Source organism: Methanolobus vulcani, assembly GCF_900100715.1.
GTDB classification, from domain to species: domain Archaea; phylum Halobacteriota; class Methanosarcinia; order Methanosarcinales; family Methanosarcinaceae; genus Methanolobus; species Methanolobus vulcani.
Genome location: NZ_FNCA01000003.1, coordinates 172,477 through 230,147, shown reverse-complemented (window position 1 = coordinate 230,147; position 57,671 = coordinate 172,477). Strand labels below are relative to the sequence as shown.

At 40.9% G+C, this 57,671-nt stretch carries 56 protein-coding genes (2 of these 56 only partly in view); 21 read left to right on the top strand and 35 right to left on the bottom strand.

What is annotated here, in order from left to right; all coding sequences use genetic code 11:
• The 4 genes from BLP52_RS05980 to BLP52_RS05965 form a co-directional block, all read right to left on the bottom strand.
• Positions 1 to 16: the beginning of a P-II family nitrogen regulator gene (locus BLP52_RS05980; RefSeq protein WP_091709554.1), read on the bottom strand. The gene continues 323 nt to the left of window position 1, outside the view; 16 of the gene's 339 nt are visible here — the first part of the coding sequence; the start codon lies at positions 14 to 16; its stop codon lies off the left edge, out of view.
• Positions 17 to 22: 6 nt separating this feature from the next.
• The gene (locus BLP52_RS05975; RefSeq protein ID WP_091709553.1) at positions 23 to 1,438 is read right to left on the bottom strand and encodes an ammonium transporter; all 1,416 of its coding nucleotides are present in this window, start codon (positions 1,436 to 1,438) and stop codon (positions 23 to 25) included.
• A 388-nt stretch (positions 1,439 to 1,826) separates the two neighbouring features.
• Positions 1,827 to 2,801, bottom strand: a complete 975-nt coding sequence (locus tag BLP52_RS05970) for a DUF128 domain-containing protein (protein ID WP_091709552.1) — start codon at positions 2,799 to 2,801, stop codon at positions 1,827 to 1,829.
• 97 nt (positions 2,802 to 2,898) lie between these two features.
• The gene (locus tag BLP52_RS05965) at positions 2,899 to 4,578 is read right to left on the bottom strand and encodes an ABC1 kinase family protein (RefSeq protein WP_091709551.1); all 1,680 of its coding nucleotides are present in this window, start codon (positions 4,576 to 4,578) and stop codon (positions 2,899 to 2,901) included.
• Positions 4,579 to 4,797: 219 nt separating this feature from the next.
• Between BLP52_RS05965 and BLP52_RS05960 the strand changes: the two genes are divergently transcribed.
• Positions 4,798 to 5,067, top strand: coding sequence for a DUF3303 domain-containing protein (locus tag BLP52_RS05960; protein ID WP_091709550.1), 270 nt, complete (start codon positions 4,798 to 4,800; stop codon positions 5,065 to 5,067).
• A 28-nt stretch (positions 5,068 to 5,095) separates the two neighbouring features.
• Here BLP52_RS05960 and BLP52_RS05955 read toward each other — a convergent pair whose 3' ends face one another.
• From BLP52_RS05955 to BLP52_RS05935, 5 genes are all read right to left on the bottom strand, one after another.
• Complete coding sequence (locus tag BLP52_RS05955) at positions 5,096 to 5,707, bottom strand: hypothetical protein (protein WP_091709549.1); 612 nt, start codon at positions 5,705 to 5,707, stop codon at positions 5,096 to 5,098.
• 15 nt (positions 5,708 to 5,722) lie between these two features.
• Entirely contained in the window at positions 5,723 to 6,067 is a 345-nt protein-coding gene (locus BLP52_RS05950) for a phasin family protein (protein WP_091709548.1), read from the bottom strand.
• Positions 6,068 to 6,188: 121 nt separating this feature from the next.
• Positions 6,189 to 7,910, bottom strand: a complete 1,722-nt coding sequence (locus BLP52_RS05945) for an ATP-binding cassette domain-containing protein (protein ID WP_091709547.1) — start codon at positions 7,908 to 7,910, stop codon at positions 6,189 to 6,191.
• Positions 7,911 to 7,992: 82 nt separating this feature from the next.
• Entirely contained in the window at positions 7,993 to 8,736 is a 744-nt protein-coding gene (locus BLP52_RS05940) for a phosphoglycerol geranylgeranyltransferase (RefSeq protein WP_091709546.1), read from the bottom strand.
• A gap of 8 nt (positions 8,737 to 8,744) precedes the next feature.
• A complete protein-coding gene (locus tag BLP52_RS05935) occupies positions 8,745 to 8,894 on the bottom strand; it encodes a 50S ribosomal protein L40e (protein WP_023845608.1) in 150 nt (49 codons plus the stop codon).
• A gap of 206 nt (positions 8,895 to 9,100) precedes the next feature.
• On the opposite strand from BLP52_RS05935, the gene BLP52_RS05930 reads away from it, so the two are divergent.
• Positions 9,101 to 9,442, top strand: coding sequence for a helix-turn-helix domain-containing protein (locus BLP52_RS05930; RefSeq protein WP_238380739.1), 342 nt, complete (start codon positions 9,101 to 9,103; stop codon positions 9,440 to 9,442).
• Positions 9,443 to 9,549: 107 nt separating this feature from the next.
• Here the strand turns inward: BLP52_RS05930 and gatB are convergent, their stop codons facing one another.
• The 3 genes from gatB to gatC are packed head-to-tail and all read right to left on the bottom strand — an operon-like array spanning position 9,550 to position 12,689.
• Entirely contained in the window at positions 9,550 to 10,971 is a 1,422-nt protein-coding gene (gatB, locus tag BLP52_RS05925; protein ID WP_091709545.1) for an Asp-tRNA(Asn)/Glu-tRNA(Gln) amidotransferase subunit GatB, read from the bottom strand.
• Complete coding sequence (gene gatA, locus BLP52_RS05920) at positions 10,971 to 12,398, bottom strand: Asp-tRNA(Asn)/Glu-tRNA(Gln) amidotransferase subunit GatA (protein WP_091709544.1); 1,428 nt, start codon at positions 12,396 to 12,398, stop codon at positions 10,971 to 10,973. The genes gatB and gatA overlap by 1 nt, the downstream gene beginning before the upstream one ends.
• A 9-nt stretch (positions 12,399 to 12,407) precedes the next feature.
• Positions 12,408 to 12,689 carry an Asp-tRNA(Asn)/Glu-tRNA(Gln) amidotransferase subunit GatC gene (gene gatC / locus BLP52_RS05915; RefSeq protein ID WP_091709543.1) on the bottom strand — a complete coding sequence of 94 codons (282 nt, stop codon included), beginning with the start codon at positions 12,687 to 12,689 and terminating at the stop codon, positions 12,408 to 12,410.
• A gap of 197 nt (positions 12,690 to 12,886) precedes the next feature.
• Between gatC and BLP52_RS05910 the strand changes: the two genes are divergently transcribed.
• Complete coding sequence (locus tag BLP52_RS05910) at positions 12,887 to 13,561, top strand: class I SAM-dependent methyltransferase (protein WP_091709542.1); 675 nt, start codon at positions 12,887 to 12,889, stop codon at positions 13,559 to 13,561.
• An 89-nt stretch (positions 13,562 to 13,650) separates the two neighbouring features.
• Here BLP52_RS05910 and BLP52_RS05905 read toward each other — a convergent pair whose 3' ends face one another.
• The 3 genes from BLP52_RS05905 to BLP52_RS05895 are packed head-to-tail and all read right to left on the bottom strand — an operon-like array spanning position 13,651 to position 16,358.
• Positions 13,651 to 14,757, bottom strand: coding sequence for a hypothetical protein (locus BLP52_RS05905; protein ID WP_091709541.1), 1,107 nt, complete (start codon positions 14,755 to 14,757; stop codon positions 13,651 to 13,653).
• Positions 14,757 to 15,677: a hypothetical protein gene (locus tag BLP52_RS05900; protein ID WP_091709540.1), complete on the bottom strand. Its 921-nt coding sequence runs from the start codon at positions 15,675 to 15,677 to the stop codon at positions 14,757 to 14,759. Before BLP52_RS05900 ends, BLP52_RS05905 begins: the two co-directional genes overlap by 1 nt.
• Complete coding sequence (locus BLP52_RS05895) at positions 15,678 to 16,358, bottom strand: hypothetical protein (RefSeq protein WP_091709539.1); 681 nt, start codon at positions 16,356 to 16,358, stop codon at positions 15,678 to 15,680. It lies immediately after the preceding gene.
• Between the two features lie 372 nt (positions 16,359 to 16,730).
• Here BLP52_RS05895 and BLP52_RS05890 point away from each other — a divergent pair, with 372 nt between their 5' ends.
• Positions 16,731 to 17,555 carry a nitroreductase family protein gene (locus tag BLP52_RS05890; protein WP_238380738.1) on the top strand — a complete coding sequence of 275 codons (825 nt, stop codon included), beginning with the start codon at positions 16,731 to 16,733 and terminating at the stop codon, positions 17,553 to 17,555.
• A gap of 92 nt (positions 17,556 to 17,647) precedes the next feature.
• Here the strand turns inward: BLP52_RS05890 and fae are convergent, their stop codons facing one another.
• Positions 17,648 to 18,151, bottom strand: coding sequence for a formaldehyde-activating enzyme (fae, locus tag BLP52_RS05885; RefSeq protein ID WP_091709538.1), 504 nt, complete (start codon positions 18,149 to 18,151; stop codon positions 17,648 to 17,650).
• A gap of 149 nt (positions 18,152 to 18,300) precedes the next feature.
• Between fae and BLP52_RS05880 the strand changes: the two genes are divergently transcribed.
• Positions 18,301 to 18,678: a winged helix-turn-helix transcriptional regulator gene (locus BLP52_RS05880; RefSeq protein ID WP_091709537.1), complete on the top strand. Its 378-nt coding sequence runs from the start codon at positions 18,301 to 18,303 to the stop codon at positions 18,676 to 18,678.
• Here BLP52_RS05880 and BLP52_RS05875 read toward each other — a convergent pair.
• Both BLP52_RS05875 and BLP52_RS05870 read right to left on the bottom strand, forming a co-directional pair.
• Positions 18,675 to 18,986: a hypothetical protein gene (locus BLP52_RS05875; RefSeq protein ID WP_091709536.1), complete on the bottom strand. Its 312-nt coding sequence runs from the start codon at positions 18,984 to 18,986 to the stop codon at positions 18,675 to 18,677. The two genes, BLP52_RS05880 and BLP52_RS05875, sit on opposite strands and share 4 nt — an antisense overlap.
• Positions 18,987 to 19,046: 60 nt before the next feature.
• Positions 19,047 to 20,207 carry a Coenzyme F420 hydrogenase/dehydrogenase, beta subunit C-terminal domain gene (locus tag BLP52_RS05870; RefSeq protein ID WP_091709535.1) on the bottom strand — a complete coding sequence of 387 codons (1,161 nt, stop codon included), beginning with the start codon at positions 20,205 to 20,207 and terminating at the stop codon, positions 19,047 to 19,049.
• 259 nt (positions 20,208 to 20,466) lie between these two features.
• Between BLP52_RS05870 and BLP52_RS05865 the strand changes: the two genes are divergently transcribed.
• The 3 genes from BLP52_RS05865 to BLP52_RS05855 all read left to right on the top strand — a co-directional run bounded on the left by BLP52_RS05865 (position 20,467) and on the right by BLP52_RS05855 (position 23,859).
• On the top strand, positions 20,467 to 21,327 hold the full coding sequence (locus tag BLP52_RS05865; protein ID WP_091709534.1) for a 4Fe-4S binding protein: 861 nt from the start codon (positions 20,467 to 20,469) through the stop codon (positions 21,325 to 21,327).
• A gap of 95 nt (positions 21,328 to 21,422) precedes the next feature.
• On the top strand, positions 21,423 to 22,406 hold the full coding sequence (locus BLP52_RS05860; RefSeq protein WP_091709533.1) for a radical SAM protein: 984 nt from the start codon (positions 21,423 to 21,425) through the stop codon (positions 22,404 to 22,406).
• Positions 22,407 to 22,506: 100 nt separating this feature from the next.
• Entirely contained in the window at positions 22,507 to 23,859 is a 1,353-nt protein-coding gene (locus BLP52_RS05855; RefSeq protein WP_091709532.1) for an ApeA N-terminal domain 1-containing protein, read from the top strand.
• A 62-nt stretch (positions 23,860 to 23,921) separates the two neighbouring features.
• Here the strand turns inward: BLP52_RS05855 and BLP52_RS05850 are convergent, their stop codons facing one another.
• From BLP52_RS05850 to BLP52_RS05835, 4 genes are all read right to left on the bottom strand, one after another.
• Positions 23,922 to 24,152, bottom strand: coding sequence for a hypothetical protein (locus BLP52_RS05850; protein WP_091709531.1), 231 nt, complete (start codon positions 24,150 to 24,152; stop codon positions 23,922 to 23,924).
• 15 nt (positions 24,153 to 24,167) lie between these two features.
• Positions 24,168 to 26,936, bottom strand: a complete 2,769-nt coding sequence (locus tag BLP52_RS05845) for a heavy metal translocating P-type ATPase (protein WP_091709530.1) — start codon at positions 26,934 to 26,936, stop codon at positions 24,168 to 24,170.
• 38 nt (positions 26,937 to 26,974) lie between these two features.
• Positions 26,975 to 27,184, bottom strand: coding sequence for a heavy-metal-associated domain-containing protein (locus BLP52_RS05840; RefSeq protein WP_091709529.1), 210 nt, complete (start codon positions 27,182 to 27,184; stop codon positions 26,975 to 26,977).
• A 75-nt stretch (positions 27,185 to 27,259) separates the two neighbouring features.
• Positions 27,260 to 28,282, bottom strand: coding sequence for a restriction endonuclease (locus tag BLP52_RS05835; protein WP_091709528.1), 1,023 nt, complete (start codon positions 28,280 to 28,282; stop codon positions 27,260 to 27,262).
• 214 nt (positions 28,283 to 28,496) lie between these two features.
• Between BLP52_RS05835 and trxA the strand changes: the two genes are divergently transcribed.
• Together trxA and BLP52_RS05825 are read left to right on the top strand one after the other, a co-directional pair.
• Positions 28,497 to 28,889: a thioredoxin gene (gene trxA / locus BLP52_RS05830; RefSeq protein ID WP_091709527.1), complete on the top strand. Its 393-nt coding sequence runs from the start codon at positions 28,497 to 28,499 to the stop codon at positions 28,887 to 28,889.
• A gap of 9 nt (positions 28,890 to 28,898) precedes the next feature.
• Positions 28,899 to 30,335: a methanogenesis marker 14 protein gene (locus BLP52_RS05825; RefSeq protein WP_091709526.1), complete on the top strand. Its 1,437-nt coding sequence runs from the start codon at positions 28,899 to 28,901 to the stop codon at positions 30,333 to 30,335.
• 449 nt (positions 30,336 to 30,784) lie between these two features.
• On the opposite strand, the gene polX is transcribed toward BLP52_RS05825, so the two are convergent.
• Together polX and BLP52_RS05815 are read right to left on the bottom strand one after the other, a co-directional pair.
• On the bottom strand, positions 30,785 to 32,515 hold the full coding sequence (gene polX / locus BLP52_RS05820) for a DNA polymerase/3'-5' exonuclease PolX (RefSeq protein WP_091709525.1): 1,731 nt from the start codon (positions 32,513 to 32,515) through the stop codon (positions 30,785 to 30,787).
• Between the two features lie 14 nt (positions 32,516 to 32,529).
• Positions 32,530 to 33,198, bottom strand: coding sequence for a DUF166 domain-containing protein (locus tag BLP52_RS05815; protein ID WP_091709685.1), 669 nt, complete (start codon positions 33,196 to 33,198; stop codon positions 32,530 to 32,532).
• Positions 33,199 to 33,354: 156 nt separating this feature from the next.
• On the opposite strand from BLP52_RS05815, the gene BLP52_RS14780 reads away from it, so the two are divergent.
• On the top strand, positions 33,355 to 33,483 hold the full coding sequence (locus BLP52_RS14780) for a hypothetical protein (RefSeq protein ID WP_274377639.1): 129 nt from the start codon (positions 33,355 to 33,357) through the stop codon (positions 33,481 to 33,483).
• 70 nt (positions 33,484 to 33,553) lie between these two features.
• Positions 33,554 to 34,162, top strand: a complete 609-nt coding sequence (gene tmk, locus BLP52_RS05810; protein WP_091709684.1) for a dTMP kinase — start codon at positions 33,554 to 33,556, stop codon at positions 34,160 to 34,162.
• Between the two features lie 69 nt (positions 34,163 to 34,231).
• On the opposite strand, the gene BLP52_RS05805 is transcribed toward tmk, so the two are convergent.
• From BLP52_RS05805 to BLP52_RS05795, 3 genes are all read right to left on the bottom strand, one after another.
• A complete protein-coding gene (locus BLP52_RS05805) occupies positions 34,232 to 34,588 on the bottom strand; it encodes a hypothetical protein (protein ID WP_154717797.1) in 357 nt (118 codons plus the stop codon).
• Positions 34,589 to 34,732: 144 nt separating this feature from the next.
• Positions 34,733 to 34,969, bottom strand: coding sequence for a hypothetical protein (locus BLP52_RS05800; protein ID WP_091709521.1), 237 nt, complete (start codon positions 34,967 to 34,969; stop codon positions 34,733 to 34,735).
• Between the two features lie 154 nt (positions 34,970 to 35,123).
• Complete coding sequence (locus BLP52_RS05795) at positions 35,124 to 35,834, bottom strand: HisA/HisF-related TIM barrel protein (protein WP_202905733.1); 711 nt, start codon at positions 35,832 to 35,834, stop codon at positions 35,124 to 35,126.
• Between the two features lie 46 nt (positions 35,835 to 35,880).
• Here BLP52_RS05795 and BLP52_RS05790 point away from each other — a divergent pair, with 46 nt between their 5' ends.
• Entirely contained in the window at positions 35,881 to 36,579 is a 699-nt protein-coding gene (locus BLP52_RS05790) for a (5-formylfuran-3-yl)methyl phosphate synthase (RefSeq protein WP_091709518.1), read from the top strand.
• Positions 36,580 to 36,645: 66 nt separating this feature from the next.
• Here the strand turns inward: BLP52_RS05790 and BLP52_RS05785 are convergent, their stop codons facing one another.
• On the bottom strand, positions 36,646 to 37,947 hold the full coding sequence (locus BLP52_RS05785; RefSeq protein WP_154717796.1) for a hypothetical protein: 1,302 nt from the start codon (positions 37,945 to 37,947) through the stop codon (positions 36,646 to 36,648).
• Between the two features lie 168 nt (positions 37,948 to 38,115).
• On the opposite strand from BLP52_RS05785, the gene BLP52_RS05780 reads away from it, so the two are divergent.
• Positions 38,116 to 40,347 carry a CDC48 family AAA ATPase gene (locus BLP52_RS05780; RefSeq protein ID WP_091709514.1) on the top strand — a complete coding sequence of 744 codons (2,232 nt, stop codon included), beginning with the start codon at positions 38,116 to 38,118 and terminating at the stop codon, positions 40,345 to 40,347.
• 40 nt (positions 40,348 to 40,387) lie between these two features.
• On the opposite strand, the gene BLP52_RS05775 is transcribed toward BLP52_RS05780, so the two are convergent.
• Together BLP52_RS05775 and BLP52_RS05770 are read right to left on the bottom strand one after the other, a co-directional pair.
• Positions 40,388 to 42,529, bottom strand: coding sequence for a methyl-accepting chemotaxis protein (locus BLP52_RS05775; RefSeq protein ID WP_162272943.1), 2,142 nt, complete (start codon positions 42,527 to 42,529; stop codon positions 40,388 to 40,390).
• Between the two features lie 481 nt (positions 42,530 to 43,010).
• Positions 43,011 to 45,956, bottom strand: coding sequence for a response regulator (locus BLP52_RS05770; protein WP_091709510.1), 2,946 nt, complete (start codon positions 45,954 to 45,956; stop codon positions 43,011 to 43,013).
• 323 nt (positions 45,957 to 46,279) lie between these two features.
• Here BLP52_RS05770 and BLP52_RS05765 point away from each other — a divergent pair, with 323 nt between their 5' ends.
• Positions 46,280 to 46,981, top strand: coding sequence for an RNA ligase partner protein (locus BLP52_RS05765; protein WP_091709508.1), 702 nt, complete (start codon positions 46,280 to 46,282; stop codon positions 46,979 to 46,981).
• Between the two features lie 20 nt (positions 46,982 to 47,001).
• On the opposite strand, the gene BLP52_RS05760 is transcribed toward BLP52_RS05765, so the two are convergent.
• The 3 genes from BLP52_RS05760 to BLP52_RS05750 all read right to left on the bottom strand — a co-directional run bounded on the left by BLP52_RS05760 (position 47,002) and on the right by BLP52_RS05750 (position 49,683).
• Entirely contained in the window at positions 47,002 to 47,871 is an 870-nt protein-coding gene (locus BLP52_RS05760) for a geranylgeranylglycerol-phosphate geranylgeranyltransferase (protein ID WP_091709506.1), read from the bottom strand.
• A gap of 7 nt (positions 47,872 to 47,878) precedes the next feature.
• A complete protein-coding gene (gene nadA / locus BLP52_RS05755; RefSeq protein ID WP_091709504.1) occupies positions 47,879 to 48,796 on the bottom strand; it encodes a quinolinate synthase NadA in 918 nt (305 codons plus the stop codon).
• Between the two features lie 71 nt (positions 48,797 to 48,867).
• Positions 48,868 to 49,683 (bottom strand): aspartate dehydrogenase, encoded by an 816-nt coding sequence (locus BLP52_RS05750; RefSeq protein ID WP_091709503.1) that lies wholly within the window; start codon positions 49,681 to 49,683, stop codon positions 48,868 to 48,870.
• A 153-nt stretch (positions 49,684 to 49,836) separates the two neighbouring features.
• Between BLP52_RS05750 and nadC the strand changes: the two genes are divergently transcribed.
• From nadC to BLP52_RS05725, 5 genes are all read left to right on the top strand, one after another.
• Complete coding sequence (nadC, locus tag BLP52_RS05745) at positions 49,837 to 50,673, top strand: carboxylating nicotinate-nucleotide diphosphorylase (RefSeq protein WP_091709683.1); 837 nt, start codon at positions 49,837 to 49,839, stop codon at positions 50,671 to 50,673.
• Between the two features lie 122 nt (positions 50,674 to 50,795).
• A complete protein-coding gene (locus tag BLP52_RS05740; RefSeq protein ID WP_091709501.1) occupies positions 50,796 to 52,058 on the top strand; it encodes a BatD family protein in 1,263 nt (420 codons plus the stop codon).
• 81 nt (positions 52,059 to 52,139) lie between these two features.
• Positions 52,140 to 53,246 carry an FtsZ/tubulin family protein gene (locus BLP52_RS05735; RefSeq protein ID WP_091709499.1) on the top strand — a complete coding sequence of 369 codons (1,107 nt, stop codon included), beginning with the start codon at positions 52,140 to 52,142 and terminating at the stop codon, positions 53,244 to 53,246.
• A gap of 165 nt (positions 53,247 to 53,411) precedes the next feature.
• Positions 53,412 to 54,050, top strand: a complete 639-nt coding sequence (locus tag BLP52_RS05730) for an ABC transporter ATP-binding protein (protein ID WP_091709682.1) — start codon at positions 53,412 to 53,414, stop codon at positions 54,048 to 54,050.
• Positions 54,051 to 54,077: 27 nt separating this feature from the next.
• Positions 54,078 to 54,524 carry a PPC domain-containing DNA-binding protein gene (locus BLP52_RS05725; protein ID WP_091709498.1) on the top strand — a complete coding sequence of 149 codons (447 nt, stop codon included), beginning with the start codon at positions 54,078 to 54,080 and terminating at the stop codon, positions 54,522 to 54,524.
• A gap of 28 nt (positions 54,525 to 54,552) precedes the next feature.
• Here BLP52_RS05725 and BLP52_RS05720 read toward each other — a convergent pair whose 3' ends face one another.
• Complete coding sequence (locus tag BLP52_RS05720; protein WP_091709496.1) at positions 54,553 to 54,939, bottom strand: MreA family transcriptional regulator; 387 nt, start codon at positions 54,937 to 54,939, stop codon at positions 54,553 to 54,555.
• 168 nt (positions 54,940 to 55,107) lie between these two features.
• Between BLP52_RS05720 and eno the strand changes: the two genes are divergently transcribed.
• Positions 55,108 to 56,382: a phosphopyruvate hydratase gene (gene eno / locus BLP52_RS05715; RefSeq protein WP_091709494.1), complete on the top strand. Its 1,275-nt coding sequence runs from the start codon at positions 55,108 to 55,110 to the stop codon at positions 56,380 to 56,382.
• Between the two features lie 74 nt (positions 56,383 to 56,456).
• On the opposite strand, the gene larA is transcribed toward eno, so the two are convergent.
• A protein-coding gene (larA, locus tag BLP52_RS05710; protein ID WP_238380737.1) for a nickel-dependent lactate racemase family protein crosses the window boundary here: on the bottom strand, positions 56,457 to 57,671 show its 3' portion. The gene runs 60 nt beyond the window's last position; only the last 1,215 of its 1,275 coding nucleotides appear in the window; its start codon lies off the right edge, out of view; the stop codon is at positions 56,457 to 56,459.

The following is a 57,671-nucleotide window of genomic DNA, read 5'->3' as shown; positions in this document are numbered from 1 at the left end:
CTTCGATCTTCATCATTTAACATCACTCCTTAAGTATCATGAATTCTGGGTATGCACTGATTCCGTGCTCGACTACATCAAGTCCGGCGATCTCGTGCTCTTCAGATACACGGAGTCCTACTACTGCATCGAGTATCTTGAAGATTATGAATGAGATTACAAATGCCCATACTATGCTGAGTATTGCACCTACTACCTGTATCATGAACTGCTGTGTTCCGCCATAGATAAGTCCTGCACCAGCTGCTGTGTATGCTGCGTCTGCGAGCATTGAACCGTCGCCCTGTCCGAGTGCAAAGATACCTACTGCGAGAAGTCCCCAGGTACCACAGTATCCGTGTACTGCCACTGCACCTACAGGGTCATCGAGCTTGAGTGTGTTTTCATTGAACATCACACCTGCGTATACTACTATGCCTGCAACAAGGCCAATTACAACCGATGCCCAGTTAGTAACTGAACCACAAGGTGCTGTGATTGCTACAAGACCTGCGAGCAGACCGTTTGCAGTGAGTGATGGGTCTGGCTTTCCTGTCTTAATCCAGGTTATGATCATTACCATGATTGCACCAGCGCCTGCTGCAAGGAATGTGTTTACAATTACCATGCTGGCATATGGATCGTTACCATCAAGGGTACTACCACCGTTGAATCCTACCCAGCCGAATGCGAGGATAAGTGTACCGAGGAATGCCAGTGGAAGGCTGTGACCTGGAATTGCTATTGCCTTGCCGTTCTTGAACTTGCCGATCCTTGGACCTACAAGCATGATACCTGCAAGAGCTGAGTATCCACCAATTGAGTGTACTACACCGGATCCTGCAAAGTCATGGAATGACTGTCCGATTGCATCAACAAGGAAACCACTTGTAAGTATTCCTGCACCGCTCCATACCCAGTGTCCGTAGACAGGGTAGATGAGTGCTACCATAAGTACTGTATAAATTAGATATGACTTGAAGTCAGTCCTCTCAGCCATTGCACCAGATACGATTGTTGCACCGGTTGCTGCGAAGACCATCTGGAACCACCATCCGTTCCATGTTGCATTGTCCATTGCGCCCATTAGCATGAACTGGTTGGTTCCTATTAGACCTGCTGCATCGGCACCGTACATAATTCCCCAGCCTACAAGCCAGTAAACGACAATACCGAGACAGATTGTCATAAAGTTCTTCATGAGAATGTTAGCAGTGTTCTTTGTTCTGGTAAGACCAATTTCTACCAGAGAGAAACCTGCATGCATGAGGAACACAATTGCACCACAGATCAGGAGCCACATAAATGTGAGTGCTGTCTGAAGATCGCCTATTGCCATACTGTTTTCGTCTACTGTCGCAGCAGATGCTGGACCTATAAATACCATAAATATGACGCTCATTAGCAGTAAAACCTGCCAGATCATCTTTGAATTGAGTTTCTGTGATATTCCATACATGAGTAACACCTTTGTTTCGCTTCATTAGGAAGACGGATGCTATGTGTAGACTTCATGCTATTTAAATACTTCGGTTTTTGTAACCAACACTATAGTTTTTGGCATAAAAATATACAATAAATTCGTAATGTAATGTGCATTTGGAGCCTAAATTCCACATGAAAATTGCAAAACCCACACATTAAATATTTTTAGTACTATGTAATATAAAAAGAGTTCTGCATATTTCGTGCAACGTATCTTTATTCGCTGTTTGTGTGGGGCAAGATATTAATACTGCCCCGTTTGTAAAAAAAATCAGAAGAAAAAGATAGGTTCGAACTATTTTTTGAGGAAATCATTTTTTTAAAGAAGAATAGCTAAAAAGTAGTGTCCAAGCAGATCTTGCTCAGAGTTTCCTCATCTTGCTATATTCCATAACTGCAGAAACAGGATGTGTATCTACGTTTATGCCAGCTTCTTCAACAGCAGCTACAGAATTAATTCCTACCATTACAGGGATTCCGATCTTTCCTCTTTCAATAGGTGCATAGAGAACATCCTCTCCCGGATCACCTATGGTAAGATGGCCGGAAATATCGTGTTTACTTGCAATATTCAGTAGTTCCTCAGCTCTTGTTGCAGCTGATGCAGGTATCTGGCGAACATTTGCAAGCATTTTTCCATTGCCTGTATCAATGGCTTCGAGAATGGATGTTGCCTTTCTTCTCAGAAATATCTTGATAGGGTCAATTGATGTTCCGTTATATGATATAAGGTCCAGGAAGCCTGCCGGGGAATAGTCCTCCATTTGCATAAGGCCGCCGAAAACCGGAACCACAGGAATTCCATTGTTCAGAAGCAATCCGTCAAAAGTAATACTGCACACTGTTGCAATTGCGACTTTACCATCAGGGACATAAATATCAAGGTCAGTATCCTCTTCAATAATTCCTACTCTTGGACTGATGGTGGCACCATGATCCATGGCATATTTAATTATATCTGTGGCATTGTCAAAGTCATCCTTGTCAATATTGGTAATATTGACGATCACGTTTCCTTTCCCGGTTTCAAGGTCATAGTCTGCCTTGTAGATCAGTTCTTCTATCTTGGTGATGACAAAACCGAATCTGTCACTTATAAGGGCGTCATTGAGCTCTTTCTTTCCACGTTCGGTTATGGTGCGTCCAATGTAACCGTGCTTCTTGGTAAAGCCTCGCTCATCCAGTATCCGCAAATGATACCTGACGGCCCTCTCACCTATTGCATAACCACGGTTATGGAGCTCATCAGCTATAAGGCGTGCACCTAAAGGCTTGTCGCTTTCATTAATGATACGCATTATTTCAACAAGCTTTCTTTCAACGTTTGGATCTGTCATTTTTTCACCAGAAGATGTTCGTCGAAGGACACTTCAACGGCGTATAAGTTATATTTTTGTCTATTTAAGATGTGCGATAAATATATGTTACTGACTTTTATATCCTTCCGGTCCTCAGGATATAGATTACAAGCCACATTCCCAGAAATCCTGCCATAAGAAAACCAATCACTCCCAGTAAAGGTACTCCCCATATGTGTGGCTCCATGCCGGTTTGTATGATAAATGATGAACCAACTATTATGGCTGAGATGATAAGGCTGAATGAAAGACGGTTACTTGCAGCATCTATCTCAGACACGACCCTGTCAAACCCGTGAGGGTCAAAACGCAGTTTTAGGTATCCTCTTTCTGCAATGTTAAGAATATGTCCAATTTGGATTGGTGCTTTATGTAGCACCCTTGCCCAGTTGCTTGCATCCTTGAAAGTGCTTCCTGCAATATTGGTAAGCTTTAATCTGTCCTTAATTGCTTTCTTTGCAAAAGGCTCTGCAATTATCGTCAGGTTGATATCCGGATCCATGAGGCTTCCAAAACTTTCAGCAGTCATCGCTCCCTTGGAAAGCAATGCAACATTGGAAGGCACTCTTACCTGATACTTCCTCAGGAGATTGATCATTTCTTCAAGTATCAAAGCAGTATTAAGTTGCCTTAATGGCCTTCCATAGTATTTGTAGATCAACTGATCAATATCTATCTTAAGTGCAGAAAGGTCTGTGTTCTCATCAATGGAACCCAGTTCTCTGAGAAGTTCGATGTAAAGGGTGGTATCTCCTCTTGTAAGGGCTATCAGGTCATCGATAAGCAGGTTGCGCATGTCCTGGGAAAGAAATCCTGCCATACCAAAGTCAAGAAGTGCTATCCTTCCATCCTTCATGATGAATACATTTCCGGGATGTAGGTCAGCATGGAAAAAGCCGTCATCGTATATCTGTTTCATGAAAGCTTTCAGAACATCGATTGCTATCTCCCTTCTTTCAATTTCCATGCATTCAAGTTCTTCAAAAGAACTGCTTTTTACGCCATCTATGAATTCAAGTGTGAGCACTTTTGCACTGGTGCAGTCCCAGTGGACCTTTGGAATGTATATTCTCGGATCATCCCTGAAGTTGCGTGCAAAATGGTCGGCATTCCTTCCTTCCTGAGTATAATCCATTTCTGCTTTAATGGAACGTTCGAATTCTTCTACAATCCCAACAGGTTGGTAGAGTTTTGCTTCAGGCAGGTGCTCTTCTGCAAAAGATGCGATACTGTACATGATGTCCAGATCGGAATTTATGATTTTCTTTATCCCTGGTCTCTGGACTTTTACAACAACATCTTCACCACTTTTTAATTTTGCACGGTGCACCTGTCCAATAGATGCAGCTGCAATGGGTTCCGGTTCAAAATACTGAAAAATGTCTTTTATTTCAGAACCAAGTTCTGCTCTTATGAGCTTTTCCACTTCTTCGATCCCAAAAGGCTGGACATCATCCTGGAGCTTTGAGAACTCATTTGCATATTCTGGAGGAATAAGGTCCTGACGCATGCTGAGGATTTGTCCAAGCTTTATGTAAGTAGGGCCAAGTTCCTCCAGCATCATCCTGGCTTTCATTGGCCTGGTATCAGTATCCTTGAGAAGCTTTTCCCTTCTTCTGATACGTGATCTAAGTGGCCTCAGACTGCGAAGTCCCATTCTGTCAACAATGTAACCGAATTCATATTTTATGAGCGCATCAACGATCTTTCCATATCTCCTGATCATTGAATATCTGTGGATCTTTCTTGGTTTCATGATGTCCTGGACTTTGATTCTTTTATTTAGATGTATAATTAAATTGTACTGGCTTTATTATTAAATTATCGCACAAGATATTATATTGCAATTATCTTTCAGTTCATGTCACTCAATGTCCGTTCTTAAATTAAAGGGACAGTTATATAATTGCTGAGATCCGAGTATTAATGCCAGAATAAAATGGCTTTATCTATAATACAAAAGGAGTGTGAATAGATGTTATTTTTCGATATAAGCACATGGGATCCGCAGGATAATGAAAAGGTAATTGAACATTTCAAGAATCTCAGACCACCTGCAGGGATAAATGTAATCAATCAGTGGGTAGACCTCAACGGAGGACGCTATTTCATACTTTACGAGGCTGAAAGCAACGAAGCATACGCAGAATTCAATATTCCATGGTCCGATGTCTGTCTTATTGACAGTGTTCCGGTAATGGAATCAACAGATTTTATCAAACTGATGATCTCAAAGGGATTGTAATCCCTTTTTTGATCAATTTTATTTTTCTTTATTCTTTTGTTTCATCTTTCAGGCTTATCACTTTTTCACGATTTCCGATCTTTACTGAGAAATCACCTTTTGGCAGTGTGCAGGTATCATATTTTTGATGGAACTTCCCTTCATCGTCGGCTTTAATGGTCTGGGTCGCCAGAAAATCAAGTTTCACTTCGTTTTCACCTTCAATCGCATTTCCATTAATAACAATTTCATAATTGCCGGGCGGAACATTCTTTTCATAGAACTGTGCAACGCCGTTCTCTGCATCAAAACTGCGCTTGAAGTCAACGAACATCCTCACAATGAAATTAAGATCATGGACTTTCTGTGCCCTGACCTGAAAACTGTTACTTCCTCCTGGAATTCCAACTTTCTTAAAAAGGTATTCGTATTTGTCATTGATGACAGGTGAAGTTATTGAAAATGAAACTGCCATGGTGATAGTTTCACTGGATTCAGTCCTGCCGGTAATATCAAGAACATCTCCCGTACAGGGACTAAGTGGAAAAAAGCTCCACTCCTCCACAATAGCTTCGGGATTTCCTTCCCTGTGTTCACTGGTTAAAGAATAAAGTGCCTTTGAAAAATTTAAAAAGAGGTTGTTATCTTTGCTGAAGGGCACTCCTCCTTTTCAGGTTTAAAGGTCTTCCTTAATGTCAGAGTCTACTAATTTATCTATCTTTGCTTCAAGACTTGCAATTATATCTTTAAGCTCCCTGACCTCATCCTTTGTTGCAATATCTGCCTTGCTGATGGTGTCCTGGACTTTTGATGATATCTTCTTCTCAATATCTTCCTTCTGCTTCTTCTGCTCATCCATTACTTCACGGACAAACTTCTTGCCTTCTTCCTTTTTGATCTCCCCGTTCTCGATAAGATCATCAGTAATATCCTGAACCTTTTCTTCAGTCAGTGCCCACAAGCCAATTCCAAAAAGACCAACTTTCTTCATGACTTCTGTGATGTCTGTAACGTCTTTCATATTAAACCTCCAATGATTAATTACTCAGTGTTACAATAAATATCTTGTTCTGAAAGATGACATCGTCTCAAGCAAAATCGGGAATGGTAAAAAAGACTAACAGGCCAGAAGGCCATTTTTATTAGTTATCAACAAGTTCCTGCAGGTCATGCTCAAGATACTTTGCATGGCTCATCTCAATAAGCTTCTGGCAAACATCTTCTGGATTACCATCCATTGTGATCTCTGCATCGTCTATAAGAATTGCCCTGTGTGCAGCTTCCTTTACAAAATCGGTGTGATGGCTTACAAATACAATTGTAGTACCGAATTTCCTGTTTATGTTCTTCAGGGAATTGGTCACATCCCTGAGTGTTACAGGGTCAAGGTCACCGAATGGTTCGTCAAGCATCAGTATTTCAGGACTTGTGACAAGTGCCAGCGCTATGTAAGCCCTGACGTGTTCTCCACCGCTGATCTGGTATGGTGTTTTGTCCAGAATTGACATTGGAAGGTCAAGGGTTTCAAAGATTTCGGCAGCCTGTGTATCAACTGTACCTTTGGTTATTGTAGGGAAGAGTTTTGCGTAAATATCTATGGATAAACCAATCTCGCGGAGTGTCTTGTCCTTTTCTTCCTCGGTAACTTCGGTCAGCCTGTAAAGGGTATCAAGCTTCTCATCTGAGATTCCAAGTTCAACAGCTTTTTCCCTGGCATATTCAAGTGATCCTTCACCTTTAAGCCGAAGTTTGAATGCAAGCTGGTCTCTTATTGTAGAATGAGGCGACAGCGTGAATTCCTGGTGCATGATGCTCATCTTCCTGCGAAGATCCAGACGCTGTATGGTAAAATCGATTATATTGAGCCACTTTCCTTCATGCAGGTATGTGATCTCTCCTTCTTTAGGGAACCTGAGGCCTTCTATCATTTTTAGCAGTGTTGTCTTTCCGGAACCTGATGGTCCGATAAGGGCTGTGATTTCTCCTTTGTTTATGTCAAGAGAAAGGTCCTCGAACTTCAGGACTTCTCCTACACGCAGGAGTGCAAAGCGGTTTGAAAGTCCTCTCACTTTTATGATAGGTTCCTTACTGGTCATTTCTGCCAGAGGTGTCTGCTCTTTGATATCCTTGAGGAAATGTTTCAGCACATCTTTAGCTTTACCGATTTCAATGATTTTTCCCTCTTCAAGGTAAACAACTTTGTCTGCAAGGTAAAGATGAATTTCCGGAAGGTGTGAAACAACAATAATAGGAATATTAAGTTCTTTTCTGATGTCTTTTATTACATCAAGCATCTCCTGCTTAGTACCGGGGTCGGTCATTGTTACCGGTTCATCAAGGAGTAGAAGTTTTGGTTTTGCTGCCAGCTGACGGGCAAGTATGAGTCTCTGTTTCTCGCCACCGCTTAACAGGTTTGAAGAATGTTTTGCTTTATGGTCAAGTCTTACAAGGCGCATGTAATACATTGCCTCTTCATAAAGCTCATCATAATGGAGTGCATCAGGCTCTGGCATTCCTTCGTGACCTTCTGCAAGGAAATTCAGCCTGCGAATGATATTTTCAACAGCAGGTCCGTTCCATAGTCCGAAATTACGTTGGAGGTGTATAGCACTGTTATGAGTCAGGAATTTGATTTTTTCCCTGTCTGGATCAGATTCTATTCTTTCCCCATTTAGCTCAAAGTAACCGGAGTCAAAGTCCTCAATACCACGGAGTATCTTCAAAATAGTAGTTTTTCCACTGCCGCTCTTTCCGGTAATTCCAAGTATCTCCCCGTCTGCAACATTAAAACTGACATTGTCAAGAACTCTTTTTTTTACACCATTGAACTGGTATTCTTTAACGATATTCTCTACTTCAAGCATTGTCAAACCTCCATGGGTTATTTCGGTCTGAAGGTAAATAATAGATAAACTATAGTAATTATAGAAAAGGAAAATCCTTCAATTACTTCTTTATGGCTGAAACCAGCTCTTCTATCTTAGCAGTAACGTTGGAACTCTCTTCAAGGATAGTTCCTGTGACTATCATGTCCGCTCCTGCAAGGGCGCACATCTTTGCAGTTTCACCATCACGAATTCCTCCGCCAACTATCAGTTTGTTGTCACCGAGGACGTGCTTGACCGCACCTATCATTTCCGGAGTGACCGGCAAATCTGCGCCTGATCCTGCTTCAAGATAAGTATAGTGCATTCCAAGATATTTTCCTGCCAGTGCATATGCTACTGCAAGTTCTGGTTTGTGTTTTGGTATGAGCTTTGCATCACCTACCCATCCTACAGTTCCTCCAGGCTCAACTATAATGTATGCCATGGAGATGGGTTCAATTCCACTCTTATACACGACTGGAGCACCCATTGCCTGATTGGTGGTGATGTAATTAATATCACGGGAATTGAGCAAGCTCATGAAAAATATCGCGTCAGCATGCTTGCTGACACCTGATGCATTTCCCGGGAACAATATTGTAGGCTTGTCTGTTCTCTCTTTTATTTTAAGGAGCGTCTGGTCAAGCAGCACTCCTCCGGCTCCTGTGGAACCACCGACCATAATAGCATCTGTTCCTCCGAGTACAGCAGCATGAGCTATCTCAGCTGCCTGATCCGGAGTCTGTGATGCCGGGTCGATAAGTGTCAAGTGAACTGTACCTTCGCTTTCAGCAATCTTATTAAGGTACTCTTCCACTTGCATGAGAACGATCAGCCACCCTTTGATTCCTTGGACTTCATGCGCAGGCTTTTGCCACCGCATTTTCTGCATCTTGTTGCACGTACTGCATTGCGGGCATTGCAGTCCATACAGATCTTCTTAATCAGTATTCTGTTTTCAGCTTCTGGAAATCTTGCCATTATTTTTCACCTGAATGATTATGATATGTAATTAGGATAATAGGCTGCTTACATGATGCTCAAAACATATAATTGTTTTGGCAAATTCAGCCCTCATTTCATGTCCTATTGAATAGTCCTGAGACTACTTTCTATGGTATAAATATTGCTACTAATTTTCTCTTTTTCAGGACTAAGTATTTATCAAAGTTCATCATTAATAATGAATGATCAACATGACCGATGATGACCTCAAAAATAGAAGAGATGAATGGTACGAGAAAGTAAAGAAAGAAGGTAAGCTTAAGAGGAATCCTACTGAGGATCATAAAGCTGGTTTAAAAGCTATGCAGAATCCTATTCGCAGGCATATTGTTGAAAGTCTTGGTGAGGGAAAAATGACCTTTGATGAGGTCAAGGAAAAGTTTGATCTTAATGATATGCAGGCAAGGCTGAATCTCGATATGCTTGTGGATACCCTATACATCGAAAAGGAAGATGATACGACTTATGTTCTCACAGTACGCGGTGAGGCATTCCTTGAGAATGTTGATCCAAAGCATCTTTAAAGCTAATACTCGACTTTGTAAATCTAATAATGAACCGCAAAAGTAGATTTTACTATATCAAAAAAAGTTTCTAATGGGGTCATCAACCCCATTTTTTAGTTAAAATATCACTCTTTCAATTTCGCAAGCACTTTCTCTCTTGCTTCACGGGCATCGGCACGTCCCTTTGTTTTCTGCATGACCTTACCAACGATGAAGTTAAGGGATTTTTCCTTTCCTCCAAGGTAGTCTGCCACTGCTTCAGGGTTCTCGGCAATTGCTTCTTCAACAGCCGTTGCAACGATGTCGTCTTCCACCTTAAGAAGTCCTTTCTTCTCGACAATATCCTGTGGCTTGCCACCGTCATCAAGGACTGTGCGTATGATCTCAACACCACTCTGCTCAGTGACCTTGTTACCTGTTACAAGCTCGACAACAGCAACGATATCCTCCACTGTGAAAGCATCGATGCTCAGTTCACGATAGTTGAGTTCACCTTTGAGAATATCAGATACCCAGACAGCTGCATCCTTGGGATCAACTTTTTCTGCAACTTCTTCAAAGAAGTTGGCTACCTTTATCTCGGTGGTTAGTGCTCTTGCATGAGTTTCGCCAAGGCCATACTGCTCCATGAAGCGCTCTCTCTTTGCATCAGGAAGCTCCGGCAGTGTCTCACGTACCTTTGGTACTCTGTCTGCAACTCTGAGAGGTACAAGGTCAGGCTCAGGGAAGTAGCGATAATCATGCTCTTCTTCTTTGGTACGCATGGAAATTGTCACACCTCTGGCTTCGTCGAAGTGCCTTGTCTCCATGGTGATCTCGCCACCACGTCTGATGTGGTTCTTTTGCCTCATTATCTCGTAGAGCAGAGCCCTCTCAGCACCCTTGAAGGATGAGATGTTCTTAACCTCAACACGGTCACCCCAGTGTACGGAAACGTTAGCGTCCACCCTCATTGCACCCTCAAGGTCACCGTCGAATACATCAAGGTAATCGAGAATGCTTCTGAGCTTGTCAAGGTAGCGTCTTGCTTCCTTCGGGCTTCTCATGTCTGGCTCACTGACGATCTCGATAAGTGTCATGCCTGAACGGTTGTAGTTGATGAGTGTACCCTTGGATTTGTCAATGCTTCCCATGTGCTGAAGCCTTCCAGGGTCTTCTTCCATGTGAGCACGGGTAATCCCAACAACGTGTTCTCCGTCCTCACCTTCAATGATGATCTTTCCTTCTCCTGCAATAGGGAAATCATACTGGGTTGTCTGGAATCCCTTTGGAAGGTCAGGATAGTAGTAGTTCTTCCTGTGGAACTGGGTCTGCTCCACAATACTACAATTAAGTGCAAGACCTATCTTTATTGCATATTCCACTGCCTTCTCGTTGATAACCGGCAAGGAACCAGGAAGTCCGAGACATACAGGACATACATGGGTGTTTGGTTCGGAGTCATGGTATTTTGTGGAACAGCCACAGAACAGCTTTGTGTTGAGCTTGTTCAGTTGGACGTGGACCTCAAGTCCGATCCTTACTCCGTCAGGGTTCTCGTAAACCATTATGCCACCTCCGGAGGTCTTCTGGTGTGATGATCGGTATTCTGTTCGAAGCTGTAAGCAGCCTTAATGATAGTGTTCTCATCGAAGTGCTTACCAATTATCTGCAGTCCCACAGGCATTCCGTCTGCAAGTCCACATGGAACTGAGATGGATGGCACACCTGCAAGGTTAATAGGTACTGTGTTAACATCAGCAAGGTAAAGTGAAAGCGGGTCATCGATCTTCTCACCAATCTTAAATGCCGGTGCTGGCATGGTTGGTCCCATGAGCACATCAACGTTTGCAAGAGCCTTATCGAAATCCTGCTTCACAAGGGTTCTTACCTTGAGTGCCTTGAGATAGTACTTGTCGTGGTAACCTGCTGAAAGTGCGTAGGTTCCGAGAAGTATTCTGCGCTTGACCTCGTCACCGAAGCCTTCTGCACGGGTCTTTGATGCCATTACATGCCAGTTATCACCATCAACGCGGTATCCGTATCTTGTACCGTCAAAACGTGCAAGGTTTGATGAGGCTTCACTCATGGCTATAATATAATATGATGCCAGGGCATATTTTGTGTGTGGCATGGATACCTTCTCATAGGTGGCTCCCATGTCCTCGAATTTTGCTATTGAATCCCACACTGCCTTCTCGACCTTCTCGTCGATGCCCTCTCCGAAGTACTCTTCAGGAACACCGATCTTCATGCCTTTTACATCGTCCTTCAGGGCATCGCTGTAAGTGTTCTCCCTGTTGATTGATGTACTGTCCCTGTTGTCGTAGCCTGCTACAACATCCATGATTGTTGCAATGTCTGCAACGTTTGTTGCAAGGGGACCAATTTGTTCCAGTGAGTTTGCGTAGGAGATAAGTCCGTACCTTGAAATGCATCCGTAGGTTGGCTTGAGTCCGACGACTCCACAATATGCTGCCGGACACCTGACTGACCCTCCGGTGTCAGAACCCAGGGACACAGGTACTTCACCTGCTGCAACGACTGCTGCACTTCCACCGGATGAACCTCCGGGAACTCTGTCCATGTCCCATGGGTTGAATGTTGGTCCGTAGTAGCTTGATTCGGTGGAAGTTCCCATGGCGAATTCGTCCATGTTCGTCTTCCCAAGAATGACTGCGCCGGCTGCCTTCAGCTTCTCAATTACATGTGCATCGTATGGCGGCACATATCCCTGAAGTATCTTTGATGAGCAGGTTGTGGAGAGCCCTTTTGTTGAAATGTTCTCCTTGATAGCTATCGGTACGCCTGCAAGAGGCCCTCCATGGCCGTTTGCGTCAATCTCACGGGCTACGTTGATAGCCTCTTCTGAGAGGGTGGTGAATCCGTTTATCTTGCTCTTGCCAATGGTTTCAATGTAAGAGGCAGTGATCTCTTCAGCTGAAGAGTCTGCGATTTTCTGTCTGATGCCTGAAATGTCTGTCCATGTTGCCATTTGTCCACCTCACATAATTTTTGGAGCTTTGAAGTTTCCTTCCTGCTTGTGTTCGGTGTTTGCAAGCACTTCTTCCTGTGGCATCGATCCTGTGACTTCGTCTTTCCTGAACACGTTCACAATGTCCGCTACGTGATATGTTGGCTCTACGCCTTCGGTGTCGACCTCATCGAGCTGCCCGAAATATCCCAGTACGGAGTTGAGCTTCTCTGCATACGCATCAGATTCTTTTGCATCGATCTCGATACGTGCGAGCCAGCCTACGTGTTCTACCTCTTCTTTAGTGATCATCGTAAGTTCCTCTAGTTGAATAAAGATAGGGTAATATGTAGTATATTTAAGTCTTAGAAAAGCAGGCGATTATATTAAAAATGTTGGTTAAGCAGTTTGCTCATGTGTGGCAGATAATTAATTGCTTTTTGTGATAATCTATATCTTCTACTGAATTATATTCTACTTCAGGACTTTCGATGAGGGATTTTTAGAGAATGACCAAACATGAAAACCCGTGGATGGATGTTGAAGGCGAGGACATTCCGGCAACAATATCACTTGATCCTGTTCTTTTCAGGTACACACATCCTGATGCCAGTATTCTTGATGTTGCATGTGCCACAGGAAATGTGAGCATAGAACTGGCTTCACATGGATTCCCTGTCACAAGCATCGATATCAATCATGATGCTCTGGAAATGACCGCAAATGCTGCTGTAGATAGTAAAATCTCAATGATTCCTGCATTTGCAAGAGCTACTGCCATTGCTATGCCTTTTGCAGATGAAAGCTTCGATGTAGTCATTATGCAGGCTTTCCTCACGGTTGTAGTTTCAAAAGAAGACCGCTCAAAAATTGTGCGTGAAGCCTGTCGCATCCTTAAACCGGATGGTTACCTCTACATTGCAGATTTCGGACAAACGTGGCATTCGGCAGTTTATCGTGAACGTTACCTCAGGGATCTGCCGGTGACAAAGGAGGAAGGTTCATTTTTAGCTTATGATGAAAAGACCGGTGAGGTTGCTTATACGGCTCATCACTTTACTGAGAAAGAGCTTGTTTTTCTGCTGGTCGAGAATGGGTTTGAGGTGGAGTTTTTCAAGAGGGATACCTTTGTGACGAGGACAGGGAATCGGGTTAATGGGTTTGTTGTGGTGGGGAAAAAATAATCAAATATACTGTGATCTTTTCCATGAAATACAATAAATGTCAAAAAGCTATCATTTTTATTTATATTGAAAAACATAAAACAATGCGGCTATGATTGTAGTCCATCAATCTTTTCTTTTCTATATTTGTAATATTGTTGTGAAATAATATTCCACATATTCATTGCAATTTCTTGTTTTTCTGTTTCATTCAAACCCATAGATTCATATTTTGTGATATCACTTTTAGATTTTATTTTTACAAGTGATTCGTATTCTATTTTCTTTGAATCTCCTATCAATCCAACTTCTACTTTTCTTTTGTCTTCTTTAGCCAATAGTCCCAAAATAAACAAATGTTTATTCTTGCTGTCATAGAATACAATTTCAATGCCTTCTACAAGTGCTCCTCTTTTTTCAAGATTTGCGATTACTTGTTCAATTGTCATCAGTTTTATTTCGTTGCTTCCTTTGAGATGATTATCTTCAAATGAATCAGTTGTAGTCGAGTCTGATGCTTTATTTCTATTATATTTTATTAATCCTAATATCTCATTTTTCTCGTTATTTAACGCCTTTATGAGTTGTAAAAAAAATTCATGCCTCACTTTTGTTGCATTAAATATCGATAAATCTACTTCTATTAATTTAAGTTTGATAGAAGAATCATCTTTAATGATTAAGTTAATAACACTATGAACTACAGAGTAATCTGAACCAAGATTTTGAATTAAATTGAATAAAAATAATCTCCCATGTTTAGATACTTCTACACATGCTTCTTTTTTTTCATGGTTGAAAATGTTGTAACCATGAATGTTTGTAATGCTATATCCAATTTTTATGTAGAGTTTATGGTGGTCCTCACTGATATTTATAAATGTACTTTCTTTTGTGGAGAAGTTTTTGCCGACATGCACATTAAAATAATCTCTTACTTTTCCAAGAGTAATATCTTCTTCAGCTTCTACAATAAAGCCAGTTATTTTTGGATAAGCTTTGATGTCAGCATATTTTTTTAAAGAATTTAATGAATCCAACCCCCAAAAGAAACCACATGCAAATCTTGCAACTGAATCATTTGTATGGGCAAAAGCGAAAATACCTTTTTCCTTCAAAAATTGATGTATATTGTGAAGCCTTATATGGTCACTGTTGAAAAAGAGTTGAAGTTCATGATAATCTTTGAATAAATCATCAGGTATTTTATCATTCATTAACGAAACACCTCTGCTAAGTCTTTTCTAATATTTTGATCGTTCTCTAAACAACTAATTTCTATTTTCTTTTTTGAGTTTTGTTCCCAATCAGACAAGTAACTCTTGTATATCTCCTTTTTTGTATAATCTGAATTTGCTAAAATTATTCTATCAATATCATGATATTGATATCTTCCGCAAAAATTTTCAAGCAATTTAAATGATAAAGGTGAAGGGACATCGAAAAAAAGTATGTTTTTTATCGTGTTATTATTTTCATGTGTCTTAAATGGAATTATGTCTGAAAACAAATATGATAATGATAACTTGCTTTCATAACCATTGGTAGCGTGTTCTCTATAATATGGATAATAGAATTCGATATTATTATATTCTCTTTTTAAGTGGAAAAAAGTGCTAATTCTATCATTTGTCAAAACAAATATTGTGGGGAACATATCTCCATTTTTCAATCCTGAAATTTGATATTCCATTAATACTTTCTTACATTTTTCATTGTCAAAATTAGTAAACCTATAGCAAAGAATTCCGTATTTAAAATAGTTGATATCTTTTTCTTGAATTTTAGGATCATCATGTAAGTTTTTTGACAAAAGAGCGCTTTCAATCTTATGCTTTAGTACATCTATGTCCTTAGTTAGCCTGCCTTTATTAAATAAGGTTTCATCTCTTATGCCTTTCACTTCTACAATTACTCCGTGACGGAAGGAATCACGTAAAAATGGTTCATACATGCCATATAAAAAATCAAATCCACGGTTTTCTTCTTTATCAGTATCAACATTCAAAAATTGAACATCAAAATTATTGTAAAGAAGCTCCCACTTTAGAAAATTAGAAAAAAAAGCTCTGATCTCATTTTCACGAAAATCTGAAAGAACATTCTTACCTTCAGGACCATCTGTATTAATAGACATTTATAACCTTCCTGTCAATGCGGTATCTATGAAATAATTAAGTATATTGATGTTATCTTCTCTGAAGCAGTTAAACAAAAATGATCCATTTCGATCAATAGAAATAATGGAGTCAGTGTCGTCATATATAATTGATAACTTTATTTTATCCACTTTTGGTCCGTATTCAGAAACAATTTGCTGAAGAATTTCAAGATCCTTTATTTCTGCAATATATTTTCCAACAATTATATCTTTAAATATGAATCCATTTATGACAACTTGTTCACTATGTGTTATTATTTCAGACGTGGTCAATTTATCAATTAAGTTTGTAAAGTCTAACTCAAAAGAAGATATTAGGTATCCAAATTGACTCATAAATTTTCTAACGAAAAAATCAGATTGTGCTTTGTTAGAAAACACAATCATTCTTTTACTTTTAATATCAATTTCAAATGTGATCTCTTTGACTCTTGTTTCTGTTTTTAAAGTATAGTCTCCATTGAATTCTCCATAGGTAATTGGGACCTCATGCAAATATTGGAATAGAAACTTTCTCTCATCAGAAGAACTTAAGAGTCGGAATCCTCCTGATTTATTCAATGGTAAAAAGGGTACTTGCAGTATTTTTTGAATATCTATTATGCCGAAAGTACTGGGGAGTATTTTCACGCTTGCAGTTCTAAAACTATATTCCATATTCTCCCGTTGAAATGATTATATACATACAATAAATATTTTACTATATTGTATGTGGCTGTATAAATTGAACTAATAAATTTAGGGATACCTCTATTAAAACTATGCCAGTTGACTCTTTTACTATGTTATTTTTATTGCTTGCTTTCACTCCAAAAATCAGTTTGTATAATAGCATCTAATGAAATCTCAGCTCAATTGACTGCTCTAAAACCTCTCGCTGCATTATGCAGTTCTCCTACCTACAAAAAAGTAAAATTTTATTCATTTCCTTCTCGACCTGAAGAGAAAAACAAATGAACATTGCCGGTTAATATTTACCACAAAAAGAGCCGGTTGTGTATTTACATAGCCACTCTTTTCCAGGAGTTGATGCTTATTACTCACATAATTGTTGATCAGGATCTATGCACAGGCTGCGGTATTTGCACAAAAGTATGTCCGCCGCGTATAATTGAGTTGGTTGAAGAATCAAATCTTCCTCAGATACAGGAAGCAAACGTTCTACGCTGCATCAAATGCGGACATTGTGAGGTTTTTTGTCCATCTCAGGCGCTGATTCTGGATCTGCGTCCAGATGAGAAAGTCGCACTTCCTGACGGCGTTGGTGATATCTCAACTGAAGATATAGGTTTCTATCTTAAGAAACGCAGGTCTGTAAGGCATTTTACAAAAGAACCTGTTCCACGGGAGAAAATACTTGAGATACTTGATATTGCCCGTTATGCTGCATCGGGAACCAATGGCCAGCCGGTTCAGTGGCTCGTTGTTCATGACCCGGAAAGAGTCCGGAAGATTGCCGGACTCACAATCGAATGGATGAAAAGCCTTGTGAACACCTCCCATCCAATGAGTGGCTACGTACCTTCACTGATTTCAGCATGGGAGAATGGAAATGATGTCATTTGCCGGGATGCACCACATTTGCTTTTCGCACATATTCCGGAAGAAAATCCGATCGCATCTGTTGATGCCATAATCGCCCTCACGCATTTTGATATCACAGCACCGGCATTTGGAATAGGTACATGCTGGGCTGGCTTTGTTGCTGCGGCTGCCACATCTTACGAACCTCTTCAGAAAGAACTTGGTTTTCCTGCAGGAAGGAAAAGTGCTTATGCAATCTTATTCGGAAATCCTCTGTATAAAATATATGGAATCCCTCGCAGGAAGCCTCTTGAGGTTACATGGCAGTAATTCTCTTTAAAATGAATTTCAATTGAATATTAAAAAACATCTTAATCAAAAAAGTAAGTTAGTCCTGCAATGACCTTGCAGGAATATCTTATTTATGCAAATGGGTGTGCTGCACTGTCCTTTTTAGCAAGTGCCTCATCAACGGTAGGAGTTCCATCAACTGCACGCTTGATCGCAAGTTTTGTAGCTTCGTAGTTGAATTCGTAGATCTTATCCTTGTCCTTTGCATCCCACTCGATGAATACTGAAACAATGATTAGTAGGTCTTCAGCTTCTTCCTTTGGAATAACTCCTTCATCGACACTGTCCATCACAGCTTTTGCAATAGATGCCTGTGCAGGTCCAAACATCAGGGATGCCTGTGCCACATTCTTCATTGTCACCTTGTTTACAAGGAGTGTTGCAGGTTTTGGTGTAACATTTGGTTCAAGTACAGCAAGTAAAGGAGAGTGTCCCTGTCTTGGCATTGCAAGGGAATTCATAAATGCAGTTTCAACAGCACTTCCTTTTCTGCCTATCACAAGGTCTATGTGTGCAACTTCCGGTCCTTCACCAACTAAGGCTTCGCCTACAAGACTATTTACTATTTTTGTCATTATTTCACCTCAATCAGAACTTTGCAGAAATGTATTGTATGATCTTTTATCCATAAGACATTTCTACCGTTCCTTATTTTCACATCACCACATAAACAGGAGAACATGTAAATAGTTATTCTAACCATTTGGTAACCTGGTGAGAAATCATGGGAGACCTGGAACGCAGTCCTATAGATCTGGCAATAAAACTAATAAGCAAGAAATGGACGCTAAACATCATCAGGGATATGTTCTGTGGAAAAAAGCAATTCAATGAATTCCTAAAAAGTAATCCAAAGCTTAGCAGCAAAGTCCTATCTACTAAATTGCGTCAACTGGAGCAGGACGGGTTGATAGAAAAGGTAATTGTATCCAAGACACCGGTAACCATAGAATATCATCTGACAGGTAAAGGAAGAAACCTTAACAAAGTGCTTTATGAGCTCTCCGGATTTGCGTATAAGGAGTGTGCAGACGAGTCAACTCCTGCATGTACAGAACACAGCTATGAGCTGACTAAAGAACTGTTGAATATAGAGGATTAGATATTTCCCTGCAACATAGCTGCCAACGCAACGATTACAAAGACAGCAAAAGTAACTATCATTGCTATAATAGCTTTCTTTTCATCCTTATCATTCAAGTTCTGGCTATTTGGATTAGCCATAAGCAGCACACATATTGGAAGGCTTAGTGATATACCCCAAAACAAATATTTTACTTCATGATAACTTACTATTCCAATGGCTGTAGCAGCAATAAGGGCAATGTAACTCCATCCTATAGTAACAAAAGAGGCTATTACTGTTTTTTTATTGATGGAAGGGATTAATGCTAAACTAACTTCACTCATCAAATAATATTCTGCAACAACATTATAAAAAGTTATTGCAAAATTTAAAAAAATAGTTGTTTATAATTTTTCTCTGCGGTGGATGGGATACATCTGTATCTTCTTCATCTTTGCCAGGTTAAGGGCGTTCTTCATTTCCTTTTCTTCAAGCAAACGTGACGTAATATATCCATTGTCCACGGCTTCGTTGAAGATCTCATATCCAATACTGGAACGTGCAAGCACTGTGGTCCATCCCTGAGGTGTGCCAACACCGCCAAATGAGATGTCTGCATTCTCAGCTGCCATATCCGTACAATATTTACATGAACTGCTCCTGTACTGGTCAAATTCCTCAAGCGGGAAAACCCTGAGTTCATCCTGTGTCTGGAACTCGAATTTACCCTTGCGGATCTTCATTGATTCAATATCAGCAAGATTCATTTCTCTGTTCTCAACGAACTCCTTGATACCTTCATAGTAGAAAGTATCCATGCAGAACAGACCCATTTTAAGGATATTTGCTCTCATGAAATGGTGCAGGAATCCCTGCGGGCTTCTCTGCATCTTGGTTACCGCATCGATATTACAGCTTGGTCCGACAAAAGCAATGCTTCTCATGCCTTCTTTAACAGCGTCCATCAAAGCTTTCAGGGTCATACTGTGACTGTAAATACTGCCGGAACCCTCCAGAATGTCCTCGTAGGTCTTTGCAACAATCGGCACAGGTTTCCATGGCTCTTCCTCCGACCTGGTTGTTACAATAGCACAGTCGATGAGCCCTTCATCAAGTGCATAGCCAAGCGTGGCAGTCACAACGCCTCCATCCTGTCCTTTCAGTTCAGGAAGAGCTGACTTTGCACAGTAAGCATGACGTAACTTACCAACCAGTCCGGCTTCAGTCGTAATCGTTCTTGGACACTGGTTGTAACAAACACCACACGCTGTACACTTATCTACAAGAGTGGGTTGTTCATCCTTAATAACAATAGAATCACAGGAAGCAGCGCAGGCTCCGCAAAGAGTACAGATTCCAGGCTTGATAATTTCCTTCCTGAGCTTTCCAAAAGAGATCTTTTCCTGTTCAGCGATAGACTTCTTCAGGCGTATGACTCTTTTTTCAACGATATCAAATTTGTCTTTACATTCAGACGAGCAGAAACGATATTTTTTCCCTGCATAATTCACAGAATATGAGGTGTCTTCCTGCACTTTGTTTTTACAGATAGGATCGATAGGCATCTTAATCTCCCAGGATCGCGGATGTCCTTAGTATAAATCCGTATATTGTTCTTATTGTATAAAACTAAATTTGAATTTAATAATCATGATGGTTCGCTGCATAATGATTATTAGTTATAATTATTATTTATGAGAAAATTCGGGGCACAATGTTTTTACACGATATGTTATATCAAGTAAACTTGTTTTTAAATCATTGAATGTGTGTTTTATGGCATAATTCAGTAAACAAATACCAACTGGAACAGAAGTGACCCAAATGGTAAAAACCAACACAAACAAAGACCTGCTTAAAGAGAAAGGTTTCCTTTCCCAGAGACAGGACGATTTCTTTTCAATGCGCCTGCACGCTGCGGGTGGAAATCTGACATCTGACTACCTCAGGGCAGTTGCAGATGCAGCGGACCGTTATGGCAAAGGCTATGTTCATGTAACTTCCCGCCAGGGGATCGAAATTCCGTTCGTCCATCTGGATGATACCGAAGCTGCCAGAAATGAAATGGATTCTAAAGACATAGGACCAGGAGCTTCAGGAAAGAAAATACGTGCCGTAGTTGCCTGCCAGGGAGACAGAGTATGCAAACGCGGACTCATCGACTGTCAGGGAATATGTGAAGAAATAGATAATCTCTATTTTGCAGAGCCAGTACCATATAAATTCAAGATTGCAGTAACAGGTTGTCCTGCATCATGTCTCAAAGTCCAGGAGAATGATTTTGGTATCATGGGATTCTCTGAATCGGTCTTTGTGGAAGAGAATTGTGTAATGTGCAGAGCCTGTGAGAAAGTATGTGGCGTGTCTGCTATTACAATAGAGAATGGAAGTCTTTATCTGGATATGCATAAATGTGTGTCCTGTGGTTCATGTATCAGAGCTTGCCGCAAAGATGCCATGCAGAATCAGGAGCAAGGATATACAATATTTGTCGGTGGCAAAGTAGGTAAAAGACCACGCATGGGTGATATGCTGCTCAGGACATCCGACAGGTCTGTGATCTTCGATGTGCTCGAAAAATCCATTAATTATTACCGTGAGAATGCTCAGGAAGGAGAGAGACTCGGTGATGTGATCGACCGTGTTGGTCTGGATGCGTTCAGGGAAACAATAAAGTATCCCTGATAAGTATCTTTCATATATCGCCTTATACGAGGTGTCGGAATTCTAAGTAGTTCCGGCAAACAAAAAACGACCATTATTCTGGTACTGGAGCACTCATGAACGCAGAAACCAAAGCTCAGCTTATATCAGTGGGTTCCGTGAATATGGACCCAAAACTCATCCACTGGTTAACCATTCCAACAGCAGGTCCCGGAGCCGGGAACGTTGCTTTCTTTTTCAACTCGGAAGGACACCGTGTACGTCTTGCTGTAAAAGAGACTTCTCCTCTGGAAGCTAAAATGGAGGGTGAGGACCTAGTAATAAGGAAAGACGGTGTTGAGATTGCAAGAGGCAGCATTGAAGAAGAGCTTATCCACTGTCCTGATCAGGCATTTATAACCATGTGCGAAAAATGTATTTATGATTGTAAGTTCTGTCCGGTTCCCAAACTCAATGGAAAGGTCAAGAGTATGGATCAGATGCTTAAGATGGTCGCAGAGGCTCATGAAACTGGCAGGATGAACGCTATTTCAATTACTTCCGGTGTGGAAATCTCAGCTGAAGATGAGGTTGACAGAGCCGAAGAACTCATTCGCAGGCTCAGGGAAAAATACAATGTACCAATAGGAGTCTCAGTCTATCCCACGGATGATTCAACCCGCAGACTCAAAGCAGCAGGCGCTGACGAACTTAAATACAACGTTGAGACCATGGATCGCAAGCTCCACGCAAAATTATGTCCGGACCAGGACCTTGAATACCTGCTCGATGCTCTCAGGGAGGGCGTGAAGGTGTTCGGAAAGAACAAGGTCTGTTCCAATTTCATAATCGGTCTTGGAGAAACCGACGAATCAGCAGAGAAAGGAATTGAAGAACTCGTTTCTATCGGTGTTGTTCCGATCCTCAGGGCGGCTGCACAGCATCCTTTGCGCAAGGACGAGGTAACAGTGAAAAGGCCAACAGCTGAAAGACTGCTTCACCTTAACCGTTTCCTGAAGAAAAAGCTGGATGAGTATGGCCTGCGTGCCGATACTTTCGATACCATGTGCCTGCCGTGTACGGGTTGTGATATCAATCCTCATGTTGATTTAGAAGATTGAACAAGACACTTTCTTTCAGGATGGTGCATATGCATCATCATGCAAAAATCTATTTATAAATCCAAAAAATCTATAAGATTAGTTAGTCTGATTATTGCTCATGGAATCATTTGAAATTACAGGTAAATGGTGGTTACCCAACAAACCAGAAAAAAAAGTACATGGTACTTTGAACTATAGTCCATCAAGTGGAGGGGAACTAAAAATAATTGGTCTGCTTCACGATAGGCCCAAAGTTATTTCAGATGGAAGTGAGTTTCAAGATGAAGACCTTATTTTAGGTATGGCAGAGGGGCGATTCATTACATGCTATAAATGCCGTAAAATAAAGCATTCTTTTTCTTTTATTCAAGGAATTGATGAAGGAACACTTGTTTTCGATGTTGAGTTTATATTTGAAGGTTATCATTTTTTGAGAGAAGATGATATATTATTTGATGAAATTTCAATCAATTATTCAAATCTTGAACATTGGCTGCTAGATTTCCCTCTCAGCTTTGAGGAATATTTTGATGCCAGCAACAATGAGACTAAATTATCTTTTAAAGCACAAAAAAGTGAGATAAAGCTATATGAATCATCTGAATTAGCTTTGTATTTGAAAACGAATCTAAATTACAAAAGAAGTAAATATTCCAGGTCATTGAACCAAATTACATATTTCAAAATCTTTTCCATGGATACTCTTCACTTTAAAGATTGGATGGATGGAATATTGTTCGATTTGAAAAAGCTTATCTCATTTTCATTGGATGTTCCGATATATCCTATTTTGATTAAGGGTAAAAGAAATGACCATAAAAGAATACATGAATTCACCAAAAAAGAACTATTATTGCCAATCAATATCTTTTATAAAACAAACCAAACAACTGAAAAAGTATATGCATCTAGTCTTATATTCTCATATAAAGACATAAAAGAAAAGACTTCTGTTTTTTTCAGTAATTGGTTTCGAATATCTACAGATTTGAGGCCAATGATTAACTTATATAATGCAAATATACAGAATAAAAAAGCTTTAGAAACACAATTTTTAAATTTCACTCAGGCTGTTGAAATATATCATCGAAGAACATTTAGTGAAAGTACCTATATTGAGTCTGAGTTATTCGATGAACTCTTTACTGCATTATGTGACATAGTTAATGATAAAATTAAAAATGCTGATGCAAGAAATACATTCATCAAGAAAATAAGCTACATAAACCAACATTCTTTAAGAAGAAGAATAAAAGAAGTTCTAAGACAACTAAAGGAAGATGACTTTATTGATTGGGATGATGGTGAATGCAGATTGTTTGGAGACAAAGTATCTGAACAAAGAGATATTCTCACTCATTATGAAAAAGAAAGGGCAGATAAGCTTGATTACAAAGAATTAGCTGAGTACACCATGAAAACAAAAGAAATTGTTAGAATATGCATTTCTTATGAACTATCAAAGTACTAACTAATTTGTGTTTTAATTCAAATTAGCAGTGGTTCTGTATAATCAATCATTAGTAATCTTTTTTATTTCATCCACTTCTCAATAATGCCCGGCCAAACCGAAGCCGCCACTATCATACTAAGCATAAAAACAAAGATCATACCTGCAATGATATCGACCTGACTGTACAGTGGAACATCTCTTGAGCCATTCACTGCAAAGGAGAGCACTGCAAAAATTATCACAAGCGCAAGTGAAGAGACAACGCTGGCAATGAAAGCATATTTCCCTTTATTTTCCGAAACATTATCCATTGATCATCTCCTCCTTTATTTTATCCTGCTTCTCTTCATCAGCAGTGAATTGGTCGTAACCGATACAGAACTCATAGCCATGAATGCGGCAGCCAGTTCAGGAGTGATCACTATTTTACCGATGAACGGATAGAGTATTCCTGCTGCAAGTGGTATTCCGATGCTGTTATATCCCAGTGCCCAGAAAAGATTCTGTTTGATCTTGTTCATTGTCAGGCGACTAAGCCTGATGGAGGCCAGCACATCTCTTATATCATTCTTTATCAGGACGATCTGCGCAGATTCCATGGCAATATCAGTTCCGGCTCCCATGGCAATTCCAATGTCTGACTGTGTGAGAGCAGGCGCATCATTAATACCATCACCGACCATTGCAACAATTCTGCCTTCATCCTGAAGCTTTTTGATCTCTGAAGCCTTGTCTCCGGGAAGAACCTCTGACAAAACTTTCTGAATTCCAAGCTGTGCTGCAATGGCATCGGCCGTTCTCCGGTTGTCACCGGTTATCATTACAACTTCAATGTTCATCTTCTGAAGTTTTTCAACGGCTTCCTTTGAGTTTTCCTTGAGTGTATCTGCAACGGCAACAAGTCCAATTGCCTGTCCGTCCATTGCAACTATCATGGCAGTCTTGCCTTCGGATTCAAGCTTTTCCATGTCAGAGTTTAGTGATGAGCTATCAATATCATTATCTTCCATGAGCTTGCGGGTTCCAAGCAATACTTTGCTACCGTCAATTGTTGCTTCGATCCCGTGTCCTGCAATTGAATTGAAATGCTCGATGTTCTTCAGGCTGAGTTCTTTGTCCTCGGCAGCCTTTACAATAGCTTCTCCGAGAGGATGTTCGGAGCCTTTCTCGGCACTTGCTGCGATTGCAAGTATTTCGTCATTGCCGTGTCCTGAACTAAGTATTATATCTGTAAGTTCAGGCTTGCCTTTTGTCAGGGTTCCGGTTTTATCAAACACAATAGTATCAATCTTCAGTGTTGTCTCCAGGGCTTCCCCGCCTTTGATTAGAATACCATTCTCAGCTCCCTTGCCAGTTCCCACCATGATGGCTGCAGGTGTTGCGAGTCCAACAGCGCATGGACATGATATTACAAGAACTGTGATCGAGATTAGCAGTGAGAACAGGAACGGACTTGAGATTCCGGAGTTCATTGCGGCATTGAATCTTTCATATCCAATAAAGTACCAGAAGAAGAATGCTGCAAGTGCGATAATGTGAACTACTAGAATGAAATGACCTGCAACAACATCGGCAATACGCTGTATCGGTGCTTTTGAGTTCTGGGCGTTTTCAACAAGCTCGATAATTCTTGCAAGGGCAGTATCAGCACCAACATTGGTTGCCCTGAATTTGAGTGCTCCTGACTTGTTGATGGTTGAACCGATGACCATGTCCTCAATGTTTTTCTCAACAGGTATGCTCTCACCTGTTATCATGGATTCATCAATAGCAGAAGAACCTTCAGTAACAACGCCGTCAACCGGAATTTTCTCGCCGGGTCTGACAAAAACGATATCATCAACCTGTACATCCTCAACCGGAATTTCTTTTTCCTCACCTGCAACGATGATACGTGCGGTCTTTGCCTGGAGTCCGATGAGCTTCTTTATGGATTCGGATGTCCTTCCCTTTGCCCTTGCTTCAAGGTATCTTCCAAGGGTTATGAAAGTGATAAGCATTACAGCGGTGTCATAGTACACATGCTGGTAACCAGGGCCAAGGTTCAGGTAGGTAGCTGCAATACTGATAACATAAGCAGCGCCGGTTCCGGTGGCAATGAGCAGGTTCATGTCAGTAACGCCATGCCTCAGGCCTTTGTAGGTACCGACAAAGAACTGTCTTCCCGGGAACACCATTACAATGGTTGCCAGCAAAAACAGCAAATTCTTGTCCGAAAAGAAACCCGGCACAAACCCGAAGTACGCAGGGAACATATTGCTCATGTTTCCAAGCATTATAGGAATAAGAATAACAATGGATATCAGCAAGTTGTTTCTCTGGCTACGTATCTCTTTTTCTCTTTCTTTTCGTTCCCTGTCTTCAGCTTCATATCTGTCAGCAGGCAGGGAAGCTGTGTATCCTATACCCTCGATGGCTTTTCTCATCTCATCAACTGAGACAAGTGATGAATTGTACTCAACCTGTGCTCTTCCGGTAGTGATATTCACATTTACAGCACTGACACCTTTTAGTCTTTTCAGGATCTTTTCAACATTTTGTGAACAGGATGCACACTTCATGCCTCCTACTTCCAGCACGACCTTGTCTCTCACCGCATGGTAGCCAATTCCATCAATGGCTTTTTCCATATCTTCAAGACTGACAAGTGCGGGGTCATAGCTGACCGATGCTCTCTCCATTGGCAGATTTACTGAAGCTGATACAACTCCATCAAGCTTCTTCAATGTTTTTTCCACATTCTGTGAACAAGCGGAGCATTGCATTCCTGATACTTTGAAGGCGATTTCCTCAACAGAACCGGGTTCGATTTTAGTCATTTCCGGTTCATCGTCCTCTATTATTATCGGACATGCAGCTTCCTCATCTGCAACAGGAACTGTGCAGGCATCTTCTCCGACTTCATACCCTGCATCTGTGATCGCTTGTTTTATCTCTTCGATACTGATGTTTTCAGGATTGAAATCAACCGATGCATTCTCATCCTCAAGGCTGACCTCTACAGAATTCACTCCCTCAAGAGCTGATATTGCATCAGTGACACGCTTATGACAGTGCATGCATGTCATGCCATAGACTTTGATATTAGCTTTCATTTGTTGAAAAGAAAAATAATAAAACGGATTTTCAAATATCAGGCTACAACGGAGTAACCAGCATCTGTGACTGCTGCCTTGATAGCATCAAGACTTGCAACACCAGGATCAAAGGTTACTGTGGCCTGCTTTGCTGCGAGGTCAACTTTAACATCGCTGACACCTTCTACGGCTCCGATGGATTTCTCCACATTTGCCTGGCAGTGTCCGCACATCATGCCTTCAATTTTGATAATTTCTGTAGTCATAGTTTTGAACCTCCTATATTTCATAAGATGATATTACATATATAGGTTTCACGCTTGTGAAGTATCTATTATCATTCAGACAGTTCTCACACATTGTTCTATCATTTTTTTCCATTCAGCAGGATTTTCAACCACAAAAGAGTGTTTCTTCATATTTCCTGAATCCTCTGAAACGATCAATTGCTCTTTTTTCAGGAATCTACCTTTTAATTCCACACCAACTATCTTTTTGTTAGGTATGTCAAGTTCTGCATTTCCTGTATTATCAAGAACTACAAGACGTTTATTTGTGAGCAAAGTGAGATTTGTTCCATTTCGGGATGAATTGATGAGGTGCTCTCCCCTAACATATTCCGGACGCATGCTTTCCAGTATTTCCTCAATAACCTGCATTTTCCTTGAACTGAGAGGATATAATTTGAGTTTCTTGTTCCCTATTACCAGGACAATCTTGCCGGGTTCGCAGTGCATTCCCAAAAGGTCTTTCAGTTCGATACGTTCTTCGATGTCCGAACGTTTTGAGAAAAGGCCGGAACTTACCCTTTGCAAAAATATGTTTTTGTTAGTTATGGTAAGCGTGAATTTTTCGTTACCCATCATTACAGTTTCATTTGCAAGAACCTGTTCTCCTCTTTTTAGAATTGCTCCGGCATTATTTTCGTCCTGCTTTGTTTGTGCATCGTTTTCAGATTGTAATTCAGAACTTGCACACTCTTCCGGAAGATAATGGTTCAGCATCTCCACAAGCAGGTAACCGTTAATTAGTTTGAGGTTGTGCTGCTCTGCTTCTTCAATGGCTTCCTTTGTAAAGGATGAACTTGCGACAATTATGACACCGTCCACATGGTCACGATACCTGATGCTGCTGTATTCCCTGATATCTTTTACACCAACTGGGTCTGAGTACCTTTTTGCCTGAACGTACCATGTGTGAACCAGGCCGAAATTCTCTATTCGGATTATCAGGTCAATTCCTTTGTCTCTGGAGTATTGGGTAAGCTCTGTGTGGTATCCCATTTTAGAAAATAGCCGTGAGAGCAGAACCTCAAAGTCCTGAGGATCGGTTTCAAGCAGATGTTCAATAGTCCATTTTGCCATTCTAATCCTTGATATCCTGTTATTATTCTTAAATATCTATCTTTTTTATGTTTATTTGTTTTGGCCTGTTCAATGTGGTATTGTGTAGTTATTGCACAACCATACAAACACTTAAATGCATTAAGGATAGATAATAGGAAGAATTAACACGTCTATATTAAATCATGTCTACAGTTAAATATCTGTAAATTATATTATTCAAAGGGTGAATCGAATGGATGATATAGAATCTATCAGGCAGAAAAGAATGCAGCAACTGCAAGAGTCTCTGGAGAAGAAGGAATATCCTTCAAATCCTGTAACAATTAATGATGCTTCCTTTAACGAGTTCGTATCAAAATATCCGCTTGTCCTTGTGGACTGCTGGGCACCCTGGTGTGGTCCATGCCGAATGCTTTCTCCAGTTCTTGACGAACTGGCCGTTGAAATGCAGGGAAAGGTCGTGTTCGGAAAACTGAACGTGGACGATGAAAAGATGACTGCCATAAAGTTTGGAATTACCAGCATTCCTGCAATGCTGATATTCAAAAATGGCGAGTTTGTCGATAAACTTATAGGTGCTGTCCCTAAACAAAATATCATCCAGAAACTTGAGCCTTACATCTGAGGGATATAAATGTCACACAAACCAAGAATTGCAGAAAGCCCTTCAGTCCGTTTACTTGACTTAAAGGACAAATCAAAATCATATTTTATCGTAGCGTCGGTAGAAGTGGGTAACACTACAACGAAGTGTATCCTTACCGCAACCAACCTTGAAGACGGAAAAACCAGACTTGTTAAGAAGACAGTTAGCATGACAAGGGATGTACGCCCTCCGAAACCCGGGGAAGAGGTTTTCGGAAGAACACTTAACGGTGTGGAACTGACAAGAGAATCAGTTGGTGAACTTGTAAAGGACACTCTTCTGGGAGCGGTGAAAGAGGCAAATCTTGACATAAAGACTGACGTTCATTTTGTAGTCCGTTCAACTGGTGTTGTAGCGGGTTTTGATTCACCTGATGAGGTTGGAGAATTCATCAAGGCATTGGCAGACGGTTGTCTTCTGGCAGGCGTTCCACCTAACAGAATGACACCTCCAATGTCACTTTCAAATATCCCTGACAGGTTCCAGAAATATTCCAAACTTGAGAAGGTCATATTTGACGGTGCAGTAGCAAGTGTAACACCGCCCGTCGGTGCAACAGGTGTTGAGATCGTTGCTAATGAGATGGAGGGTGAGCTTGCAACAGCCGGAATCAAGGAAGGTGCAAAGTGGGTAGATGTTGATTTCCGCAACCCATGTTTATCAATGGACTTTGGTACAACCCTTGACGGCAGGATAATCAGTCCTGACCTCCCATATGCAAAGACAATCGGTAACTTCTGTGGTTATGCAGGTGCGATTCCTGATACTATAATTAAAGGAACAGGAATGGTTGACTCTAAAAAGGGTACTGCACTTGATGTTTTCGATGGAAAGTCCCTTGATGGCATTGCACTGAAGCTTAAAAGCAAGGTCATACACGAATATGCTGAGAAGATACTAAGTTATATTGTTATTGAGAAAGTGCCAAAGGGCCGTACAAGATATGGTAGTGTGCCTGTCAATTCCGAAGCAGCAGATGCTATCAATGTTGTTCTTATCGGTTGTGATGTAGGTGAGAACGGCACAGATCTGGATAAGCTTGCACAGCTTGGTGCTGAAATATACGAAAAGCACAATGTGAAGGTCTTGTTTGCCGTTATTGATGAAGTAATGGCACGTGTTGTCCAGCGTCTTGTTAAGGTTGCACAGGACGAAGGTCTTGTTTATGAGGATAGTGCAATAGGAATTACAGGAAGGGCAGGTATTACAGGAAACAAACCAAAACTGGTGCTCAAATATCTCCATGAGCTGGGAATCAATAACAATATCGAAGAGCATGTTGTTTTCGTAGATGATGGTCTTGCACGTGGTGCGGCTGTAATGGCAAGGTGTATGAACTCCCTTGGAACGACCTTCAACCCTCTGGGTGGTCACAGAGGAGGAAAATGTATCCTTGCACAGCGTATCAAATTACAGAACAAGTAAGAATCAGAATGAGGATAATATGAAGTGGCAGGTATCCCTGCCAGTTAATATTTAAATTTGCTTTGAAAGTGGATTTTAAAACAGCTATAATACAACTAATTTCTAAGCTCTTCTCTTCTGCTGCCTTTTCACTTCTTTCTGGAACTCGATCTCATGTTTTTTCATAGATCTGTCATGCCTGTTGGCTTTTGCACCTTTCAAAATAGCACCTCATAAGCGATCACAAATGATTCGTTTAACTACCGGCAAAGCATAAAGCTCGGAAAACTGAAAATAGCTTGCAAACCTGTACTTTTTAGTAAATCTACCTCGTCATGTATTTTTCAAAAATAGATTTGTACAACAGGAATTTATATTTTTTGTTTTCTTCCTTAAGAAAGACAGAGCAATTGTAATTTATATATTAATTTTGGGATGGATGTGGAATAAATTGCATCTGATTTCTCAAATCATTCTTTAGGAATATCCAGTCTGGAACAAATTTGTTTCAGACTCATTGTGTTCAGAACATCATCAGGTTCAATCCATGCTCTTCTAGCCATATTTATCCCAAATTCAATGTTGTCCAGATGGTCGATGGTATGAGTATCAGTATTGATGGCAAGCATCACACCATGTTCTTTTGCACGCTTTGCATTAATGTCGTTCAGGTCAAGTCGCCATGGAGATGAGTTTATCTCGAGCACTTTTTCATTGTCCTTTGCAGCCTGAATTACAGTTTCCATATCTACGTCATATGGTGGACGCTTTCCGAACTTCCTTCCGGTAGGGTGTGCCATTATGTCAACATGCTCGTTCTCAAAGGCAAAGACTATTCTTTTAGTCATCTTCTTCCTGTCCTGGTCAAGTCCTGCATGGACTGCAACAACCACAATATCAAGACGTTCCAGCAGGTCATTACTGTAATCAAGCTTGCCGTCCGCTTTGATATCGCACTCGGTTCCCGAAAGGATCCTTATCTCATCGTATTTTTCGTTGAGCTTATCAATGGCATCGATATGTTCCAGCAGTCTCTTATCTGACAGGCCGTTGGCCACACCTGTTGAGTGTGAATGATCGGTGATTGCAATGTACTCATATCCTCTCTGGATGGCAGCTTCTGCAAGCTCTTCCATGGTGTTGGCACCGTCACTCCAGTTAGAGTGTACATGAAGGTCGCCTTTGATGTCCTTTCTTTCGATAAGTCTTGGAAGTTTATCTCTGAGACTGGCTTCGACTTCGCCCCTGTCCTCACGGAGTTCAGGTGAAAGGTATCCAAGTCCAAGCTCTTCATACAGTTTCTCTTCACTGCTGAATTTTATGAGTTTGCCAGTGCTCTCATCATTCATTCCATATTCATTCAGGCTATATCCTTTTGAGAGTGCAAGCTTTCTAAGATGAATGTTGTGTTCCTTTGAACCTGTAAAATGTTGCAGCATGGAACCATATGTATCTCTGCTTACAACTCTAAGATCAACATGGAAATTCCCGGAGTAAATGATTGAAGCTTTAGTTGTTCCAGATTCCAGTATCTCTTCCACTTTATCCATTCCGGTGAAATAGCTGATGGCTTTCTCTGGTTCTTCGGAGATGGCTATAAGGTCAATGTCACCAACTGTATCCTGCTTTCTTCGCAGACTTCCTGCAATTGCCACTTTTTCAATATACTGGCTTAAATCAAGATAATCTGTAATTTCCCTGGCTATGTCCTTTGCAAGTACATAAGGATGTCTTCCGTGGTCTTTATCCTCTTTTAGTCTTACAATGGAACGCAGTATTTTCTCTTCCTGCTTTTCTCCCATGCGCGGAAGTCTTCGTATTCTGTGTTCCCTTGCAGCCCTGCTAAGTTCATCAACTGTTTGTACACCAAGTTTCTCATAGAACAGTCTTGCAGTTTTAGAGCCTATTCCGGGAATGTTCATTATTTCGATAATTCCTGCGGGAATTTCGTCCATTGTATTCTCATAGGCTTCAAAAGTTCCGGTTTCAAGCATTTCCACTATCTTGCTTTTGAGAATTTTGCCAACACCGGGAATATCTTCGATACTCCCTTCTTTGTGGAGTACCTTAAGTTCCTCATCAAGTCCTTTGATTGTACGTGCCGCATTTGTGTAGGCTCGTGTCTTGAACTGGCTTTCGCCTTTGAATTCAAGCATTTGTGCCATATGGTTGAACTTCTCAGCTATCTGGATATTGTCCATGTTATCCCGTTGGATCAGTTTTCCTTCTTTCTTTTGATTGCGTCTTCTATGGCTTTTTTGTGGATATCGCCGGATTCATGGATGCCTCCCGGTCCACCTCTTACGGCCCTGCATGGATATTGCTGTATCAGCAGTCCGGCTTTTGCAGGTGCATCTTCTACTTTTATTCCCACAAGTTCTTTTGCCATATGCCATGTGCTTCCACAGGGTGCCCCGCATAATACTTTGACCGAACTAATTATACCTTTATCGATGTCAACTTCAAGCTCTGGTATTGACAGGTATTTACAGAGTTCTTCCGTTTCGGTTTTTGCCTCAAGAGTGCAGCAAATATCTTCCACTTCGATAAGCATTCCGTATTTTTTGGATATTCCTTCTAGTTCCACAACAGGAGCCTTTGAAGCTCCTCCGGGAATGATCAGGGCTTTTACACCTGCTTTTCCTGCCATGTGTGCTATTGCAACTGTAAGGTCGGGGTGAAGGGAGTAAGTTATCACGATGTTGGAATCAAATACAGAAGTATCTATATTGAGTCGTTCAAGGAACTCCTCTGGCTCGTCTATGAAATCTGGCAATATTTCAGGAACTGCTGTTTGAACTACTTCAAGGTCAGTTTTTGTGAGGATTGTCTCAATGAGTCTGTTGCCGTATTTTCCTCTGGTGATAACTCCTATTGTGGTCATTTTTCTCTCTAAAAAGGTTACTCCCTTTGCATATATGCTTGCCGGATATCTGGTGTTGGATAGTTTTGGGAAGGTGAGTTTATTGGATTCAGAGGATATTATTCGACCGATTAGTATATTTATCATGATAATACATATTTCCATGAGGTTTTGATCATGGACGAATATGACCCCAATAAAGTTTATTTCAGGTGCAATACCTGCGAGTTCTTATTTATGGAAGACCCTGCGCTGTTTCCTGTGAGATGTCCGCAGTGTGGCAGTGAAGATGTTGTAAGGACCTGATCGTTTTTGTTCAATTTTTCCTCTGGAATAAATTCTAAATAGTATTCCTTTGCTTTCATTGTTGATGTCAATGAAAGGTAAACTCATTACTCTGGAAGGTATCGACGGTTCCGGTAAGTCCACAATTACAAAGCGTCTGCGCTCAAATCCTGATTTTAAGGATTTTGTTTTCACAAGGGAGCCAACAACCAGCTGGATCGGTGATGCTGTAAACCGTGCCATCCATTCGGATACAGATGACCTTGCAGAGCTTTTGCTTTTCACCGCAGACCATGCGGAACACATTTCCAAACTAATCCTGCCTGCACTTGAAAGTGGCCAGAATGTTATCTCTGACAGGTATTCAGGCAGCAGGTACGCGTATCAGGCTGTGACGCTTAAAGGCAAGTTTCCGGAGCCAATGGAATGGATACAGCAGATACACCACGGATGGACAGTTGACCCGGACCTTACTGTTCTTTTTGATATTGACCCGAAGATATCAGTTGAGAGATGTGGTAATCGTGGTGAGCAGACCAAATTTGAGAAGATAGATTTCCTTGAGGAAGTCAGGGCAAATTACCTGAAACTTGCAGAAGCACATCCAAAGAGGTTTGTTATTATCAATACTGACAGGCCGGTTGATGAGATTGAGAAAGACGTTCTGGATGCGATTAACTCATTATTAGAAAATAAATAAATAGGGATTGAGAATTGAAATCTCTTTTTTCCTTGTTTTTTGGACTATTTAGTGCTGTTATTTGAGCTTTTAAGCAGCTTTTCCACCAAGCAAACCGACTATGGCTCCAAAACCAGTAGTGACAATATTCTCGCAAATAGATAGTACATTATTTTGAGCTTCTGTGAGTTCGGGATATGAAAAAGCAATATACAAATTTGTTATGAATGCCAGCAATGTAGCTACTGATACTGCAATGAATGCTACTTTAAATGTCGGTGAAAGTGAGATATTCCCATTTGCTTGAGTACCAAGGGTGTCCGACGTCTTATCTACATAAATTGAAGATGTCTTAAGACTTATTTTTGAATCATCCTTCTGGACTATATCTGTTTGTTTCAGTGGGCTACGAAACGATTCTAATACTATATTTGGGATTGAAGACAAATTACCCATACTCTCACATTTAATAATTTGTTTGCAGGAATATATGTTTATTCCAACAAAAGTTGTTTAGATGAGTAAGCTACTAGATAAAAATCAGTTCTGGTAAAATAGACGGATGAAGTAAAAAAGGAGTAACCGTAATGGTTACTCAAGTCCGTTCTCATCAGCGAATTTGATGAGAGCTTCTCCAAGAGTTCTTGTGTATTTAGGGTTGAGGTTGAAACGTGATTTTTTCTGTCCGCCTCTTTCCTTTGCGATCTCTATGTATTCGTTCTCGTATCTCTCGCTTGTTGCAAGTGTGATGGTCAGGAACCAGCCTGCTCCCATCTTAATTTCTCCATAGTTCTCGCCTATATCTACTATTTCTTCGTTGTCTGCCATGATTACACCGATAATTAAAATCTAAATTGGAATTTAAATCTGAATTCAATAATGCAAATTGAACTTTAGTTCACATTATTTTTATTCGTATATAATATTACTCTGAAAATTTCGTAAAAGGTGGGTTAGGTTGCAGTGTTTGATTTATTGTGATTCACTGCCTGACCATTTCAAGAGGAATGGACCCGTTATGTAGTGCGGTTGCCACAAGTGCGCCCTTTATTCCGATATCTTCCAGAGTCTTAATGTCTTCCACGTTGCTTACACCGCCACCCAGAAGCACATTGTGCCTTGAGATAGAAACGATTTTACTTAAGAATTGTGAATCCACTCCGCTTGCGGTTCCAACTCTGTCAAGGTCAAGGATTATGATATCTGCAAGGTCGTAGTCGTTGAGGATTTCCACGATCTTGAGTGGATCGTCGGGCATGTCTGGGTCTTTGGTGAGTATCTTGCCGTGCTTCTTATCGATACTGACGCTGACTCTTTTGGGGTACAGGGAGCTGGCTTCTTTTATTGTTTCAAGTGAGGCGGTCTCGGTTCCGAGTATGACGGTTTGTACTATTTCCATTACGTCATCTATTTCTGAGACGGATGTTACGCCGGGGTCAAGCATTACTTTTGCGTTCTTTGAAACGGCCTGTATGACATCGAAGTTCTTTTCCCTCTTGCCGATCTTCTCAAGCAGGTTGAGGTCTGCGATGTAGACTTCTGCTGGTTTTACGGTGTCTACTATCTGTATTGCATCGGATGTATTGCATATGTGACTTGAGAAATGGATGGGCTTGTATTCACTACGATTCCCGCCCTGTGCATGGACTATTGTCTGGTTGAATATATCAAGAACGAAGATGATACGAAACATATATAATTGATACATCTGTCATGCTATAAAAAAAGAGGTTAAAATTATGAAATTACTCATCAGTCCGATCAACCCTGAAGAGGCAATTGCAGCATACGAAGGTGGTGCTGACATTGTTGATGTGAAGAATCCTAAAGAAGGTTCACTTGGTGCAAACTTCCCGTGGATCATTAGTTCTGTGAAGGAGTCTATTAATGCTGGAAAGCCAATAAGCGCGACTATAGGTGATTTCAATTTCAAGCCGGGCACTGCTTCCCTTGCGGCACTTGGCGCAGCAGTTGCAGGTGCAGATTATATCAAGGTCGGTCTTTATGATGTCCAGACCGAAGAGCAGGCTCTTGAAATGCTTACTAACATCACAAAGGCTGTAAAGAACTACGATTCTACAAAGAAGGTTGTAGCATCAGGTTATTCTGACTATGAGCGTATCAATTCAATCAACCCACAGCTCCTTCCAGCTATCGGTGCAAAGGCAGGCGTTGATGTTGTTATGGTCGATACAGGTATCAAGGACGGACGCTCAACTTTTGAGTTCATGGACGAGGAAGAGCTTACAAAGTTCACAACAGCTATCCGCCAGCAGGGTCTTGAGTCCGCACTTGCCGGAACCCTCAAGTTCGAGGACCTTCCAATGCTCAAGCGTATCCAGCCTGACATCATCGGTGTTCGCGGCATGGTCTGCGGTGGCGACAGGACTTCCTGCATCAAGGCAGAACTTGTCGAGAAGCTAAGGAATGAGATGTAACTTCGGTTACATTCTTTTTTTACTTTTGATTATCTGCTTGATTCGTGCAGGTGCATGTAGTCAATGTTAAGATTGATATGTCTCTTGTATTTTTTCTAATCTAGATTCTAACATTGTTATTTCATTAGTCAAACATGCAAGTACTTTGGAACGAATTTCTATTATTTCATCATCATCGGTTGTTTGTGATGATAATGTTTTCAAATTCAAAGAAAGACTTTTGTCTTGATACAAGTACATTTTTGTGAGTAATTCATTGAATAATTGTTTTAGTTCTAATGATGCCAAATACTGATATTCAACAAACTTCTCTAGTGAAGACAAACAGGAATAATAATTATTGTCGTCGTTAATAGGGGAAAACCCTCCCCTATATTCCTTTTGAGTTATTATACTTTCAACAGCAGATTGGAGAGGGTAATAGAAAAGCTGAAGTCTTTTATGAATATACAAAGTATCTTGTATTTTCTTGTTTTCTTTTACCATTGTGCGATTATCTTTAGCATACAAATATGTGACAGCTACAAGAACAATAGTAGCAAGAGAATTGATTTTATCAATATCATGATTGAACCAGTATAAAGGCCAAATTTCAATTATACTATTATCATCAATACTGGCATACTCTACATTACTATCCAGAAATACATTATTATTATCAACTACAAGAGACTGATCTGAATTAGGATCTAGTTGTAATTGTACATAATTTGTATTTTCAATAGCATATCGTTTTCCATCAATTCTTAATGTTCCTTCAAAGTCTCTTATGTAAGCAGAAGTAATATTTTGAGATTCAATTATTGTATTTGAAGTATGGTATGCGTAAAATGTAATATTACCTTCCGGCAAGTCCAAATAACCAGTCCCCATTTCGACATCAATTTTATCAAAATCTGATATTTCTTTTCCTCCTAATAATACTCTATTGACTTGGCTTGGTAATATTGATATAATGTCATTAGAACGAATGGCTTCCATGTTGTAGTAATCTTCATATCCATTTACACGACTGTACGATCTGCTATTTTCAATACTTGTAGGTTTATTCATGTATATGTTAACTGTTGCATTGTTCACTGAAAAAAAGTAGTTTGATTTATAATCGACTTGCATATGTGAGCCATTTAAATGTATAATTTCTCCATCATTCTCTTTTCTAATTTCTTTTACGTATCTGAATACTACAACGTCTGAATGAATATTGACTTTTTCAGCATCCATCTTTAAAAATGCAGAATTGACTTTAAAAATAGGGGCGTAATCAGAACTACCTCTCAAAATAAGTGTATGGTCTGAAAAAGCAAAAGCAATAGTTAGGATGCCTAGTATTATAACAGCAGCCAATAATAAATTCTTTTGACTCACATATTATTTATTAAAGTTCATTACTTATCTAGGTTTCAGTTTTATGTTTTCTGACTTCACATTTTCCTCCCACAAAACCCCAGAAACGTTAAATCATACTTCTACTGAATATATTATTGATGACGACCGTCGATACCGTATTCAAAAACAGTCCTGTGGTGATATGGCTTGACAGATGAGATTACTGTAAAAGTAGGTCAGGCTTATCCAAGGGATGCAGGCAGGGGAATTGCCAGGCTCGATAAGACTCTCATGCAAAAGATCGGTGCCATAAGCGGCGATATAATCGAGATCAAGAGCAAGGAGAAATGCTACGCAATAGTCTGGCCGGGTTATCTTGAAGATGCAGGCAAGGACATAGTACGCATAGACGGTAACCTGCGTAATAACGCCAAAGTAGGTATCGATGACTCAGTTACACTCAAAAAAGTGCAGGTCGTAGAAGCAGAAGCTATCACCCTCGCACCAACCAGGGAAACTCATCTTGTGGGCGGAGCACGTTTCATACTCAGGATACTGGAAGGTCGTCCCGTTGCAAAAGGACAGAACATCCGTGTCGAGACAGTGAACAATCCCATCTCTTTTGTCGTACTCTCCACCAAACCAACAGGTCCGGTGGTAGTGACCCGCAACACCCGGATAAATCTACGCGAGAAAGCTGCCATTGCAGAAAGCACCGCAGGTCAGGTCACCTATGAGGACATCGGAGGTCTTCAACGTGAACTCGGACTCGTACGTGAGATGATAGAACTCCCGCTCAAGCACCCGGAACTATTCAACAAGCTCGGCATCGACCCGCCAAAAGGAGTATTGCTATTCGGTCCTCCGGGAACTGGAAAGACCATGATAGCAAGGGCAGTTGCCAGCGAAACAGATGCCAATTTCATATCAGTTAGCGGACCAGAGATCGTCTCCAAATACTACGGTGAAAGTGAGCAGAAGCTCCGTGAGATTTTCGAGGAAGCCCAGCGTAACGCTCCAACCATCATCTTCGTTGACGAAATTGACTCCATAGCTCCAAAACGAGATGAAGTGGTTGGGGAAATGGAGCGCAGGATAGTTGCTCAGCTACTCTCCCTCATGGACGGACTTGCATCCAGAGGAAAGGTCATAGTCATAGCAGCCACTAACCGCCCTAATTCTATTGATGAAGCCCTGCGCCGTGGTGGAAGATTTGACCGTGAGATAGAGGTAGGAATTCCTGATGCAGACGGAAGGCTGCAGATCCTCTACGTTCACACAAGAGGAATGCCACTTGAAAAAGACCTCGAGCTAAAAGAAATAGCCGCAGTAACCCACGGTTTTGTAGGTGCTGACCTCTCATCCCTGTGTAAAGAGGCTGCAATGCACGCTCTCAGGAGACTTCTCCCTGAACTAAAGATTGATGATGTTGAAGACGAGATCCCGCCGGAATTCATGGAAAAACTTGAAGTTACCAAAAAGGACTTCGATGAAGCTCTGAAGAACATCGAACCCTCGGCCATGCGCGAGGTTTTCGTGGAAGTCCCTCATGTGAAATGGGATGACATCGGCGGCCTTGATGGAGCAAAACAGGAACTCGCGGAAGCAGTTGAATGGCCTCTGAAATATCCTGCTCTCTTTGAAACCGTAAACACTAAACCGCCAAGAGGGATCATGCTCTTTGGTCCTCCGGGAACCGGAAAGACCATGCTCGCAAAAGCTGTTGCAACTGAAAGCGAGGCAAACTTCATCAGTATCAAAGGACCGGAACTCCTCAGTCGCTACGTTGGAGAATCCGAGCGTGCAGTACGTGAAACCTTCAGAAAAGCAAGACAGGCTGCACCAACAATAATATTTTTCGATGAAATAGATTCAATGGCATCAGAACGTGGTTCAAGTGTGGATGCCCATGCAACCGAGCGTGTTGTAAGCCAGATTCTCACTGAGATCGATGGAGTCGAAGAACTCAAAGACGTTGTGATAGTCGCAGCCACTAACCGCCCTGATATTGTTGACCCTGCGCTTCTGCGCCCGGGAAGATTTGACCGCCTGATTTACGTTCGTCCTCCTGACAAACAGAGCCGCGAAAAGATATTCAACATCCATCTTGCCGACAAGCCACTTGCAAAAGACGTGGACGTTGAAGAACTTGCAGAAATAACTGAAGGTTATGTTGGTGCTGATATCGAGTCCATCTGTCGTGAAGCTTCAATGCTGGCTCTGCGCGAAGTGATAACTCCAGGTCTCAGTCAGGAAGAAGCTCTCAAAAAAGCAGAAGGCATCAAGATTACTTACGACCACTTCCTCAAAGCCAAAAGCCGTGTAAAACCAACAACATCACGCAGTGCTATGAATTTCTATGAGCAGGCTGCCGAATCATTTGCAATGTATGCAGCTAACGAGGAAGAAAAGGATATTGATGAAAGGGCGTATCAGTAAGGAATCAGTATCATAAAAATCAAAAAACAAAAAGGGACAATTAAAGTCCCTTCTTATTTCCTTCAAATTTTGGTGCGTTCTTCGGTGCATCTTCATGCATCACTTGTTCTTCGCTGTCAAGTACGAACTTGCTGACCATTTCCTGCATAGCAACTGCCATACCTGCAAGTTCCTGTGAGCTCTGCGCCAGTTCGTGCATGGAAGCGTTCTGCTGTTCAACGGATGCAGAAGTTTGCTCGGTTCCTGCTGCCGTTTCCTGGGAAATGGATGTAACATCTTCAATAGAAGCAGTAATTTCCTCAATGCTGGCAGACTGCTCCTGTGCAGCAGCAGCAATATTCTGGACCATTTCAGAAACCTTTATTGAACCCTCAACGATCTCCCTCATGGCATTGACAGTTTCATTGAGTGCAGTCACACCTTCATGTACGGTGGTATTTCCTTTCTCAACTGAATCAACCACAACATTTGTCTCAATCTGGATCTCATTAATAAGATCAGATATCTGGCTTGCTGCATTTCCTGATTCTTCTGCGAGTTTGCGAACCTCATCAGCTACAACAGCAAAACCTTTTCCATGTTCTCCTGCCCTTGCAGCCTCAATAGCAGCATTAAGAGCAAGCAGGTTTGTCTGGTCTGCAATATTGGTAATAAGGCTTACAATCTCACCAATCATCTTGGATTTTGATTCAAGCCCCTTGATAGCATCGACTGATTCCATAGAACTCTTCTGGATCTCTTCCATCTGTTTGATCAATTCTTCAGACCTGTTTCCGACATCCTTTGTCTTTTCACTTGACTCTATAGCAATTTCAGCAGAAATCTGTGCATTTGTAGCAATGTCCTGAACACTGAGTGACATATCACTCATTGCACGGGAAATATCATCAGTCTTAGTTGACTGTTCATTTGCTCCTAACGCAATTTCTCCGACAGTCCTTGAAACGTCTTCTGATGTAGCAGTAACTTCCTCAATTGCAGCAGACATCTGTTCAGATGTGCTCGCAATAACATTCGAGTTCCTGCTAATATCAGTGATAATGCCGGTCATCGTGTGCATAATTTCATTGAGTCCGCGGGGTATCGCCTCAAAGTCAATGCCTACATTTGTCTCTGCTTTTCTGTTAAGCTTTCCTTCAAGCGCATCAGTTGATATTTTTTCGAAGTCATCAACTATGTTCTCTATAGGTTTTGTGATGGAACGTGCGATAAGATACGCAATTCCGGCCATTGCGATAATGGCAATAATGGAGATAACGATAAGTTGATTTCTAAGTTCCATTGCACCTGCAAACATTTCTTGCTTAGGTACTGTCAGCACAAATGCGAAATCAGCCGTTTTGACCGGACTGTATATCATTACAACATCTTTTCCAGTTGTCGGGTCAGTGACCTCTATGCGTCCACTGATTCCTTTTGCGATGTCTGCTGCCATTTTATTGATTTCAGGGTCATTAAGATCTGCAAGGGTCTTGGTCCCTATCCAGTTCTTTTCAGTCGGATGGGACATGAACAGACCTGTGTTACTGACCATGAATGCATAGCCCGTATCAAAGATGCTGACCTTTGAAACCTCATCATCAATATAATTAAGAGAAACGTCAACACCGGCGATTCCCACAAAACTTCCATCTTTGATTATCGGGGAAACGTAGCTTATCATCATTACTCCGTTATACATGAAAGGTTCAAGTATAACGTCCTGTTTCAGAGTTTTAGGAAGCTGGTAATAATCATCTGTTTCGTAACCTGCAAGCGGATCAAGAGCAACAGAACCACCGATTCTGCTCCAGTATGGAATAAATCTTCCAGTGGAGTCATGTCCCTGATCATTTACATATTCCGAATCTTGTCCATCGAATGCATTGGATTCGTATGCAACATACGTACCCAGAAGTCCCTGGTTTTCTTCGAGCAGGTTCTTAAGGATCGAATTTACTTCATCCCTGTTGCCTGTATCATAGTTTTCCATAGTTGTGGCCATGGTCTGAGCCAGCATCTGATTAGATCGCATATCACTATCGTAGTAATATGCATAGCTCTTGGCAACGCTTTCAGCCTCAGAAAAGGCCATAGTTGTTTCCTGTTCCGTGACTTTTTGAACGGTCACATAGGTGCTTATGGCCATCAGTATAATAATACTGGTAACGATGTATAAGAGAAGTCTATTTCTTATATTCATTTTTTTAAAATCCATATTTATTCCTTTGTTTACCTTTTTAGAACAGTGCAACACCGTCACACAAAGTATAAATAGTGAATTTTAAATATATATTTTGTGCCATATTTTTAATTATATTGTGTATGCCTGCCGATTCGTTTTTATATATCTTCTAAACTCCATGTAACCGATAAATATATATAATATTATTTCCGGTTTGAATTGTTCAATTGAGCTTTTGTTGAAGCAATTTTCAGGTATATTCGATTATTGCATATTTATAAATCTTATTTTTTGAACAATTATCATTGGATAGATATGATTTGAACATCAAATTGCAGAAATTAAACCGATCTCTACACCGGCAACTGCAAGATTCAGACATCATAAGTTTCAAAAAAGTACAAATGCAACATGGTATTTTTCATGCTGCATCTTTTTTAATTTCTATCAGGTCTTTAATTGGTTTTCTTGTTCTTTTGGAGGTTCTTTATATGGGAGATCAGTTTCTCCTTATTGAACTCTCCTTTCCGGATATATCTTTGTTCAGTATTTCCAGATCATCTTTTTCAAGATATTTTGCTGTACATACTATTATAGGAATATCTCGGCTCTCTTCTTTGCTTTTCAAAGTTCTGATCACATCAAAGCCAGTGACTTCCGGCATCATCAGGTCCAGTAGTATAGCATCGGGGCGGTTCTTCAGTGCAATATCAATTGCTTCCTTTCCTCCAAAAGCCGAAGTGACTTCAAAGTTCATACCTTTAAGCATCTCTTCTATCATCTCAACAGCAACCTTCTCATCATCCACAACAAGCAGATGGAATGGTGAGTCTGTACTGCCCTTTCGTATCCTTTCCAGTGTAGCTATGAGTGTTTTCTTCTGGACCGGCTTAATGAAATGTTCCTCGGCTCCAAGTGCAGTTCCTATTTTTCGTTCATCAAGCATTGTTGTGATAATAACTGGAATATCTTTTGTTTTCTCGTTATTCTTCAGTTTGTTCAACACTTCCCATCCATCCATTCCTGGCATCATTATATCAAGGGTAATGGCGATGGGATGTGTCTTCTCAGCAAGTTCAATTGCTTCCATTCCTCTGGATGTGGACACTACCCGGTACCCGGAATATTTTAAAGTCTCTTCTAGTAGTTCTCTGGAGGCATCATCATCTTCGACAACTAATATAAGATCCTCATCTCCGGTGCTGTTCTCTGGTTCTATATGTGTGGAAACTGCTGATGAGCTCTTATCATCGATTTCCACAGTCTGTTTTTCTAGAGCAGTATCTTTCTTTTCTATGTCTTTTGGATCCTCTTTGATTGCAAGTTCAAAAGTGAATTTTGTACCTTTTCCAGGTTCACTTTCAACTTCCAGTTTACCATTGTGAAGCTCAACAAATTTCTTTACAAGGGTGAGTCCAAGTCCGCTTCCTTCGTATTGCCTGTTTGCAGCTGAGTCCAGTTGAGTGAAAGGAGTGAATAGTTTCTTCATGTCCTCACTGGAAATGCCAATGCCAGAATCCTGCACAGAGAACCTCACCATCTTTCCTGCATTTTCCACCTTCACATCTATCGTTCCACCTTCAGGTGTGAATTTGACCGCATTGCTCAGGAGGTTGTACAGGATCTGCTTAATTTTTGTCTTGTCAGCAAAGACTTTTCCGACATCCTCATCACTTGAATAGTTGATTTTTATATTTTTTTTATTGGCAAGACTTGCCATAAGTTGCTTAACTTCCAGGATTACTTCTTCAACCGGGAAACCTTCCGGATGCAACTCCATTTTTCCTGCCTCTATCTTTGAAAGGTCAAGTACATTATTGATAAGGGATAGCAGATGTTTTCCGCTTGTGGATATGTTTGAGATATATCTCTTCTGATTCTCTTTCAGATCTCCTGCATTGCCTTCCAGAATAAGGTCCGAGAAACCGATAATAGAATTGAGAGGAGTCCTTAGTTCATGGCTCATGGTTGCAAGGAAATCACTCTTTGCCCTGTTTGCAGATTCCGCTATTATCTTTGCCTGCACAAGTTCCTTCTCCGCTTCTTTTATTTTGCTCAGGTCAACAAAACTCTCTATCAGGAAATCCCTGCCGGACAATGTTACAGAAGCCACGGATTTAAGAATAGGTATCTTTTTTCCTTCCTTATTGATAAGAACACGTTCAGAACGGTTTACAGTTTCTCCCAGGTCGCTGATAGGACATTTTCCTTTTTCAGCAGGACAGATAAATTCATGGCATATCTTTCCGACAATCTTATCTCTTGGCAGTCCTATCATCTTTTCTGCTACTGGATTTACATCGGTTATCAGATGTGTTTTAGCATCAATGAGGATAACTCCACTGAGGATATTCTCAATAATGGATTCCATCTTTTTCTGGGTCTTTAATTCCTCTTCATGCATCTTATTCTCTTTTTCTTCAAGAGTGGTCAAAACATCATTGATACTCTTTGAGAGGTCGGTGAGTTCATCATCGCCTTGCGTTTCCACACGTGATGCCAATGAACCGCTTTTTGTGATAGCAATAAGATTCTTTCTAAGATCAGATATACGCACAAGTATGTATTTTTCCATAGAAAACATGACAATAAATCCATAGAAGATTCCCAGCAATATGATGGCCGAGATCATGTAGATAAGTGCGATCTCTCCCTGCTGGTGAATTTCTCTTGTCATCTCCACTTCCAGCACAAATGTTGAGTTTCCATTTATGTCAGAAAGTATTTTAGAACCAACAATGGAATCTTTGTTGATAACTTCAATTCCGATTTCGCCATCATTCGAAATATCGGGTGATATGGTTGCATTTTCAGCGCCGATACCATTAACTGCAATTTTCAGTTTGGTAAGATCCTGAAGTTCCTCTATAAATGCCTGATCCACATACTTTGCAACAATGAGAGTTCCGTCTATCTTTTCATGATCTGTACTTGTTGTAATAGGATTAGAGGCCAGTAGTAAAATTTCTCCCTGAGGAGTCTGAAGAATTCCTTTTTTTTCTACAGGGTCTGCAGGGCTTGAGAATAAACTCTTTTCAGTGCCCAGGTAGGAAACTAAAGACTCAGGAATCTCTCTTTTCTCATATGTATCGGGGTCAGCACCTGTTGCATAGTATAATTGTCCATTGTTGTCATAGAATAACATCATATCTGAGTGCAGGTTTATGAGTGATTCCGGTTCGAGATTATTCGTTATGTATTCATCGTCTCCCTGTAAGAAATAATAGGAATCATCCCAGTATCCCCAATCAGCAGCAGTGATCTCAAGCTTATTCATATTTGATTCTATAGCAGAATCTGCACGCTCCAGATTCTTTGCCATCTCTTTTTGTTCCAGTTTATGGAAACTATTATCCAGGATCTGCCCGGTAACAACCGCAAAAAGTATTAGCATCAGTATGAATGTCATCCCAAAGATTGACAGCACCCTATTCCTTATTTTCATTTAATTCCCCGATAAATGTGGTCATTTATCCTTTTTTGCTTGTATTGATCTGATTCACTAGATAGTACGGATAAATGTTTATTGTAATTACGGCCTTGATTTGTATATCGTTTTGAAAGCTACAAGTCGCCTTGATATAATATGTAATTAAATATATAATAATATGAAAATCTACATAATATTTAAAAATATTTGTTCACTTTCTTCCAATCTGGACTATATATAGTCACGTCCATATAATCGACTACCAAAAATACTTTAAGCTCATCCTGCCCATTTATATATGGAATAGTCCGTTGATCGGATACATATGAGGTAATTCTATGCTAAGACAGCGTTTCGTTCTTGATACTACTGCATTGACCGATCTTCAGGTAAGAGAAAAACTGGAACAGGATGGTATGTGTGATGGCATAAGGCAAGTGCTTGATCTGATAGCAAGTTCCAGATTAAACCTTGGTATAAGTTGTTACGTACCTTTTCCATCTGTTTACAAGGAGCTGCAGGAGTTTGCTCACAATAACGGCTGTGACAGTGATGTTATAGCAAAAATTGATACATGGCTTGTAAAAAAAGCTCCTGACAGGTATAATGTGCAGATCCCTTCCAAGGTTTTCCATGAGTATGTATCACATATGCGGGAACGCATCAATAAGGGAATGGCAATTGCCGAGGAAACAATATGGGATGCCTCTACTGAATGTCTTCTCACCGAGTCAAAGGCAGAGTCTAAAAAAGACATCAGCTTTGATATTGAAAGAAGGGTCATAGGCAGCCATATAGGAAAGTTCAGGAACAAATACCGCTCTGCTCTTCGCTATGGTATCCTTGACAGTGCACCTGATATCGATGTTCTAATCCTTGCAAAGGAATTGGATGCTGCTGTAGTTGCAAGTGATTTCGGAATTCAGAAATGGGCCGAAGAGTTGGGAGTGAGATTCGTACCTGCAAGCACTTTTCCAATGATATTGCAGGAATACCTGAAGCATTCCGATGTAATTAAATCATCTGAACAGGATGAATAAAGAGTCCCGAGGATTTACTTTTATGCACCCGCAATGAATGATATGAGTGCAAAAGCCATTGCCATCTTAAACATTTTTGAGGAACGTGCAGGATCGTTTTTCCCGAGTATCTCATATACAGCCACCGCAAAGAGTGTGTCTGCAATAGCTACCAGTATAAGATAACGCACGGTCATGAGTGACTGAATATATGGAAGAGGACTTGCCAGAACTGCAACAAGTCCGATAAGTGATGCTATATATGCTGCTTTTTTAGGGCCAATTATAATTGGCAGTGTTTGTGCTCCGTCTTCCCTGTCACCTTCTATGTCCTCTATATCCTTGACGATCTCACGGGCAATTGTTGCCATGGTTGCCAGCACAAAGAGGACAAAAACGTCTTTAATTCCCCCGTACTCAAAGAAAACAGCTCCACCGAAAAGGAATGTTGAACCTGTAAGATAGCCTACGGCAATATTTCCAAGTAGTGCTGTACGCTTGAGAGTACTTGCATAATATATCAGAAGTAAGGAGTTTACAACAGCGATGGCTCCACATATCATATTAATGGATGCTGCAATTATGCTTCCTGCTGCAAAGAGTGCAAGTGAAAAATACAATGCGGTTCTCAGGCTGATTTTTCCGGAAGGAATTGGTCTGTCAGGTTTGTTAATCCTGTCTATATCGATATCAAAATAGTCATTGATAGCGTTCCCTGCGCCTGTTATTAAGAATACCACAAGAAATACCTTTAACGAATCTAAAATGGGAAAAGTTGATAAAGTAACCTGGTAGGGATTCAGTGAGATGTTGGCTGAAACTATATTATATGCAATGAAAACTCCTACAAGGGCGGCAATAGCTGCCATGAGGCAGTTGCCTGATCGCATAAGTTTCAGATATGTCTGCATTTAGGGCTTACCTGTTCCTTTTGATTTCCAGCATCCTGTTAAGTGCTATTCTTGCTTTTGCACTCACATTTTCAGGGACTGTGATCTCATACTGCATTTTCTCAAGTGAAAGTAATAGAGAATTAAGGTCTATGGCTTTCATTTCAGGACAGACTGTGAATTCTGATACATTGTAGAATTTCTTTCCTGGATTGTCCTTCTGCAGTTTGTGTATAATTCCTCTCTCTGTTGCAATGATAAACTCGTTACCTGCATTTTTGACATGCTCTACCATTCCTGTAGTGCTGAATACTTTGTCTGCAAGATCAATTACATCTCTTCTGCATTCCGGGTGTGCAAGTAGTTCAGCATCAGGATGTTCATTCTTTGCTTTTATTACGTCGGTTGTAAGTATCTGGTTGTGAGTAGGACAGTATCCGTTCCATGGGATTATTTTCTTGCTGGTGAACCTTGATACATAGTCTGCCAGATTCTTGTCCGGTACAAAAAGCACTTTATCCTCTTCAAGGGAGTTCACAACTTCCACAGCATTTGCAGAAGTGCAGCAGATATCACTTTCTGCTTTTACATCTGCTGTGGAGTTCACATAACAGACTACTGCAGCATCAGGATATTTTTTCTTTTCCACGCGTAGTGCTTCAGCAGTCACCATTGAAGCCATCGGGCATCCTGCATGAATCTCCGGCAACAGTACAGTTTTCTCAGGGCTGAGGATTGCAGCACTTTCTGCCATGAAGTGCACTCCACAGAATACGATGACATCGGCTTCCTGTTCAGTTGCCTGTATGCTCAGGCCAAGTGAATCTCCTGTAAAATCGGCAATGTCCTGTATCTCTCCTCTCTCGTAATTATGAGCAAGGATAACAGCGTTGCGTTCCTCTTTTAGTTTCAGTATCCTTTCAATGGTTTTTTGGGTATCCTGCATGAGATCATTACCTTAGATTTGAATTTCCGTGCAGGGAAGTAAAAGTATCCTGCCGGTTTATATTTTTTAGTTCATGTGCCAGTCTGGATAGGATCTGCCAGTTTTCTCAGAGTAGCTATAGCTGAAAGGGATGCCAGATAGCTGCTTTTTGGATTGGAAGGTGATGGAACGTTCTCAACCCTTGTTGTGAATTCACCAAAGGATCCTTCCACGGATATTTCATGTATGTTACGTGTAAGTGCCGGATTTGCTACAATCTTCACTTTGGTTTTCTCAAAACCAATGCCTGCAAGACTGATGGTGGCTGCAACGTTTACATTTGCAGGAAATGCCTTTACGGCCTCGCTGGCAGGTCCTTCAAAGATTACTGTCTTTCCAGTTATTTTATCTAGGTCTATCTTGTTCCTGATAATATAAGGAGCACCTGCAAGTCCTCTTGGCGGTTTTTGTGTTGTGAGTGTAACAGAATATATCTTCTCTGCAGAGGCAGATTTCAGACCATCAAGGCCCACAATGGCTCCTGAAGGAAGGTATACCTTGCATTTGTTCTCCTTTGCAAGTTCCTTTATGGTCTTGTATAGTTTCTCATCAGAAAAAGCACCAACACTCATGATCATGACATCGCAATGTGCATGCAGCGCTGAGGGTATTATCTCATAGACTGCTTCCTGTGAGGCGCACTCCACGAGCAAGTCTATATTTTTGACCATTTCAGTGACTTCCATTACCTGAGGTTTTGATCTTTTTAAAGTGGACAAGAGTTTATCCACATCATCAAGGTTCCTGTCATAAATGGCTACAAGCTCTGCTTCAATAGTTCCATCATCAATGGCTTTGCATATGCTGGTTCCTATTGTTCCGCAGCCGATAAGTCCTATACTTAGCATTTTAGATCCCTGAAAATTAAAATATAATACTTGAGTTAGATATTAAGAGTTTAGAGTTTGTTGATTACTGCTTATATTGATTGGTTAAGTAGGTTTTGCTTATATGCTGAAAGAATATAAATCACTTTACCATACATATCCTTGGATAATATGATGTATACACACGAGATCGAAAGTTTTCTGGAAGAAGACCTTGGATATAATGATATTTCATGTAAGCTTGTTCCAGATCATAATGTAGAAGCCATTATTTTTACAAAAGAGGACTGCACTCTTGCAGGAACCGATGTTGCCCTTTCCTTTTTTGATTACTTTGGGATCGAATACTCTACTGATTATTCAAATGGTGACAGATTATCGAAAGGTGATGTAATATTTACTCTGAAAGGAAGTTCCCTGTTAATTCTCAGGACAGAAAGACTGGTTCTCAACTTCCTGGGACATCTTTGTGGTATTGCCACCAACACGAACAAATGTGTGGATATAGTACGTAAGTATTCCGATAGGACAAAGATCGCATGTACAAGAAAAACAACACCCGGACTTCGCAAATATGAGAAGATGGCTGTTATTGCAGGAGGCGGTGATCCACACAGGTTCAACCTTACAGATTCTATAATGATAAAGGATAATCATGTTAAGATGATGGGTGTGGAAGCTGCAATAAAGTCTGCAAAGGAAAAAGCAGGTTTTACCCAGAAAATGGAGGTTGAAGTAGAATCATCAGCAGATGCCCTGGTGGCTGCAAGGACAGGTGCAGATATTATAATGCTGGATAACATGGAACCTGAAGAGGTAGTAAAAACAGTTGATTTCCTGAGAAGATCCTCTATCCCTGAACACATTATAATTGAGGTTTCAGGAGGCATTAATATGGATAACCTTGAAGGGTATGCAAAGACCGGGGTTGATATCATCTCAATGGGTTCCCTTATCCACAGGTCGCAATGGATAGATGTCAGTCTTGAAATTGTTAAAGTTCAGGAGTAAAATCAATTTATTGTATTTGTTTTTACATAAATTTTAAAAACAATCATAATCATAAGGTTTATATTAATAACTGCGTATTTTAGCTGAAAAACAAAATCAAATTCTGTTTATTTGAGGAAAACATGGTCCGAGTTGCTCGCTTATTGGTTATTTCTTTGTGCATGGTTTTCTTCTGTCTGGCACTGGCAGGAAATGCTGCGGCAGTAGAGATTTATAATGGTTCCATTACAGCTGGAGATGGTTATCAGCTGAACAATTATGTAATTGATGTGACAGATGCTTTTCCAAGCGCTGATTCCGCTTCATTCTATATCTACAATAACGGTGATGAGCTCGATAGTTTCCTTATCAACGTAGGTGATTCCTATGAATTTGATTTTGAAGATAATGCTCAGGTGAAGCTGACCCTCATATCTGTGTACAGTGGTACTCTTCCTGTGACAAAGGTATCTATTATCCTTAACAACTATCGGGTAAGTGACCTTTTTGAAAGCTCCGTTATTGACGGTGGGCATGAATATGCAACATATTCAGGTACACCAGAACTCAAGATAGTAAAATCAGTGGATAAATCTGAGGTCAATGTTGGTGACGTTGTACGTGTAACGGTAACCGTTGAAAATACTGGTGATGATGCTGCAGTGGATGTTGTTTTTTCAGATCCTCAGCAGGCAAAGTTCGTTTTGACCGATAATATCCTTGGTGAACCCGGAAGGATGGATGTGGCCGTAGGGGGCTCGCCTAAAAAGATTTATGTTTATGACCTGAAAGCCACAGAAGCAGGTACATTTTCACTGAATCCTACAACTGCCAGTTTTACTAATTCAGCAGGTCTTGATTTCCCGGAGTCTTCATCTAATTCTCCTACGGTCATAGTAAATGCCGGTGAGGACCTGGTGAATGCGGACCTTGAATTTACGACAACTCTTGACAAATACACTGTAAATCGTAATGATGAAATACAGGGTACCATTAAGATAAAGAATAAAGGTAATGCTCCTGCTACAGCAGTGACAGTGGATATTGAGGTGCCCGATGGTTTGGTGTTTGAAGGTGGTTCAGGGATCGAAGTGATATCAGGAGTTCCAAAGATCTACCTTGAATCCTTTGGTGTGCAGCAGGAAAAGGAGTTTAATTTTAAGCTCAAGGCCATTGAAGTAGGAACTTATACCCTTTCCATGAAGAACAGTTATCTTTTTGAGAATGGTATTGATACTCAACTAAAAGAGGTAACTTCTGACTCTGTAACAAACAATATTTATGTTACCAAAGGACAATATGATTATCTTTTCGAGCAGCCTATATATGTTTATGTGATGCCTCTGATAATTATTGGAGCTATTGCAGGATGGATTTATTACAGGCACAAACAATATAAGTTCTGATACAAGAGTTACAGTTAATGTAAACTGGATTTATCATAAGATTTATTTATATATAATTATATTACTACTCGGAGGAATAACTTGCTCAATATACTCATCGTTGGTAACGGCCAATGCGGAAACCGCATACTGGATGCTATTAACAGGGAAGCTTTCGGTAAAAAAAGTCGTTTAGCCAAATTCTATTCTCAACAAAAATACAAAAGCAATGTACAGACCATTGCCATCAACACTGCTGTGAATGATCTCAAAGAGATGAAATTCACAAAGGCAAAGGACAGGATACACATTCCTCATTTGCACGGTGTCGGAGCTAACAGAAATGTTGGGAAACACGTTTTTGAAGATAACAAGACTCATATTATGCGTCAGATAGAGGAGAGAGGTAATTTTGATGTATGTTTTGTTATAACATCCGCATCTGGTGGAACCGGTTCATCATTTACTCCAATGCTTGTGAAAGAACTGAAAGAAAGACACGATTATCCTGTTTATGCAGTTGTTGTACTTCCTTTCAGGGAAGAAGGAACCCTTTATCTTCAAAATGCTGCTTTCTGTCTGAGAGACATCCGCGAGAGCGGTGCTGATGGTATCATACTGGCTGATAACCAGTTCCTGAAACAGATGGGCGGCAATGTCGAATCCGCCTATAATGGTATCAATGATATGGTTGCCAGACGTCTTCTTTTCCTTCTTGATGCGCTTGACAGTGAAATGATGATGGTGACCGACCTTGGTGACTTCAAGACTGTCATGAGCGGTGGTGCAGGACTTGCAACCATCGGTTTCTATGAAGCGGACACAGATATGCCAGTAAGAAGTGCTATTCAGAAAGCCCTGTCGCCTTCAGGTCTCCTGTTCTCAAGTGATGTCTATAAAGAAGCAAGCAGAGCCATGGTTATTATCAGAGGTGACAAGGAACGTCTCAGTATCGATGAGATCTCAACGGAAGTCGAGAAGTTATCCAGTGCAGTGGGTCATGTCTTTAAAGGTATCATTGTAAGGAATGGCGAACTTCCACAGGTTCTGGCAGTACTGACATTGGAGTCAGCATCTGAACTTGAGAATCTTTATTCCATAGCAGTTGATGCTATTAAATACGAACGCGATAAGAAAGAACGTGTGGCTACTGTCAAAGAAGTCGATCGTGCATTTTCACAGATAGACGGAATGGATCCGTCTTACTGATCTTTTCTTCTTTTTGTTTTTTATTATTATTTTCGTTTTGATTTTTTCCTTATAAATCAAATAGATTGAAATAGTCTAAGTCCAAATAAAGTTACCAGAGGTTTTTATTTGGCTGATGATGACGGTTCTTTTATTATACGGACAAGAGGTCTCTCCAAGATATATATGGATGGTGTGGAAGTCCATGCTCTTGACAATGTAGACCTTGATATTAAAAAGGGTGAGTTCCTTTCTATAACAGGTCCTTCCGGTTCGGGAAAAAGCACTCTTCTTCATATGATTGGTATTCTGGACACTCCTACTTCCGGTAGCATAACCATAGATGGAAGGGTCGTTACAGATATGTCGGAAAAAGAGCGTTCCAAGGTGCGTAATGAAGTTCTGGGTTTCATATTCCAGTATCATCATCTTATGCCTGATTTCAATGCACTTGAAAATGTGATGATGCCTCTCCTTATTGGTGGAATGAAACGCAGCGATGCAAAGAAGATCGCAGCTAAACTTCTGGAAGATGTAGGGTTGGGTGACCGTATGGATCACCTTCCAAATCAGCTTTCCGGAGGTCAGGCCCAGAGAGTTGCCATTGCCAGAGCTCTTGCCAATAATCCTGGGATTGTCATAGGTGATGAACCTACAGGAAATCTGGATACTAAATCCAGCGACAGAATATATGAACTTCTAAGGCAGCTTAACCGGGACAGGGGACAAACCTTTATTCTTGTTACTCATGATGAGGAGATGGCCAGGAAGACTGATCGTATCGTCAGAATAGTAGATGGACGTATAGCATCGGATTCTGCTTGATCTGGTATCTGGCAGAGAGGTGATCATATGGAATATTCACAGGGTAGCATAGATAGGGTATTTACTGTTCGTCTTGACCATGGAGATGACATTCTTAAGGAACTTGAAAGTCTTGCAGTTTCAGAGGATATTAGGTCGGCAATGTTCACGATGCTTGGTGCTGTGAAAGAAGCCAATCTTGTTGTCGGCCCTAAAGAAAATATTGTACCTCCGGATCCTCAATGGGCTCGCATCCATGATGCACATGAACTTATAGGAATAGGAAATATCTTTTGGGAGAATGATAAACCTAAGATCCATCTTCATTCCGCAGCAGGCCGTGGCGAATCTACTAAAACAGGATGTCTGCGTGAAAATAGTGAGGTTTTCATGGTTGTAGAGGTATTCATCATGGAGATTTCCGGCATCTCCGCAAGTAGAGTCTTCGATAAGGAGAAAGGCTTTGCTCCGGTATGTTTCTCGGATAAAAGCTGAAAAATTCTGAGTTTGCGAAATTCAGGTCTTACTCACCATTACCACTAAGTTCCTTGAGTTGCTCAAGGGCTTCAACCATTTCCATGTTCTTTCTGAGAGCTTTTGACTCAAAGGTTTTGACTATTTCCTCAAAAGGTACAATGAGTTTGTAATATTTTACAGGCCTTCCTTTGTCAGTATTCTTTTTTTCACTTCTTTCTTCTATCCATCCTTTTTCTCTCAAAGGACGCATAGCAATACTGACTTCCGGTTGCCTGAGGCCCGATGCCTGTTCAATGTTCTGTGAGGTTAGTTCATTTCCACATACAAGACATGCAATAGAGATGGCTTCGGTTCTGGGTACTTCCAGTCCCTGTAAAAGTTCGATTATTTCATAGCCTTTTCCGCTTAAAAGATCAGTATCTCCGCTTTTCATTTGGTTACTATAATACTTTTAAGTTTATATAATTTATGTAAATATAATTTAGTTTTAGCAGATATGCCTGTGATTATCGTTCAAGCGTTGAATTGAAAAGAAGTGAACGGTAACAATATATACGGTAATTGCAAAGTAGGTGTTAAACCAAGTCAAAGGTGGAATAGGATGCCGTATATTGATGATGACAAAAGTTATAAGATAAAAAAGATTCACGCACGTGAGATTCTTGACTCCAGAGGAAACCCTACCGTTGAAGTAGATGTCTATACTTCTAACGGATTCGGCCGGGCAAGTGTTCCTTCCGGTGCTTCCACAGGAAGTAATGAGGCACTTGAGTTGCGCGACAAGGAAGAACGCTATCTTGGAAAAGGTGTTCTTGACGCAGTTGATAATGTCAACACCGCTATAGAAGCAGAGCTTCTGGGCATGGATGTCAGAAAGCAGCGCGAGATCGATGGTCTTATGCTTGCTCTGGACGGTACTGAGAACAAGATGGAACTTGGCGCAAACGCGATCCTTGGTGTTTCTATGGCGGCTGCAAGGGCAGCAGCAGATTCACTCAATATGCCACTGTACCGCTATCTTGGCGGTATAAATGCATATACTCTCCCAGTTCCTACAATGAATGTCCTTAACGGTGGAAAACACGCAGGAAATGCACTTTCCATTCAGGAGTTCATGATTCAGCCAAAGGGCGCAAGCACCTATTCCGAAGCACTGCGCATGGGTACTGAGACATATCATGCACTTGGTAAGATACTCGAGGCAAAGTACGGCGGCTCGGCAACTAATGTTGGTTATGAAGGCGGATACGCACCATCTATTGAGATGACCCATGATGCTCTTGATGCTCTTGTAAGTGCTATTGAGGAAGCAGGATACACAGAGACGGAGATCAGCATTGGTCTTGATGCGGCAGCTTCAGAATTCTTTGACGGAGAAACCTATTCTATCGATGGCAAGCTCTTAAAACCTGCTGAGCTTATTGATTATTATCTTGAGCTTATTGAAACCTATCCTATCATCCTTATTGAGGACCCATTCCACGAGGAATCTTTTGAGGACTTCGCAACACTGACCAATGATGCATGGGACACATTCATTGTTGGAGACGACCTCTTCGTTACAAACGTAGACCGTCTTGTAAAGGGTGTTGAAATGGGTGCTGCAAACTCACTTCTGCTGAAGGTCAACCAGATAGGCTCCCTCTCAGAGGCATTCGATGCAGCTAACATGGCAAATCGCAACGGTTACAGTGTTGTTGTAAGTCACCGCTCCGCTGAGACCGAGGACACAACGATCGCTGACATTTCAGTTGCAATTGGTGCTGACCTTATCAAGACTGGGGCACCGGCAAGAAGCGAACGTACTGCAAAATACAACCAGCTCCTCAGAATTGAAGAGGATCTTGGTGAGGCAGCACGTTATATGCAGATTTGAACTGAATAACAGTTCAAACTTGCTTTTCTCTTTTTCTTTATTTTCTTAATCAAAAAAAGGGTTGAAGGGTCCAGTTATTCAAGCAGCGGTACGGTGAGGCTACCCTGTGGTAAAATAACAGCATATGGTTCCTTGCCCTGCTCTTTCACTTTTTCAACAGCCCTGTTGAATGTTTCCTGAATATCCATGCATGGCTGGAGCTTTGCCATTTTGATAGTATCATCATGCAGGTCTGAGATTGCCCACATTTCAGCATATACTCCTATCTGTGCCATCTTGGCAGCCTTGTGGTATCCAAGCTTGTAGCCTTCGTCGATTTTACACATGACTTCATCGCATGTATTCGCAGAACAGAGCAGGTTCAGGAATGTGTCATCTCCAACACCGTCCCTGCATTTTGATACAAGGATGATGACTCCGCCATCTTCCAGTGCAAGCTTGCCGTTCTCAAGTGCTTTCTGAGACTGGTAGAGGTCGATATCCATAGGATATGGCGCAGCGGTAAGTACAATATTGCCTTTGCGGCTGCAATTTGAGCAGAATACCTCTTTTGCTCTCTCAACTGCAATATCGAATGATTTGAAAAGGTCACCGGCAACAGTTGCATAGAGTCCGTGGTCTGCTGTGAGGACAGTCTGAATTGAGAATACGTTCAGGTCTTTCAGCACTTTCATTGCATCTTCCATGTCCTCTGCAACTGGATTTCCTTTGATGGCAAGCGGCTGTGCAGCTTCTGATAGTGCATGCTTGTGGTTCATCTCGATGGTCTTGTAGGAAGCAACTCCCGGCAGGAATGCCTTCCTTCCGCCAGTATAACCTGCGAAATAATGAGGCTCAACACTTCCGATGACGATGATGTTCTTGCTTTCATTCACCATCTTGTTGAGGTACATCTGGGTTCCGTTGCTTGACACGCCAAGATATTCCATATCCTCTTCCTTGCGGGCATCGTGTACGAATATGTTCTCTTTGAACTCGTCGTATATCTCACCGAAGATGTACCTGAATTCATCCTCTGTTGGTCCTCTGTGAGCACCTGTAGCAACCATGAATCTTACGGCTCCGTGCTCCTTTAGCATATCACGCATTTTCAGGAGGATCTTTGCAGTAGGAGTTGGCCTTGTGGCATCATTTACAAGGATCAATATCCTCTCGCTGTTCTTCATAAAATCCTCAAGGGATTCCATTCCAACAGGATTGTTCAGCGCCTCGTCTATTACTTCAGACTCTGCTCCTACTTCTACAAAATTAGGTGACACGACCTCATGGGGTATTTCCACTTCAAGGTC

Excerpts from the sequence above, each read along its gene's own strand:
- BLP52_RS05975 (WP_091709553.1), bottom strand. The coding sequence starts at position 1,438 with ATGTATGGAATATCACAGAAACTCAATTCAAAGATGATCTGGCAGGTT.
- BLP52_RS05970 (WP_091709552.1), bottom strand. The coding sequence starts at position 2,801 with ATGACAGATCCAAACGTTGAAAGAAAGCTTGTTGAAATAATGCGTATC.
- BLP52_RS05965 (WP_091709551.1), bottom strand. The coding sequence starts at position 4,578 with ATGAAACCAAGAAAGATCCACAGATATTCAATGATCAGGAGATATGGA.
- BLP52_RS05960 (WP_091709550.1), top strand. The coding sequence starts at position 4,798 with ATGTTATTTTTCGATATAAGCACATGGGATCCGCAGGATAATGAAAAG.
- BLP52_RS05950 (WP_091709548.1), bottom strand. The coding sequence starts at position 6,067 with ATGAAAGACGTTACAGACATCACAGAAGTCATGAAGAAAGTTGGTCTT.
- BLP52_RS05945 (WP_091709547.1), bottom strand. The coding sequence starts at position 7,910 with ATGCTTGAAGTAGAGAATATCGTTAAAGAATACCAGTTCAATGGTGTA.
- BLP52_RS05940 (WP_091709546.1), bottom strand. The coding sequence starts at position 8,736 with ATGCAAGTGGAAGAGTACCTTAATAAGATTGCTGAAAGCGAAGGTACA.
- BLP52_RS05935 (WP_023845608.1), bottom strand. The coding sequence starts at position 8,894 with ATGGCAAGATTTCCAGAAGCTGAAAACAGAATACTGATTAAGAAGATC.
- BLP52_RS05930 (WP_238380739.1), top strand. The coding sequence starts at position 9,101 with ATGATCAACATGACCGATGATGACCTCAAAAATAGAAGAGATGAATGG.
- gatB (WP_091709545.1), bottom strand. The coding sequence starts at position 10,971 with ATGGTTTACGAGAACCCTGACGGAGTAAGGATCGGACTTGAGGTCCAC.
- gatA (WP_091709544.1), bottom strand. The coding sequence starts at position 12,398 with ATGGCAACATGGACAGACATTTCAGGCATCAGACAGAAAATCGCAGAC.
- gatC (WP_091709543.1), bottom strand. The coding sequence starts at position 12,689 with ATGATCACTAAAGAAGAGGTAGAACACGTAGGCTGGCTCGCACGTATC.
- BLP52_RS05910 (WP_091709542.1), top strand. The coding sequence starts at position 12,887 with ATGACCAAACATGAAAACCCGTGGATGGATGTTGAAGGCGAGGACATT.
- BLP52_RS05905 (WP_091709541.1), bottom strand. The coding sequence starts at position 14,757 with ATGAATGATAAAATACCTGATGATTTATTCAAAGATTATCATGAACTT.
- BLP52_RS05900 (WP_091709540.1), bottom strand. The coding sequence starts at position 15,677 with ATGTCTATTAATACAGATGGTCCTGAAGGTAAGAATGTTCTTTCAGAT.
- BLP52_RS05895 (WP_091709539.1), bottom strand. The coding sequence starts at position 16,358 with ATGGAATATAGTTTTAGAACTGCAAGCGTGAAAATACTCCCCAGTACT.
- BLP52_RS05890 (WP_238380738.1), top strand. The coding sequence starts at position 16,731 with ATGCTTATTACTCACATAATTGTTGATCAGGATCTATGCACAGGCTGC.
- fae (WP_091709538.1), bottom strand. The coding sequence starts at position 18,151 with ATGACAAAAATAGTAAATAGTCTTGTAGGCGAAGCCTTAGTTGGTGAA.
- BLP52_RS05880 (WP_091709537.1), top strand. The coding sequence starts at position 18,301 with ATGGGAGACCTGGAACGCAGTCCTATAGATCTGGCAATAAAACTAATA.
- BLP52_RS05875 (WP_091709536.1), bottom strand. The coding sequence starts at position 18,986 with ATGAGTGAAGTTAGTTTAGCATTAATCCCTTCCATCAATAAAAAAACA.
- BLP52_RS05870 (WP_091709535.1), bottom strand. The coding sequence starts at position 20,207 with ATGCCTATCGATCCTATCTGTAAAAACAAAGTGCAGGAAGACACCTCA.
- BLP52_RS05865 (WP_091709534.1), top strand. The coding sequence starts at position 20,467 with ATGGTAAAAACCAACACAAACAAAGACCTGCTTAAAGAGAAAGGTTTC.
- BLP52_RS05860 (WP_091709533.1), top strand. The coding sequence starts at position 21,423 with ATGAACGCAGAAACCAAAGCTCAGCTTATATCAGTGGGTTCCGTGAAT.
- BLP52_RS05855 (WP_091709532.1), top strand. The coding sequence starts at position 22,507 with ATGGAATCATTTGAAATTACAGGTAAATGGTGGTTACCCAACAAACCA.
- BLP52_RS05850 (WP_091709531.1), bottom strand. The coding sequence starts at position 24,152 with ATGGATAATGTTTCGGAAAATAAAGGGAAATATGCTTTCATTGCCAGC.
- BLP52_RS05845 (WP_091709530.1), bottom strand. The coding sequence starts at position 26,936 with ATGAAAGCTAATATCAAAGTCTATGGCATGACATGCATGCACTGTCAT.
- BLP52_RS05840 (WP_091709529.1), bottom strand. The coding sequence starts at position 27,184 with ATGACTACAGAAATTATCAAAATTGAAGGCATGATGTGCGGACACTGC.
- BLP52_RS05835 (WP_091709528.1), bottom strand. The coding sequence starts at position 28,282 with ATGGCAAAATGGACTATTGAACATCTGCTTGAAACCGATCCTCAGGAC.
- trxA (WP_091709527.1), top strand. The coding sequence starts at position 28,497 with ATGGATGATATAGAATCTATCAGGCAGAAAAGAATGCAGCAACTGCAA.
- BLP52_RS05825 (WP_091709526.1), top strand. The coding sequence starts at position 28,899 with ATGTCACACAAACCAAGAATTGCAGAAAGCCCTTCAGTCCGTTTACTT.
- polX (WP_091709525.1), bottom strand. The coding sequence starts at position 32,515 with ATGGACAATATCCAGATAGCTGAGAAGTTCAACCATATGGCACAAATG.
- BLP52_RS05815 (WP_091709685.1), bottom strand. The coding sequence starts at position 33,198 with ATGACCACAATAGGAGTTATCACCAGAGGAAAATACGGCAACAGACTC.
- BLP52_RS14780 (WP_274377639.1), top strand. The coding sequence starts at position 33,355 with ATGGACGAATATGACCCCAATAAAGTTTATTTCAGGTGCAATACCTGC.
- tmk (WP_091709684.1), top strand. The coding sequence starts at position 33,554 with ATGAAAGGTAAACTCATTACTCTGGAAGGTATCGACGGTTCCGGTAAG.
- BLP52_RS05800 (WP_091709521.1), bottom strand. The coding sequence starts at position 34,969 with ATGGCAGACAACGAAGAAATAGTAGATATAGGCGAGAACTATGGAGAA.
- BLP52_RS05795 (WP_202905733.1), bottom strand. The coding sequence starts at position 35,834 with ATGTTTCGTATCATCTTCGTTCTTGATATATTCAACCAGACAATAGTC.
- BLP52_RS05790 (WP_091709518.1), top strand. The coding sequence starts at position 35,881 with ATGAAATTACTCATCAGTCCGATCAACCCTGAAGAGGCAATTGCAGCA.
- BLP52_RS05775 (WP_162272943.1), bottom strand. The coding sequence starts at position 42,529 with ATGAATATAAGAAATAGACTTCTCTTATACATCGTTACCAGTATTATT.
- BLP52_RS05770 (WP_091709510.1), bottom strand. The coding sequence starts at position 45,956 with ATGAAAATAAGGAATAGGGTGCTGTCAATCTTTGGGATGACATTCATA.
- BLP52_RS05765 (WP_091709508.1), top strand. The coding sequence starts at position 46,280 with ATGCTAAGACAGCGTTTCGTTCTTGATACTACTGCATTGACCGATCTT.
- BLP52_RS05760 (WP_091709506.1), bottom strand. The coding sequence starts at position 47,871 with ATGCAGACATATCTGAAACTTATGCGATCAGGCAACTGCCTCATGGCA.
- nadA (WP_091709504.1), bottom strand. The coding sequence starts at position 48,796 with ATGCAGGATACCCAAAAAACCATTGAAAGGATACTGAAACTAAAAGAG.
- BLP52_RS05750 (WP_091709503.1), bottom strand. The coding sequence starts at position 49,683 with ATGCTAAGTATAGGACTTATCGGCTGCGGAACAATAGGAACCAGCATA.
- nadC (WP_091709683.1), top strand. The coding sequence starts at position 49,837 with ATGTATACACACGAGATCGAAAGTTTTCTGGAAGAAGACCTTGGATAT.
- BLP52_RS05740 (WP_091709501.1), top strand. The coding sequence starts at position 50,796 with ATGGTCCGAGTTGCTCGCTTATTGGTTATTTCTTTGTGCATGGTTTTC.
- BLP52_RS05730 (WP_091709682.1), top strand. The coding sequence starts at position 53,412 with ATGGATGGTGTGGAAGTCCATGCTCTTGACAATGTAGACCTTGATATT.
- BLP52_RS05725 (WP_091709498.1), top strand. The coding sequence starts at position 54,078 with ATGGAATATTCACAGGGTAGCATAGATAGGGTATTTACTGTTCGTCTT.
- BLP52_RS05720 (WP_091709496.1), bottom strand. The coding sequence starts at position 54,939 with ATGAAAAGCGGAGATACTGATCTTTTAAGCGGAAAAGGCTATGAAATA.
- eno (WP_091709494.1), top strand. The coding sequence starts at position 55,108 with ATGCCGTATATTGATGATGACAAAAGTTATAAGATAAAAAAGATTCAC.